This is a genomic window from Deltaproteobacteria bacterium, assembly GCA_016210005.1.
Taxonomy (GTDB): Bacteria; Desulfobacterota; Binatia; order HRBIN30; family JACQVA1; genus JACQVA1.
In genome coordinates this window covers 1-57,105 of the sequence record JACQVA010000127.1, presented here as the reverse complement: position 1 = coordinate 57,105, position 57,105 = coordinate 1, and the positions used below count along the sequence as shown (strand labels likewise).

Genomic DNA, 57,105 nt, shown 5'->3' with positions numbered 1-57,105 from the left:
ACGAGGTGCGGGCGCGCGCCCGCGGCGATTGGCTCACCTGCCGCTGCACCGGCAGTGATATGGCGCAAGTGGTGATTCCGAGCGAGACCAGGTTGGGGGTGACGATCTTCAACGAAGTCTCGGCGCGCGCCAGCGTGCAGGGCTGCATCGACGGCGAACGGGTGGAGTTTTGCGGCCGCTCGATTCTGGAGTTTATCCGTGACTACTGAGAAGCGCTTCTCCGACTTCTTGGCCGAGTCCTTCGCCGTGCTGCGCCGCGAGCTGCCGCACGCCTACGAGGAGATGTGCCGGCGCTTGGCGCCGCGGGCGGTTGCCATCACGGTCGATGACGACACCGTATGCTTGCGGTTCGAGCGCGCCGCGGCTCTCACCGTGATTGCGCACCAGCGGCCCGCGCTGAGCGTGCGGACCACGCGCGCGGCGATTCTGGCGCTGGTTGACGCGCAATCCACGCTGCTCGAGGCCGTGCTCGCGGAGCAGTTACAGTTGCGCGGCCACCCCGACGACGTGCTCGGCTTCTACGACGGTCTGATGGCGTACCTGCACGGGGCGGTGCGCGCACCGTCGTTTCCACAGCTACTGCAGTCATACCGCCTGAACTCCGGCGCGCCACGAGAGGAGGCAATATGAGCAACAGTCTTAGCGATTACCTGAGCAAGCCCAAGGAGGTGGCTGTTTTCGGCGCTGGTATCACCGGCTTGACCGTGGCCCACGAGCTGGTCGAGCGCGGGTACAAGGTCGAGGTCTACGAGATGCGCAAGCCCTCGATCTTCGAGCGCATCGACGGCGTCGCCTGCGGCGTCGGCGGCATGGCTCACACCCAGTGGGAGCGGGTGGACCGACCGCTGGCGGCCGGCCCCATGTTCTCGACGCAGCAACTGCGGCTGTTGCCGGACGCTAGGATCAAGTTCCGCAAGAACTCCACGCGCTTTGCCGAGCCCGCGGCCGCCAGCGACGCCTTGCAGGCCGTGGTCAAGGAGCTACTCGAAGCCGAGGCCGTAAAGCTGGTCGAGGTGCGCGGCCACTGCGACCAACGCGGGGCCGTCCCGTACGAGAACTACCGCAAGCCGGAGCGCATCGATTGGCAACGCGCGCTGGCGGTCAAGGAACAGCTGCGCAAGTTGCTCAGCCCGGAGCTGAAGAAGAGTGGCCGCGTGCTCGAGCTCAAGCCGGTAGCCATGGGGCTCGGGTTTGCCGACGACTGGAGCCGGCCGGACGCGGAGCGCGACTTCGTCTCCTTCCACATCGTCGAAGACTGGGTTCCCGGCGAGCACGGTTTCCGCTTCTTCCCGTCGTTCTACCGCAACCTCTTCGACAGCATGCGGCGCACTCCCGTGGCCAAGGAAGACCGGCCGATGTTCGAGGAGAGCCCCCGCACGGTGCTCGACAACGTCGTGCCGACGCCGTTCCAGGGGCTCGGCACCAGCACGGCCAAGGCGCCCTCGGCATTTCGCCGCCGCACGACGCCGTCGGTGCAGGCGTTCTTCGACGAGCTCTGCGACCTGCTCAAGGCCATGGGGCTCACGCTCAGTGACGTGGCGCGCTTTCAGCTCAAGATGTTCAAGTACATGACCAGCTGTAAGGCGCGCCGCGCCGACTACGAGCAGATGTCGTGGTGGAACTTCCTCGAGGCCGAGCAGTTCAGCCCGGGGGCGCAGAAATATATCGAGACCACCACTCAGACCGCCTTGGCCATGACCGCGCGGCAGTGCGATGCCCGCACCTACGGCACCATCGCCGCGCAGATGCTGCACGACCAGTTCGACCCCGCGGCCCGCGTCGACGGTACGCTCAACGGCCCTGCCAGCCAAGTGTGGTTTGATCACTGGCGGCGTTATCTGGAGGCCCAAGGAGTCGAATTCCGGCGCGGTGTCCTCGACGGCTTCGAGTTCTTCGACGGCCAGGTGTGGCCGATGGTGATCGTCGAGCGCGAGCAAGAAGACGGCGCGCAGCGGCCCCGCGGCAAAGCGCAAGAGGAGGAGCACGCGGCCGCGCTGATCCGTGACTACTACGTCCTCGCCCTGCCGGCGCACGTGCTCCAGGGCTTGGCGCGCGATTACCCCGAGCTGTACGGGGAAGACTTCGAGCGCCTGCGCAGCTTCCCCCTGGGCGTGCGCACGGCCGCCGACAGCGGCGGCGGCTACGCCCATATGAGCGGCATCCAGTACTACTTCAACAGTGACATCCGCATTTTGGAAGGCCACTCGGTCTACCCCGATTCGCCCTGGCGCCTGTCGGCCATCGCGCAGCCGCAGTTCTGGATGGAGAAGCGCGGCTGGTGGAGCGGCTACCGCGGCGTGCTCTCGGTCGACATCTCCGACTGGTCGAATCCCGGTGGTAACGGCCGTTGCGCCTGGGAATGCACCCGCGATGAGATCGCCCGCGAAGCCTGGGCCCAGATCCGCTCGATCGCGGAAAAACAGCTCGCCGCCCAGGGCTTGCAGCCCCGGCACTTGCCCGACCCGGTCTTCTACCATCTCGATGACGGTATCGTCTTCGGCCGGCCCGGTAGCGCGCGACCCAATCTGCCGAACAAGAACCGCATGCCCTACCTGACCAACCGCCCGGGCCAATACCGCCGCCGCCCGGGCCAGCCGGGCAATTACCGGGTGCATTTCAACAAGCTGGTGCTCGCCGGAGTGCTGATGCAAACCCACACCCGGCTGACCAGCATGGAAGCCGCCAACGAGTCCGCGCGCTACGCCGTCAACGCCATCCTCGATGCCGACCTCTTCGAGGGTGAACGCTGCTCGGTCGCCAATCCGGAGGACTATGAGCCGGCGGACCTGCGTCTCCTCGTCGAGCTGGACGAGCAACTGCGCGCGCTCGACTTGCCCCACTTCGCCGACATTCTCGATCTGCGCGAGGTGCCGCGCGCGCTGTTGCGCCCGGACCCTGATCTACAAGCGCTCGGGCTCGAACAACGACTGGCTAAGCAATAGCGCAACAGGGAGAGTGCACTATGCCTCGGAGCAAGAGGGACAATAAGCGCAAGCCAGCGCCGCGGCGCCAAACACACCAAGCCAGCCCGCGGGTGGCCGCAACCGGTAACGGCGAGATCGGCCGTCTCAATGAAACCTGGCGGCAGCTGCTGCGCGGCGGATACCAGAGCCGTTTCAAGCGAAAGCCGGACGACAAGCCACGCGCGAGGCCGTGCGAAGTCGACCTCGGCAGCCGCATTGCCAGCCTGACGTTGGTCGACAAGAACTGGGAGGTAGTGAAGGAGAACTCCTCGTTGGCATTGCCGCCCGGCGCGCACGAGCCCAACTTGAAGTATGAGTTCTTGTCCCGCCCGGTGAAGCGAACGGTCCTGCGGGCGAAGAAGCAGGACGGCGGGAAGGTGTGTTTGCAGCATTGCACGATCACTGAGCACAAACACACGCTGGCGCCGCGGCATTGAGGTTGGGGGAGCTGATCGCGCCCCTGTCAGCGCGCCACTTCGCGTTCGTACAACTGGCGGCGCGGGTCGATGACGAGCGCGCTGCCGTCCAACCGTAGGTGGCGCGGGTTGAAGTCCGGATGGCGGACGGAGAGGACTATGGCGGCAGGCCTGACATCCGCCGGCGTCGCCAAGCCCGCGACGCCCTCCGGGCCGGTCTGCAACCGCGCCAGCAGGGTTTCAGGATGCGCGTGCACAAGAATTTCGGCACCGCCGACCGGCGGGTGTTCGCCGGCCGGGTCAAGATCGTTGTCGAGCACAGTGATGCGGGCGGTGCGGCCGTCGGGCGCGGGCTCGACTTCGACCGCCAGGTCGCGCAGCCAGACCATCGGCTCGCCGGTAATCGTCTTCATGCCGATGCGTTCGAGATGCCGCGCCGGGTTAGCGGCCAAGCCGGCATTCTGCGCGGCCATGCCGTGATCGGCGGTGAAGACGAACAGCGTGGAATCGAGCAGGTCCTTGGCGGCGAGCAAGTCGAGCACTTGGCCGAGCCATTTGTCGGCCTGGGCGACGGCCGTGCGCAGCCCGGCGCCGTGCGGGCCGTAGTCATGCCCGGCGCCGTCAGTGACCGAGAACTCGTGCACCAGCAACAGCGGCGGTGCTTGCGCCGGATTGTCGAACAGTACCATCGCCTGAGCCATGCCGCGCGCGTCCAGCGCCGCCTCGCGGTGCACGCCCTCGTGGCCGTCGGCGAGATAGCGCGGGCTGATGGTTTCGTTGAACTCCGCCGTCAGCGCCTTGAGGCGGTCGCGCGGGCCGACGATGCGCCGTTCGAGGGCGGCGTGGTCGGCGCCGCGCCCCTGCGGCTCGTGAATATTGGCCGTGAACGCCTGTGGGCCGAGCACGCGATGGAATGCCTCGTACAGAGTTTCGACCCCGCTGCCAAGGTAGCCCTCGGTTTGCAGCCCCTGGCCTTGGGGCGTGAGCGCCCGGCGCGTGGCCCGCTCGTAGTAGCTCGGGTTGACGATGTCGTGGTGCCCGCACCAGGCCCCGGTGAGCAGCGTGCTGTGGCTCGGCCAGGTGATTGACGGGAAGTTTACCGTCGAGCCGTAACGGAAACGCGCGCTGCGGTCCAAGATCCGCCGCAGGTTGGTAATGGCGTGGTCGTCGGTGTCGAGCAGGTGTTGCAGCTCGCTGTTGCTGAGCCCGTCAAAGATCACGACATAGACCCGCGCGGGGCGCTGGCCCGGATCGAGGACCTCGTCGAGCACGTTGCCGTCCTGCCGCTTCAGGTAGACGTCGGGGGCGACGCCGCGCTCAGCGGCGGTGCGCCCGGTCTCATTTGCCCCGTCAATGGCCGGGAAGCCCAGCGCGCGGCAGATGGTGGGGGCGATATCCACGTGGCGGGGCGCGCTCTCGTACAGGCCCGGGCGAACCCCGGGGCCGGCAAAGGCCAGCGGGGCGCGCGATTGCACGACGTCGAGTGCGCCATGTTGCCCGAGCTGCAAGCCGAAGGCGTACGGCTTGGGGTTGATCACCAGGTCGGGAGCGTTCGGGCTGTCGAACAACTGCGCGATGCGCTCGTAGGCGTGCGGATAGCTGGCTTGCTCCGGCTCGATGAATGCCTGATTGGCGTCGGCGGTACGATGTCCGCCGGTGCCGGCGGCTTGCAGCTCTTCGGCGCAGGTGGCCAGGAGCGTGTGGCGCTGGTCCGCGATCGGGTTGACACCGATCTGCTCGACGATGCGGTAATGGTAGCGCCCCTCGGCTAATACGCGCTGGAAGCGGATCATACCGCGCCGCGCCCACACCTCGTAGGCTTGGTCACGACAAGTGATCACCAAATCCGTCTGCTCCCGCACTTGTGGGTCGGTAAGCAGCGCCACGATCGCGCGGTTGCCGGACTCCTCCTGTTGCGCATCGAGACCTTGTCCTCCCGGTCGCTCCGGGCCACAGATCCGTTCCATCACTCCCCCTTGCCGGGGCATCATCTAACCCAGGGCGAGAGTTGTTGGAAGTGGCAAGTTCTGCGGGTGCGAGTTTCAGGTCAGTAGTAGGGCAGGCTGTGCCTGCCAACTCTGGGCGCGACAAGCGAGCGGCAGGCACAGTCTGCCCTAGTGCTGACTGACTCATCCCTAGTCTGTTGAAAGTAGCAGTATATGCCGGCGGCGTGATTGCAGGGCGAGGGCGGGCGCAGTACAAGCAGCGCCGATGCCGGGGCAACGCCGGCTAAGGCGAAGGAGAACCCATGGCACGACTACCGTACGTTGACCCGGCCACCGCCACCGCCGACGAGGTCCGCGATACCTTCAGCCGGCTGGCGGTGCCGCTCAACGTCTTTCACATGATGGCGCACGCGGAAACCAACTTTCGCCCGTTGGTGCGCCTGGGCAGCCGCATTTTGGCCAAGCAACAGCTGAGCGGCAAGCTGCGCGAGTTGGCCATCCTGCGCGTCGCCCAGCTCTCGCGTGCCCGCTACGAGTGGGTGCAGCATGTGCCCATCGCCAAGGCCGCCGGCGCCAGCGAAGAGCAAGTCGCCGCACTTGAACGCGGCGATACCGCCGCGGTCTGCTTCGACGCCCGCGAGCAGGTCATGCTGCGCTTTACCGATGAGCTGATCCGCGACGTGCGGGTTTCGGACGCCACCTTCGCCGCCGCCCGCCAGCACTTCTCGGCGCGCGAAACCGTCGAGCTGATCCTGGCGGTGGGCTACTACATGATGATCGCACGCCTGCTGGAAACCACAGCGGTGGATCTGGAAGCCGACGCGGGCACGAAGATCATCGAGGCGCTGAAATAGGTGCAGGTGACCGTGGCCACGCCGATCCGTGTGCTCATCCTCGGTGCCGCCGGGCGCGACTTCCACAATTTCAACGTCGTTTACCGCGACGATCCGGCGGTCACGGTGGCGGCGTTTACCGCCGCGCAGATTCCCGGCATCAGTGGCCGCCGTTATCCGGCAGCGCTGGCCGGTGCCCGCTATCCGGCGGGCATCCCGATTGCGGACGAAACCGAACTGGAAGCTATCTGCCGGCGCGAGCGCATCGATCAAGTCGTGTTCGCTTACAGCGACGTGTCGCACGCGCACGTGATGCACCTGGCCGCGCGGGCGCTCGCCTGCGGCGCCGACTTCGTTTTGCTCGGACCCCAGCGCACCATGTTGCTGGCGAGCGTACCGGTGATCGCGGTCTGTGCCATCCGCACCGGCTGCGGCAAGTCGCAGACCGCGCGCTGGCTGGGCCGCCGCTTGCGCAGCCGTGGCCTGCGGGTGGCCGTCCTGCGCCATCCGATGCCGTACGGCGATTTGGAGCGCGAAGGGGTGCAGCGCTTTGCCACCGCCGCCGATCTCGACGCGGCTCGGTGCACGGCCGAGGAGCGCGAAGAGTATGAGCCGCACTTGGAGGCCGGCAACGTTGTCTTCGCCGGCGTGGATTACGCCGCCATTGTCGCGCAGGCGCAACGCGAGGCGGACATCATCGTCTGGGACGGCGGCAACAATGATTTTCCGTTCGTTCGCCCGAGCCTGCTGATTGCGATGACCGATGCACTGCGGCCGGGACAGGCGGCAGCGTATCACCCGGGTGAGGCGGTGTTGCGCATGGCCGACGTGGCGGTGGTGAACAAAGTGGACGCGGCTACGCCGGCACAGGTCGAGCAGGTGGTCAACGACATCCGCGCCGTCAACGCGTCCGCCGCCATTGTGCGGGCGGCTTCGCCGGTGCGCTTGGATGATCCCGATGCCGTCCGCGGGCGCCGGGTGCTGGTGGTCGAGGATGGGCCGACGATCACGCACGGGGGCCTGCCGCACGGGGCTGGGTACCGCGCGGCGATGGCGGTGGGGGCGGCGGCGATCGTCGATCCGCGGCCGTTCGCTGCTGCCAGCTTGCGGGCCGTCTTCGGGCAGTATCCCCACATCGGGCCGGTCCTGCCTGCGGTCGGTTACAACACCGAGCAGCTCGCGGCCCTGCGCCAGACGATCAACGCGGCGGCGGCCGAGGTGGTGGTGGCGGCCACGCCGATTGACTTGGCAGCGCTGATCGCGCTCGACAAGCCGGTGGTGCGCGCCCGCTACGAGTACGCCGACGCGGGCGAGCCGACCCTGGGTACCATCGTCGACGACTTCCTTGCTGCCCGGTTCGGCGCTGTGATTCCATGAGTGTCGCGGCCAGCTCACCGCTGATGGTTGTGGCGCTCGGCGGCAATGCCATCACGCCGCCGGCCGGGGATCTATCATTTGCCACCGAGCGCGAGGTCATCGAACGCGCGGTTAGTGAGCTGGCCGGCCTGGCGCGGCGCGGCTGGCGCTTGCTCGTTGTCCACGGCAACGGCCCGCAAGTAGGCCGCCTGCTTGCCGCCCCGGGCTTCGGCGATTCCGAGCGCCTCGATGTGCACGTGGCGCAGACGCAAGGGGAGATCGGCTACTTGCTGGCGGAAGCATTAGATCACGAGCTGGGCGGGGCCGCCGGCGTAGCGATAATCACTCGGGTGCTGGTCGACGCGGGCGACCCGGCCTTTGCGCAGCCCACCAAGCCGGTGGGGGCGGTACTGAGTAGTAAGCCCGCCGGCGTAGCCTCGTTGCCGACACCCGACGGCCGCGGCTGGCGCCGGGTGGTGGCGTCGCCGCGCCCGTTGGCGGTGATCGAAGCCGAGGCGATTCGCACACTGTTGGCCACTGGTCACGTTGTGGCTGGCGGCGGTGGCGGCGTAGCGCTGGCGCAGACTGCCGGGGTGCGCCGGGCACAACCGGCGGTGATCGACAAGGATTGGGTGGCCGCGCTCCTGGCGGTAGCCTTACGAGCCGAGTGTCTGCTGTTCGTGACCGACGTGTCGCACGCCTTTGATCAATTCGGTGCCAGCGATCAGCAGGCAATTCATCGGATGACGGTGGCACAAGCCCGCGAGCGTCTGGCGCATCACGTCTTTGCGCCCGGCTCGATGGCGCCCAAGGTGGAGAGCGCAGTGCAATTCGCCAGCGCCACCGCGCGGCCCGCGGTTATCGCCACCCTCGGCGCTATCGAAGGCGCTCTCAGCGGCACCACCGGCACGACCATCGTGCCGGCGTAGACACGAGGTGCTTGGGGATGAGCACGGCGGTCACCCTCAGCCGCGGGGCTTGCCCACCACTCTGACCGTGCTCGCCTGCGGGCCTTTCTCGCCCTGCTCCTCCACAAACTGCACCTCGGTGCCCACCTCCAAGCGCGCGAAGCCGTGGTTGAGCACACTGTTCTTGTGGAAGTAGATCTCGCGGCCATCGAAGGTAACGATGAAGCCGTATTCAGCTTCGGGAAACAGCTGAGCGACTCGGGCCGGCGGCGCCGCCTCGTGGGTCTTCACGTCGCGGCGCTGGCGGCGGGCATAGTCCGCGAGCTGGCGTTGCGCGGCATTGAAGGCATCGCGGATGGCCACATAAACGTCTTCATGGGCGTGATGAGCGGCGGGCTCGCGCTTGACCACCAGTTCGCCGTTGGGCACGGTTAGATCGATGCGGACGTGAAACAACTTACCTTGGTGGCGATGGCGATGCGGGGCCTCGACCACCACGCGGCAGCTCATGATGCGCTCGTAGTATTCGTCGAGTTTGGCGGCGCGCTCGCGAATCTTGGCGGCGACCGCGGCGGACGGTTCCATCTCACGAAAAGTGATCTGTAACGGCAGTTGCATGTGTCACTCCTGACTACGCGCGAGTCGCGGGCGCGGCGCCGCCGCGGCGGCCGCGCGCCGGATGGACTGGCGGCATCGGTGGCGGGCGGTCAAGTTACGCTGCGCTCAGTTGCGGCCCGGGGCGCCGGGCACAGATTGCAGCCAGCGTAGTTATCACTTCGTCGGCTTTGACTTGCCTCTTGGTCTTGCGCGCGGGCTGGCGCCCGGCTTCCCGCGCCAGGTCGTTCAACGACACGAGGCCGACGAGGCGGCCGGCAGCATCGACCACCGGCAGGCGCCGGATCTGGTGCGCCCGCATCAACTCTTCCGCCGCCGCTGGCGTGTCCTGCGGCCCGCACGTGTATACCTCCTTCGACATCGCGCTGGCCACGCCCAGCTCGCTCAGCAGGGCGCCCTGGGTATAGGCGGCCATGCAGATGTCGCGGTCGGTCAGCATGCCGACAACGTGGTTATCGCTGTCGACCACCGGCACACAGCCGCAGTCAAACTCCCACATCAAGTGGGCCGCCGAGTTCAAGGTGTCCTGCGGGCGGCACGTCTTCACGTCTTGGCTCATCATCTCGGCTACGCTCATGGCCTCCTCCATGCGACAACTCACTGGCCCGGCGCGCACGCCGAGGCCAGGCCACCGCCTGTGCCGCAAATGTCTTGCCAGCAACCAGCCCGGCGCAGAACACGCCTCTGCGGCCGCCCGGGCGCGCAGGGATTCTCACCCCTGGTAAACCCGGACCAGGGCTGCAATCGGCGCCAGCGCCCGGCGCTCTTCCCGCCCGCCGCGGGCCGGAATGCGATCCTTGTCATGCAGCTGCCCCTCATCCCCCTGGCGCCTGCTGTTGCAGCTCGACGTGGAAGACCGTGCCGTGGGGTTTTACCCGCTCGAAAGCGATGTCGCCGCCGTGTGCCAGCACGATTTGCTTGGCAATGGCCAGGCCGAGGCCGGTACCGTGACGCTTGGTGGTCTCGAAGAGGCGGAACACCTGCACCGTCTCGGGAATGCCCGGCCCGTCATCGGCCACCGAAATGCGAATGCGCTGCGGTGCGGGTTGACTGACCGCAATGTGAATGCGCCCGGGCCCCATCTCGATGGCCTCGACCGCGTTCTTCACCAAGTTCTCGAACACCCGGCGCAGCTTCTCTTCATCGGCGAGCAACTGCGGCAGGTTCCTAGGGACATCGAGGGCGACATCGATCCGGCGAGCGGCGGCCACCGGGCGCCAGAAGCTGACCACCTCGCGCAAGAAACGCGACAGCTGGAGCGGTTTCAGCTCCAGCCGCTGCTCGCGGGAGAAGTCCATGAACTCCTTGATCAACGAGTCAAGGCGGAACACCTCACCGACGATGCGTTCAGCCGCTTGAGTGACGCTGCTGAGCGGTTGGTTCGGGTCACGCTTGGCGCGGTGCAAGATGAGCTGCGCTTGCATTGCCAAGCCGGCCAGCGGGTTGCCCAAGTCGTGCACGATTTGAGCGGTGATAGCGCCGATGTCAGCGAGGCGAGCGCGCTGCTGCGCCAGCTTCTCGAGCGCTTGCACCCGGGCCTCGACCAGCTTTCGGTCGGTGACGTCGACGGCGACGCCGCCGATAAAGCGCTGCCCGCCGGCATCGGTGATGGGAAACTTGAGTACCACCCAGTCGCGCACCAGGCCGTCGGTGGTCGGCACGGTTTCGGTTAGCTCGACGGCCTGGTTGCGGCTGAGCACGACCTCGTCGTTTTCCCGTATCCGTTGTGCTACCGCCGCCGGCCACAGGTCATCATCGGTCTTACCGCGCGTGGCTGCCATCGTGGTTTGGAAGAACCGTTCAAAAGCGGAGCTGACGTAGACGTAGCGGCCGGCGTCGTCCTTGATGAAGGCCACCGCCGGACTGTGGTCCATGAAAGCCTGGAAGCGGGCTTCGCTATCGCGCAGGGCGACCTCGGCGGCGGAGCGTAAGCGCCGCTCCTCGGCGTCGCGCAACTCGCGCGCCACGGCCGCGCTCAGGCGGGTCAAATTGGTCTTCATCACGTAATCGTGCGCACCGGCCCGCATCATCGCCACCGCCACCTCTTCGCCAATGGTGCCCGACACCATTATGAACGGGAGATCGTGGCGCGCCTCGCGCACCAGCTTGAGCGCCGCGGGTCCACTGAAATGGGGCATCTCGTAGTCCGCCAGAATTACGTCCCAGGGCTGCTGCGCTAGCGCAGCCGCCATGGTCTCCGCAGTCTCCACCCGCATCCACCTCGGCTCGAACGCGCCCCGGCGGAGTTCGGCAATTACCAACAGGGCATCGTCTTCCGAGTCCTCGACGACCAGGACGCGCAGCGGAGTCAGCGCCGGGGGCGCCGCCGGGGCGCAGGCAAGTGCCGGCTCCTCATGCAGGGTGTTCATAGAAAGCGCACCGTCCCTTAGCACGGAACGGCCGGCGGCGCGAAGCCCGGCGGCGGTTTGCACTTCGCCCGTCGCTTGTTTGCCGTGGGCGAACGTGGTCAACTGCCTCGTAACCGGGGATCTCGCCCCGGCGTGAATCGGCAGGTGGCGCGCATGGCGCAGCTTCGTTTCGGCGCAAAGATCAAAGCCGCGCGAGTGCAGTTGGAGCGGCTGGGACGCAGCCAGCGGCGTACGGCTCTGCCCGCAAACACGATGGCGGCGCTGGCCGAGACGCTGGAGAAGCTGCGCAGTGCCGAGGAGGAGGCGCAAGCCGAGAGTAAGGAATTGCTGGCCGCGCGGCAGGCACTCGAAGCGCGATGCCGGCGTTACCAGGAGCTGTTCGAGCTTGCTCCCGATGCCCACCTGCTAACTGACGCCGCGGGCACGATTGTGGAAGCCAACCGCGCGGCCGCGCGACTCCTCAATCGGCGCCGTGACTCGTTGCAGCGCAAGCCGTTGGCGGTTTTCGTGTGCCCGGAGCAGCGGCCGGTATTTCGCCAGCAGCTATCGCGCTTGGAGAAAGGCCAGGACAAGGGCGGACAAGAGTGGATCGTTCGCCTGCAGCCGACCAGTGACGATGGCTCTGGCTTTGACGCCGCTTTGGTTGCTACCGCCGTGAGCGATGCCAGCGGCCGCCTGACGGGCGTGCGCTGGCTGGTGCGGGATGTCAGTGAACGCATCCGCGTCGAGGAGGCGCTGCGGCGCGAGCGCGACTTCGCCGAGAGCTTGATTGAGACCGCCCAGGTGATCGTGTTGGTGCTCGATAGTCGTGGCCGGATCGTTCGCTTCAACCCCTTCTTCGAGGAGGTTTCCGGCTATAGCTTGTCGGAGGTGCAAGGCCACGACTGGTTTGCGACCTTCTTGCCGCAGCGCGACCGCCAGCGCATCCGGGAGTTATTCGAGACCGCGGTCAGCGGCGCCCGGGTGCAAGGCAATATCAATCCGATTGTCACCAAGCACGGCCACGAACGCGAGATCGAGTGGTACACCAAGACGCTCACAGACCCCGGTGGCAGCGTCCTCGGCGTGCTGGCGGTGGGACACGACATCACGGAGCGCCTCTGCGCGGCGCAGCGGTTGAGTGCGCAGTACGCGGTGACGCGGGTGTTGGCGGCCTCGCCATCGCTGGCGGAGGCTACCCCTGCGTTGCTGCAAGCGATCTGCGAGGGGCTGGGATGGCAGTTGGGGGAGCTGTGGCACCTTGACGCCGCGAGCCAGGAATTGCGCTGGGATGGCATGTGGCACGTACCGTCGCTGGACGCCACGGAATTCCAAGCCGCCAGCAGCCGGAGCGTCTTCCAGATCGCCGGCGGGTTGCCTGGCCGGGTGTGGGCCAGCGGCCGCGCCGTCTGCATCCCCGACGTCACGGCGGATGAAGGCTTTCACCGCTCGTCCATAGTCATCAAGTTGGGCTTGCCCCATGCCTGCGCCTTCCCGCTCGGCAACGGCCATGAGGTGATTGGGGTGATGGCGTTTTACCGCCGCGACTTGCGGAGGTGCAGCCGCGAGACGCTCGATACGCTGGAGTCGCTCGGCAAGCAGATCGGCGATTTCATTGTCCGCAAGCGGGCGGAAGCGGAGTTGGCCGTCAGTCAGCGGCTGGTGCAGCAACGCGAGCGGCTGGCCGACATCGGCGCGATCACGGCGCAAATCATTCATGATCTGGGAAACCCGCTGGCGGGCGTCTCGATGCAAGCGCAACTGATCGCGCGCCGGGCCAGCCGTGATCCCGATCGGCCCGTCAGCACGGTGCGCGCCGCGGCCGAACGGATTGTGGCTGAAGCTCACCGTTTGAACACGCTGATCGCCGAGTTCCGCGACTTCGCCCGCGAGCAGCGCTTGGAGCTGAAGACCATTGCGGTGCCGCGATTCGTGCAGGAGGTGATCGACCTGTGGCAGCCGCTGGCGGCAGCCCGTGGTATCACGCTGGCGACCAGGGCCGCTGATCGTGCTGCTGCCAGCCTGGTAGCCGACGAAGACAAGCTGCGCCGGGTGCTGGACAACCTGGTCAAGAACGCGCTGGAAGCGATCGAGCAAGGCCCCGGCTGCGTCAGCATCGAGGTCAGCGCGCTGGCCCAGGACCGGGTGCGCATCTCGGTGAGCGATACCGGTCCCGGTCTGCCCGCGTCGGTGCAGCTGTTTCGGCTGTTCGAGACCACCAAGCCGCACGGCACCGGCTTGGGCTTGGCGGTGGCGCGCCAGATGGTGCAAGCCCACGGCGGCAACCTCACCTTCGCCCCGGTGCAACCGCACGGGGCCACGTTTCACGTCGATTTGCCGCGCGGCGCGGTCGGCGAGTTCTGACCCGGCGGCGCCGCCGGACCAGCGAGCCGCAGCTCACCCGCGCATCAGCTTGGCGGTGCGCCGGCCGAGTTCGACGGCGAAGTTGGTGCCGCGGTCCCAGGGATAGACCTGCGACATCGAGGCCAAGTACAGCCCGGGGATCGGCGTGCGCACATCGGGGATGTTGCGCGAGTGATTGACCGGCGGCACGGGTTGCGCGTAGGGCTCGCGGAACAGCCAGGTCTTCTTGACCCAAGAGCGCTCAAACTTGGCGTTGAAGCGCGACAACGCGGGCAGGAACTCTGCCACGATCTCCTCGTGCGAGCACTGGAAGTAGCGGTGACTGGGGTCGAGATAGTCGCCGCAGTACACGATGTGATCGCCGCCGAAGTGCTCGCACTCGACGAAGTTGGTGTGCTCACACAAGGCGAGAAAGGGGAAGCCCTCGCCCTTGGGCAGGTTGTGCCAGTATACGCCCTGCTCGCTGAGCTGGTGGCTGAGTGACAAGATCAGCACCACGGCGCCCATCGACTTGAGCGCCGAGAGCTGCGCCAGGTACTGCGGTGGGAGTGCCGGCGCCAAGCGCGAGAGCAAGGCCGGCGAGGTCGTCACCAAGCAGGCATCGTAGTCGAGCGCGCCGGCGGGGGTCTGGAGGGTGAGCCCGCCGCCGGCGCGGGGCGCGATTGTGCGCACGGCGGTATCGAGCCGGATCACCGCACCGCGCTGGCGCGCGGCTTCAGCGAGCGCGTCGAAGAAGGCTTGGAAGCCGCCGACGAAGGTGCCGAGCCGCGTGGTGCGGGCGTGCAGGCGGGCCCAGAACCAAGCCATATTCACCTGGCGCGCGTGCTCGTCGCCGAATTTGCCGACCAGCAGCGGTTGCCACAGCTTTTCGTAAGCGCGCCTGCCCATCCAGCGGCTGAGCCATTGGTGCGCGGTGACCCGCTCGAGCGGCTGCCACCACGGGCTGAAACGCAAATATGCCCCCGCGAGAGCGAACCGAAGCTTATCGAGCCACGACAGGCCGGGAAACGTCAGCACCGCCAGCGGCGAATCAAAGGCATGAAAGCGGCCGCGGTCGTAAACCGCGGTGATCGGCCGGGGAAACCGGACCTTGTCGCCGGCGCCGATTTCGCTAGCCAGCTCCAGCACCGCTTTGTCGGTCTGGAACCAGTGGTGATAGAAACGCTCGATGGTCCAGTCCCAATGCGGCTCCTTGAATCCGGAGGCCAGCCCGCCGACCTGGGCGGCGGCTTCGTAGACCGTCACCGCCTGGCCCGCGCCGGCCAGATCGTACGCCGCGGCCAGGCCCGCAGCTCCCGCGCCAATGATTGCGACCTTCATGGCCGCTTGAGTACCGCGCCCGGGCCGGCGCCGCAACCGGCGCGTCCCGCGGCCGCAGCAGGGTGTTGGCGCGGCTTTACGTTTGCCGGCATCCGATTTAGGCTCGGCGCCCGGAGGAAGCCATGCCCCTAATCGATCACGACGGCGTGCGGTTGTTTTTCGAGGAAGCCGGGGGCGGTCGCCCGCCGCTGCTGCTGGTGCACGGGTGGACCTGTGATCACAGTTTCTTCGCTCCCCAGTTCGAGCATTTTCGCCGGCGTCACCGCGTGGTGGCAGTTGATCTGCGCGGCCACGGCCGCAGCGACAAACCGCAACAGCATTACAGCATGACGGCATTTGCCGATGACCTGGTCTGGCTCTGCGATCAGCTGGGGCTGGAGCGGCCGGTGGTGATCGGCCACAGCATGGGGGGCGTGATCGCGTTGGAGTTGTCCAGCCGCTACCCGCAGCTGCCCGCCGCGATCGTGAGCGTCGATTCGCCGATTCCGCCGCTGGCGGCTGCCAGGGAGAGCATGGCGGCGATCGCCGCCATGTTGCGCACGCCCGAGTACCGCGAGGCACAGCGGCAGTTCGTCTCCTCAATGTTGTTCTTACCCAGCGACGACGCGCAGCGGAAGGCGCGAATCGTTGACCTGATGTCTTCTGCCCCGCAACACGTCATGGCCTCGGCCTTCGAGCACATCGCCAGTTATGATTACACCAGCGCCGCCACTAGTTGCCGGGTGCCGTGGCTGGCGCTGTCGGCCCATCCGCCTTTCGTCGACCTGGCACACTTGCGAGCGCTCTGCCCGCACGTGCTCACCGGCCAGACGGTGGGCGCCGGCCATTTCAACCAGCTGGAAGTGCCGGAACAGGTGAATGCGATGATCGAACGCTTTCTCGCCGTCGCGGTGACGGCTGGCGCGGTGGCGGCATGAACGCTGCGAGTGTCGAACCGCAAGCGCGCGTGCGCCCGCGGCTATCTTTGAGCCTCGTGAGCGAGAAGGCCGGCGCTTTGTTGCCGGCGCTGACCACCGGCTTCGCGGTCATCTTGGCGCTGCGGCGGATGGAAGACACCGACACCTGGTGGCACCTGGCCGCCGGCCGGTGGATGGTGCAGCACCTGCGCGTGCCCCATACCGACACCTTGTCACACACGGTGCCGGAGCATCCGTGGATCAACTTGCAGTGGCTGTACGACGTCCTCTTGTACGCCCTCTATCAACTCGGCGGCGCGGACGCGCTGGTAATCACAACGGCGGTGATCTTCGGGCTGACGATCGCTCTGGTGCTGAAGTCCCTGCGCTCGGTGCTCACCCCGCTGACCGCGGCGGTGCTGGCGCTGTGGGTTGTGCTGACGGCGGAAGAGCGGTTGCAGATCCGTCCGGAGATCGCCTCGTTCTTGTTTTTGCAAGCGCTGCTGTACCTGTTTGCCAGCGCGCGGCGGGATGGGGGCCGGCGGCTGTGGCTGGTACCGGTGGTGATGCTGCTGTGGGTCAACGTTCACTCGTTGTTTATCGTCGGGATATTCGCCATCGGGTGTCAGATGGTGGCAGCGACGGCGGAGCACTTGCCGATGTTGCCGGTGAACTGGCGCCGGGCCTCGTCCTTTGGGCCTGTCGGCAACCGACGGGTACTGCTGAGCGGCGGCGCCGCCATGCTGGCAACGTTGGTCAATCCCTACTTCGCTACCGGGGTGCTGTTCCCGTTCAAGCTGCTGTCGCGGATCAACGGCAGCAATCCGGTGTTTCAAAGCATCGGTGAGTTCCGCCCGCCGTTCTCGGGATATTTTCCCACCGTGGCATTGGGCGCCTACCAGCTGTTCCTGATGTTCAGCGTGCTGGTTGTCCTGTCGGTAGTGGTGCTGAGTCTAGTGGCCGGGCGGTCGGTTACTGGTGCATCGGGGCGAGCGGCGCGCCGGCGTCAAGGCGGGCAAGCGGCATTGGCCCCCACCGGTCGCAGGGCGGGCTTGGACCTCTCCGGCCTGCTGTTCTTTGCCGGCCTCGCCTATCTCTCGCTGTTGGCGCGGAGGAACACGGCGCTGTTTACCTTGGGGGCGGCGCCGTTCGTAGGCCAGTGCCTGGCGCTGTTGCCGGCGGCACTGCCGCAGCGGGTCCGCCAGTCGCTGCGGCCGGTAGAGCACGCCCTGACGGCGGCCATGGTGCCGCTGCTGCTGCTGGCCGGCGCCGGGATTGCCAGCAATCAGCTCTATCGCTTGAGTCTGGAGCCGCGTGAGTTCGGCACCGGCGTGCTGGCGGTGAACTTCCCGATCCGGGCCGCGGAATTCGTCAAAGAGATGAAGCTGCCGCCGCGCTTGTATAACGATCTGGCTGCCGGCGGCTACCTGACGTGGGCGGCGCCGTCCGACGGCGGCGTTTACATCGACGGGCGCTTGGAGGTATACGACGCGGAGTTCTTCTCCGCTTACATGGCCGCTCTTGCCGACCCCGAACGCTGGCAGGCGGAAGCCGACCGGCGCGCGATTTCGACGGCCATCTTGTTTCACCGCTGGAGCAATCGCCACACCCTGATCAGCTGGCTGATGGCGAGTGAGAACTGGTCCTTGGTCTACGTCGACGAGGTCGCGATCGTGTTTGTGCGCATTGCCGGCAACGAGGAGCTGATCGCGGCGGCCCTCCAACGGGCAACCGCGGAGCAGAAGAGCGCTATCGACGACCTGTTAGCACCAGTCACTTCTTGGCAATGGCCGTCGGGCCGCGCGGCGGCGTTGTCGAGCTATGCCGAGGTATTGGATCTCATCGGCGCTTCTGAGGCGGCGGCGCAGCTCTATGAGCGCTGGCTTGAGTTGGGGGTGCCGGCACAGAGCGAGTTGCCGGTGCGTTTACGCTTGGCGTTCTACTACACCCAGCGCGAGCAACTCGATGAAGCCCGCCGGCACGTGTGGCGGGCCGAAGAGATCGCTCCGGGCGAGCCGGAGGTGGTGCGATTGCGCGCCAGCGTCGGCGGTTAGGTGTACGCGGGCGGACTCGCTGAGGGTGGGCAGTTAGGAGCAAGCAGGGAAGGGGGGATCAGGGCAATGCAGGTGAGAGTCATAGCAGGCGTGGTCGCGGGATTGGTGGTGGTGGCCGGTGCGGGTGAGGCTCGCGGCGGACAGGTCATAACCGAGGAGCGCGTCGCCCAGCAGGTGGTCGTGCGCGATCTGCGGGTGCGGGCAGGGGCCGTGTCGGGGCTGGTGGTCAACAATGCCCGCAAGCCGCTGCGCGACGTGCGGCTGCTAATCCGCCACCAGTGGATTTGGAAGAACGAACGCAACCCAGGCCCCGACAATCCCGGACGAGTGGCATACTATACCGTGCACGAAGAAATCCCCCCCGACGTCAGCGTCGCCTTCAAGTACCGCCCCAACCCGCCGTTGCCAGACCGTAGCGACGGACATTTCGAAACCACGGTGGAGGTGGTCGGTTACTCCGAGGTCGGCGAGTAAGTGGACGCGGATCCGGCGAGCGGTCTTGGCCGCTTTCGGCTTGAGCCGGCGCTGCGCCGTTGTTATGAGCCGCGCCGGAGGTGGCCCAATGCACAACGGCCCTTACTTCGACGACCTCAGCGCCGGTCAGGTCATCAAGCACTGGCCCGGGCGGACCATCCGTGACTTCGATGACACCTGGTTCACCTTGCTGACGATGAACACCAACCCGATCCACTTCGACGACCACTACGCCAGCCAGTCCCAGCATGGCAAGTGCTTGGTCAACGGGATTTTGGTGTTCGCCCTCGCGGTCGGCATGAGCGTGAAAGACATCAGCCAGAACGCGATCGCCAACCTCGAATACGAGAACATCAAGCACCTCGGCCCGACGTTTCACGGCGACACCATCTATGCGGAGAGCGAGATCTTGGAGAAGACCCGCTCGCGCGGGCGTGCCGATCGCGGCGTGCTGTACGTCGAGACCCGCGCCTGGAACCAGCGCAATGAGCCGGTGTTGTCACTACGGCGGCGGGTGCTGGTACCATGCCGGCCGCCGGTGTGACGGACACCACCCACGTGGTGAGCGCCGGCAGGCACGAGCGCGTCGCGGCAATGCCGCGTCAGAGCGTCAAGAAAGACGGAAGTAAAGCGCCGCTGCCGTCCGTAGATGTGACCAGTTGCCTGATGGCACGTGGCTAGCTGTACCGCCCAATGTGTCTTCGGTCGGAATCGGCATATCTCAGCGTTTAGCACTCGCGCCCCAGCTGCCGGCGGCGCCCGCGGCGCGTTTGCGAGCGGGGAAATCGCCGGCATTTGCCGCGGCATCGCCCGTGCGCGAAGCCGCGGCGGGGCGCATTGCGTTTGCGGGGTGGAGGTCTTGGTGGAAGACCGGTGCGGCGGCGGCCGGATGGGTCGCTGCCGCACTGGGACTGGGTTATGGCCTGCAAAGCGCCGGCGCCGGTGACGAGTTGCTGTTGGTGATTCTCGTGCTGATGGTTATCGGGCCGCCGCTGTTCTTCACGCTCCCGTTGTCGGGGCCGACCGCGGCGGCCTTCGCGGCGGGCCTAGGGTGGTGGTGCGCCGGTGGAGTATTAGCGGGGGCGCTGTTGCCGGTCGCAGGGTTGGGCGCAGCCGCTCTGGCCAGCGCGGCTATGGCCGTGCGCCAGGGCAGTGTGCGGCGACTGCGCGAGCGGATCGGCGAGTTGCAGCGCGGGGCCGAGGCGCTGGCCGCCGCCAATGCGGCGCAGCAACAGGGCAGCGAGGTGGCGGAGGCCATCCTGACGGCGACGCGTGACATCTCCGCCTCGCTCGATGCCGGTGAGCTGGCGGTGCGCGTGGCGCGCAACGCTTACGCGCTGACCAACGGCGCGGCTGCCGCGGTCCTGCTGTGGGATGCCGCGCGCGAGGCGCTGCGCGTCGCCGCCACCGCCGGCGGCGGTGGGAGTAGCGAAGCTCATCAGCTCGAGGTCAACCTTCGTAACGCCGAGCAGTTGCAGGGCGCGCTGCGCGAAGGCATGGCCGATATCCCGCGGGTGGCGCTGCGTGACCCGGTGCTTGATGCTTTGCTGCGGCGCTGGAAGGCCGGCGCGGTCCTGGCGGCGCGCTTGCAGCGCGGCGGGCGGCCGTTGGGCCTGGTGCTGGTGGCCCGGCGCGGCTGCGAGCCGGCGTCACCCAAGGCGTGCCAGATTCTCAGCGGCATCGCCTTGCAAGCGGCGGCAGCGCTGGAAATCGCCAACCTGGTCAACGATCTGCGTACCGCCGGTAGCCTGCGCGAGGAGTTCACCGCCACCATGTCGCACGAGCTGCGCACGCCGCTCAACGTCATCATCGGTTATACCGAGATGCAACGCGAGGGCATGTTCGGCGACTTGTCGCCCGATCATCTCGACACCCTCGCGCGCGTCCACGAGCAGGCGTTGCAGTTACTCGATCTGATTCAAGCCACACTCGACGTCGGGCGCCTGGAACGAGGCCTGATGACGGTCGAGCTGCGCGAGGTGTCGGTGCCGGAGGTGCTGGCGCAGGTCTTCGGTGCGATCCCGCCCTCGTGGCGCAAGTCCGGGGTGGAGCTGCAATGGCGCATCGATCCGGCCGTGCCCCAGATTCGTAGTGATGCAAGCAAACTACAAGTGGTACTGCGCAACCTGGTGCATAACGCGCTCAAGTTCACCGACGCCGGCCAGGTGTTGGTGACGGCCACGACCGATCCCGACCGGCAGTGGGTACACTTCGTGGTGCAGGACTCGGGGCGGGGGATTGCCGCCCAGGACCTGACGGTGATCTTCGAGATGTTTCGCCAGTCGTCAGAGCGCGACCCGGCGCTTGGGGGCGTGGGTTTGGGACTTTACATCGTCAAGCGGCTGATCGGCCTGCTCGGTGGCGAGATCGACGTCCGCAGCGCCCCCGGGCGAGGGGCAACTTTTCGCATTCACATTCCGGCGGCGGGGCCGCACGCCGGCGCCAAGCCGCGCGGCCCGAGAAGCGCCGGCACCAATCGGGGGCTCAGCTCACCGGCATCGGCGCGCGCCTGAGCCTGATGGCGGTGTTCACGTGCCTTCGGACCACGAGGTCAGGTAGTGGCGCTGGTCGGTGGTGAGGCGATCGAGCTTGATGCCCATGCTGGCGAGTTTGAGTGTGGCGACGGTCTCCTCGATGTCTTTCGGTACCTCGTGAACGCGCAGCGCTAAGCCGCCGTTGCGGCTCGAGCGCACCGCCCACTCGGCGCACAGGGCCTGGGTAGCGAAGCTCATATCCATCACTGCCGCCGGATGTCCTTCGGCGGCCGCCAGGTTCACCAGACGGCCTTCGGCGATGACGTAAAGCGAGCGGTCGTTGTTGAGCACGTAGCGGTCAACCATGGGGCGCACTTCTTTATCCAGGCGCTTGCTGAGGCGGCGCAGCGTCTTGAGGTCAATCTCGATGTCGAAGTGGCCGGAGTTGCAGAGGATGGCGCCGTCCTGCATCTGCACGAAATGCTCTTCGCGGACGACGTGCTTGTCGCCGGTGACGGTGATGAAGACCTCGCCGATTTTGGCGGCATCGCGCATCGGCATGACGCGGAAGCCGTCCATGGCGGCTTCCAGCGCCCGGATCGGGTCGACCTCGGTTACCACCACTTGAGCGCCGAGGCCGCGGGCGCGGCTGGCGACGCCGCGGCCGCACCAGCCGTAGCCCGCCACCACCACCAGGCGGCCGGCTAACAGCAGATTGGTGGCGCGGATCAAGCCGTCGAGCGTCGATTGTCCGGTGCCGTAGCGGTTGTCGAAGAGGTGCTTGGTATCGGCATCGTTGATGGAGATGACGGGAATGCGCAACGCGCCGTCGCGCTCCATGGCGCGCAGGCGCATCACCCCGGTGGTGGTTTCTTCGAGGCTGGCGCGCACCTCGCCGGCCTGCTTGGCGTACTCGGTGTGGAGTAGAGTCACCAAGTCGGCGCCGTCGTCGATGGTGATCACCGGCTTCTGTTCGAGCACGGCGCGCAGGTGATCGTAGTAGGTCTTGTGGTCCTCGCCCTTGATGGCGAAGGTCGGGATGCCGTCGCCTTTGGCCAAGGCCGCCGCGACGTCGTCTTGGGTGGAGAGCGGGTTGGAGGCACAGAGGAAGACCCTGGCGCCGGCCGCCTTCAGCGTCCGCATCAGGTTGGCGGTCTCGGTGGTCACGTGCAGGCAAGCGCCGAGTGTCAGGCCGCGCAACGGCTGCTCGCGCTCGAAGCGGGTGCGGATCGAGCGCAGCACGGGCATCTGCTGATCGGCCCACTCCATGCGCTTCTGGCCGAGCGGGGCGAGTTTCGCGTCTTTCACGTCGAATCGCTGCGTCGCCATTGATGGTCCTTTCATAAAGGGAACTCGGCCGGGGTTGGTGCCCCCGTGGGCCTATGCTGCCGGCGTCCGGAAGTGCGCTGAATAATACGGCCCCCCGGCGGCGGTCAAGGGCGCTTCATTCGTCGTCTTCATCGAACCGGCGGTCGAGCAAGTCACCGATGGCGTCGACGGCCTCGGCCGCCTGCGGCCCGGCGGCTTCGACCTCGATCAGGCTGCCCTGCGGGGCCGCCAGCATCATCAGCGCCAGGATACTCTTGCCGCTGACATCCTGGCCGTCCTTACTGATGGTGATCTCGGCATCGTACTTGTTTGCCGTCTGTACCAGCTTGGCGGCGGCGCGCATGTGCAGGCCGAGGCGGTTCTGGATGCGCAGGACACGGCGGACGGGGTCCATGATGATCAGCGTCCGAGGTCGCGGTGGCGCACCTGGGTGGCCAGGCCCTTGGCGGCCAGGAGCTGCGCCAGCCGTTCGACGATGACCACCGAGCGGTGGCGGCCGCCGGTGCAGCCCACAGCCACTGCCAGCGAGGACTTGCCGTCGCGCTGGTAGAGCGGAAAGACCAGTTCGAGCAAGCCGGTAATGCCGGCGAGCAACTGGCGAGTCTCGTCCCGATCGAGCACGAACTGCGCCACCGCCGCGTCGAGACCGTCGCGGTCACGCAATTCGTCGACGAAGTAGGGGTTGGTCACAAAGCGGGTATCGAAGACCATTTCGGCGTCGGCGGGCAGCCCGAACTTGAAGCCGAACGAGGTCAGGAGCAAGCGCAGCGTGCCTTCGATCTGTCCGGCGGCATAACCACGCGTGAGTTCGGCCCGCAGCTGATGAATGGTCAAGGCGCTGGTGTCGACGATGCGATCGGCGCGCTCGCGCAAGCCGGCGATTTGCTCGCGCTCGCGGGCGATGCCGGCCAGCGGGCCGGCATCGCCCGCGAGCGGATGCGGCCGTCGGGTCTCGCCGAAACGCTGCACCAGCACCGCGTCCGAGGCATCAAGAAACAGCACTTCCACCCGCCGGCCTTGCCGGCGCAGGTCGTCGAGGACCGCCGGGTAGCCGTGCAGGAACTCGCGCTCGCGCAAGTCGATGCCGAGCGCCACCCGGCCGATGCCTTCCGTGGCGGTCTCACACAGCTCCAAGAACCGCGGCAGCAGCACCACCGGCAGGTTGTCGATGCAATAGAAGCCCAGGTCCTCCAGCACATGGATGGCCGTGCTCTTGCCGGCGCCGGCCATCCCGGTCACGATGACGACACGCAGGATCCGTTTCACGGCGGGTTCCCGCCCGAAGAGCGCTGGAGGTTCATCCCGCCGGCGGCGGCGGTTCTGACGCTAGAGTCGTTCATCTTCCTCGCGGATGATGCGGCACAGTTCGGCGCGATCCGGGGCGGCCAGCAGGCGGGCGCGAAAGGCGCGATCCTTGAGCAAGCGCGAGACCCGCGCCAAGGCTTTGAGGTGCTGGCCCACGGAGTCGTCCGGGGCCACCAGCAGAAAGAACAGCTGCGTTGGACGTCCATCCAGCGACTGGAAATCGACGCCCTGCACGTGGCGGCCGAAGGCCCCGAGCACCTGGCGCAGGCCGGGCAGTTTGCCGTGGGGGATAGCGATGCCGTCGCCGATGGCGGTACTGCCCAAGCGTTCGCGCTCCCAGAGCACCTCGATGAGGCGGTTGGGATCGATTTCGGGGTACTGGGCGGCCAGTTGCTCGGCCAACTCCCGCACCACTTCGGCCTTGGTTTGGGCGCGCAGGGACGGAAAGACCAGCGCCTCGGGCAAGATGTCGCTGATTTTCATGGCCGCGCCTCAGGGCACCTCCGGTTCAATCAGTCCATAGTTGCCGTCGCGGCGACGGTAGACGACGCTGAGCGCATTGGTGGCCTCGTTCTTGAACAGCAGGAAGTCCTTCTTGAGCAGGTTCATTTGCAGCACGCCTTCATCTACCGACATCGGCTTGACCGCGACCCGCTCGGTGGCGATCACGCGAGCGCGGCGGTCGCGGGTGGCGCGTCCGACCGTGGCGGCGCGTTCGACGGTGGCGCCGCTGTTGAACTTGCGGTCTTTGCGCTTGGTGGTGCGTCTGGCCAGTTGGCGTTCGATCTTATCGAGGGCCAAGTCGATGGCGGAATAGAGATCGGCGGTTTCCTCGGTTGCGGTCAGGTTCAGGCGGTCGGCGTTGACCACCAATTCGGCGATGTGGCGGTGCTTGTCGACCGACAGGATCACATGGGCATCAACCGGCGCGTGTACGAACTTCTGCAAGCGCTGGCTCTTGGTCTCGGCGTAGCGGCGCAACGCATCGGTCGGCCGCACCCGCCGAAAGGTCACCGTCACAGGCATGGTGGACTCCTCTTCGTGGGGGTTGGGGTTAGTACACTTGCCGCCGCTTCGAGGACGGCAGGATGGCCATCATCTCGCGGTACTTGGCCACCGTGCGGCGGGCAATGTCGACGCCCTCTTTGGCCAACACCTGGGCGATGTGTTGGTCGCTGAAGGGCCGGCGCTGATCCTCGGCGGAGATGATGGTGCGAATCCGCTCCTTGACGCTCTCGGCGGACACGTCCTCGCCGCCGTCGCTGCGATTGAGGCTCGAAGTAAAGAAGAACTTCAACTCATAAATGCCTTGCGGTGTATGCACGTACTTGTTGGCGGTGGCGCGGCTGACGGTGGACTCGTGCATACCGATGTCCATGGCGACGTCTTTGAGCACGAGCGGCTTGAGGTAAGCGATGCCGCGATCGAGGAAGTCGCGTTGGAATTTGACGATGCTGCTGGTGACCATGAACAAGGTGCGCTGGCGCTGATGGATGCTCTTGATCAGCCAGGCGGCGGCGCGCATCTTTTCTTGAATGTAGCGTTTGGCCTCGGTGGTTTCGTCGTTGCCGAGCACGCTGCGGTAGAAGGAGCTGACGCGCAAGCGCGGCAAGCCTTCCTCGTTGAGGGTAACGACGAAGTCACCGTCGACCTTCTGCACCGTCACATCGGGGGTGATGTAACGGGTGTCGCCGCCGCCGAAATTGCGGCCGGGTTTGGGTTCGAGGGTGGCGATGGTGTTGGCGGCGGCCACCACCTCCTCGATCGAGACGTTGAGCTCCTTGGCGATCTTGTCGTAGCGCTTGTTTTCGAGCAGCAGCAAGTGGTCGGCCACCACCGCGGCGGCGACCGAGTCGGCCAGGCCCTCGACGCGCAGCTGGAGCAACAAGCACTCGCGCAGATCGCGGGCGCCGATACCGGGCGGGTCCAACTCCTGGATGCTCTCGAGCACGTGCTCGACCAGCTCGAGGTCCTGCCCGCTCTGGAAGGCAATGTCTTCGACCGGCACGCGCAAGTAGCCGGCCTCGTCGATGTTGCCGATCATGAGGGCCGCCACCGACTCTTCGACCGGGCTGAGCCCGACCATGCGCAGTTGCCAGATGAGGTGTTCGGTCAACGAGGTCGTGCGCACCAGGGTGTTTTCCAGCGACGGGCGCTTGTCCTCGTCATAGTCGGCCGGGGTCGCGGTCGCGCCCTGCCAGTCGTTGCGGTAGTTTTCGAGGTATTCCTTCCAGTCGATCTCGTTGGACTGGTTCTCGGGCTCGATTTCGGCGGTGGTCTCGCGACTGGGTTCGGTCGGTTCGGACCACGACTCGACGTCGTCGGCCGGCGCGGGGTCGAGGTTTTCCTCTGTGCGCGGGCGCTCCGGCTCCACTTCCGCCCCGATCTCTTCTTCCAGGGTGGGATTCTCGGTGAGTTCCTGGTCGATCAGCTCTTCGAGTTCGGCACGTGAGACTTGCAGAATCTTGATGGCCTGGCGCAGCTGGGGCGTCATGACCAGTTGCTGACTCAGCTTTTGGTACAGGCGGGTTTCCAGAGCCATAGCACTACCTACAGGGTGAAGCGTTGACCGAGGTAGAATTCGCGAGCCACGGGGCTGTTGGCGATGGCGTCGGGTGTGCCCTCTTCGAGGATAGTGCCGGCGTTGAGGATGTACGCCCGGTCGCAGATGCCGAGAGTTTCGCGCACGTTGTGGTCGGTGATCAACACGCCAATGCCCCGCTCTCTTAGTTGACCCACAATGTTCTGAATGTCCAGTACCGCGATGGGATCGATACCGGCGAAGGGCTCGTCGAGCAACATGAAGCCGGGCGAGGTAACCAAGGCGCGGGTGATCTCCACGCGGCGGCGCTCGCCGCCGGAGAGGGAGAACGCCTTGTTCTTGGCGAGGTGGGCGATGCTGAGCTCTTCGAGCAGTTCGGCCAGGCGCTCGTTGCGTTCCTCGTGGCTCAGGGGCAGCGTTTCCAAGATGGCGCGGATGTTGTCCTCCACGGTCAGCTTGCGGAACACCGAGGGCTCTTGCGGCAGGTAGCTGATGCCCCGGCGCGCGCGCTGGTACATCGGTTCGCGGGTCACGTCGTTACCGTTGAGCACGATGGCGCCGCTATCGGGGCGGATGAGGCCGACGATGGCGTAAAAAGTGGTAGTCTTTCCCGCGCCGTTTGGACCGAGCAAGCCGACCACTTCTCCAGCGCGCACGTTGACGCTGACGTCGCGCAGGATTTGGCGCCCGCCCAGCCGCTTGCACAGATGCTGCGCGCCAAGTGCGCCTGCCGGTTGGCGCTGGTCGCCGTTACTTTGCCCGTTCTGCGCCACTGCTGTTCCCCGTGCTCTGGTCGTCGTGCGCGGGCGGCGCCAGCACCGCGTGCACGCGCTCGTCGCCGCCCTCGACCACGCTGCGTCCCTCGTCCAGAAACACCACAACTCGCTGCCCGGCGACCCGGTTCTCGCCGTCGTGGAGGACCGCGTCCTGGCTCAGCACCACTGTTCGCGCCGCCTGATCGAACACGGCGCGGCCGCCGGTGGCAAAGCGGGTGCCCTTGCCGATCCGCACCTCGCCCTCGGCCACGATCTCCTTGAGCTTCTCGCGCTCGGGGGCGCGCTCGTCGAAACGTACGGTCAGTGTGGTACTGCGCAGCATCAAATCGCCTTGCGTCACCTCGACGCCGCCACGGTAAACCACCACGCGGCGCTTGTAATCGAACTCGAGCATGTCGGCGCTGATGCGAATAGGAGCGCGACTGGAGCCCAGCGAGAAATCTCCCAGCAGCCCGGAGCGGGCCCAGTCCGCCGCACCCGACTTGCCCGCCGGCTCGGTGGCCGCAGCCACCGACGCCGTTGCCCAGAGCGCAACGCTCATGAGCGGCGCAAGTGCCGCGAGCCACCGGCGGCGCGATGGCCCAAGCCTCACTTGGTCTCCTCGCTCGGCACTGGCCGCAGGATCATCGTGACATTGCGGAAGAGCCGCAAGCGCTGGGCTTTGACCTCGAACTCCATTTGCTCCCCGCGCAACTCCAGCGCGCCACCTTTGATCTCGACCGGCGCGGGAGCGGAGATCGTGTCGCTGCCGTGTTGATAGCGGGCGCGATCGGTGCGCACCGTGTAATCGGCAAACCGCAGCTCGATGCCGCCGGTGACCTCAACCTCACGCAGCTCCCGGCCTTCTAGTTTGACGTGTCCTTCGTGGCCGCTGAGGCCGACGGGGCGTCCGTCTTTGAGATACAGGCGCACCAGTGGTTCGAGCACGACGAATTCGTGCTCGTCCTCGTGATACTGAGCTTCGCGTGCCGCCACTTCCCACACCGTGCGTCCGTCCTCGGTCTTAATCCGGTGAAAGTCCTGAATTCGTTGGGCCACTTGCGGTAGCAGGTCCAACCCGCCCTGGGCCGCTTCTTGGCGCCATTGGCGCTGGAGGCTGCGGGCCACCAGCACCACAATGCCCCCGAGCAGCACCGCGATGACCCCAATCAGAGCAATGCGCAGACGCTTCTTCATCACACTGACAGACGGGCCGCCGGCTCAGAGCAAGAAAAATACCATCGCCTGTCGGGGGAGTAAAGGCGGGTGACGCACTGGCCGCCTTTCGGCGCGCATAAGGCAGGGCTGCCAAACGGAAAAATTTTCTATTGCTACCTAGCCAAGGCGCATGCTATATGCGCCTCGAATTGGGGGCGAAGGTTCCTGAACTCTGTGGGTACAAAGTGGTGGCAGCTGACTCCTCGCCAGCGTGTTCGGCATCCTCCGAAACGGCCTTTCGTCTGGGCTTTCCCTCAAACAAAATCATAAGAGACAGATAGCAGAAAGGAGGGGGTGCCCATGCCGCAGGGTACGGTGAAATGGTTCAATGGTCAGAAGGGTTACGGGTTCATCACCAAAGATGATGGGCAGGATGTGTTTGTCCACTACTCGGCCATTCTGGGCCAAGGGTTCCGCACGTTGGACGAGGGCCAGCGGGTCGAGTTTGAGATCACGCAAGGGCCCAAAGGCCTGCAAGCCACCAACGTGGCTAAGCTCTAATACGAACTGAAGAGCCCTCGGCGCGCACCCAAGCCCCCGGCCGGCTACCGGCCGGGGACTTGGTTTTTTCGCCGGCTTGCCTTGCCGCAGCGCCAGGCGCTTGCTATCAGCAAGCAGGATCTTCTCGTGTGGCGGCGGCCGCGCCTCGGGCGCGCCGGCGGTGCCCGTAGCAGCATCCCCAAATTAGATAACTGGAACAGGAACTGAACCGCGATGATTGCCCGCCGTGACGCGCTGCTCGGCGCGGTCCCACAGCACCGTTTCGTCAACGTCGATCGTATCCGGCTGCACTACTTCGAGTGGGAAAGCAGCGGCCCGACTATCGTATTAGTGCACGGCACTGGCTTCCATGGTTACGTATGGAAGCCGATCGCCCAATTGCTCAGTCAGACATTTCGCGTCGTCGCCCTCGACCAACGCGGCCATGGTGACAGCAATAAGCCGGAGAGCGGCTATACCTGGGATCACTTCGGCAACGACCTGCACGGTTTCCTGGAAGCCCTTGGCTTACAGCGCATCGTAGCCGTCGGGCACTCGGCCGGGGCAACCGCCATCGCCCATTGTGCCGCGCATCACCCGGGTGCGATTGCTCGGGCGATTCTGATAGATCCGATTCTAGTCCCCAAGTTAGAGGCCGGCCAAGTCTTCCATAATCCGTTGGCTCAGCGGGCGCGCAAGCGGCGGATGATCTGGGAGAGCCGCACCTCGATGTTTCACTCTTACCGCACGCGCGCGCCCTTCAATACCTGGCGCGAAGACGTGCTCTGGGCGTACATCGAGGAGGGCACCGTGTTGCGTCCCGACGGGCACGTGGAGCTGAAGTGCCCGGGGGAGGTCGAGGGCCAGGTGTTCGATGAGGCTGCCAGCCTGGACGGATGGGGATTCTTGCCGAAGATCACGATTCCGCTGTTGGTACTGCGGGGCGAGAATAGCGAGGCTTTCCCCTTGGCCAGTGCAGCCAGGATCGCCACCGTTTTGCCCAGCGCCTCGGTCAAGACCATCGCCCGTACCAGCCATTTCGTCCCGATGGAGCGCCCCGACGCCGTCGAGCGAGCCATCCGCAACTTCTTGCGTCGCTGACCCGTGTACTGATAGGAGCGCACACGGCGGTGTTTAGGAAGTACCGCCGGGGCTGCGAGTTACCATGAACACAGCGAGCACGGCGCGCACGGTTGCGGCTTGGGGCGTTCACCTCTACACCGGGCTGGGGGCGCCGTTGGGGTTGCTGGCACTGGAGGCTTCCGGTCGCGGCAACTTCGGCCTCGCTTTCCTGTGGATGGCCATCGCCACGGTTGTCGATGCAACGGACGGGGCCTTGGCTCGCCGAGTGGGCGTAAAGCAGGTGCTACCGCATTTCGACGGGGCGAAGCTGGACGATATCGTAGATTACCTCAACTACGTCGTAGTGCCGATCGTGCTCGCCTATCAGGCCGGGCTGATCCCGACCGGTTGGGCCGGGCTGGTCATCGGCAGCGCACCGTTGCTGGCCAGCGGGTATGGCTTCTGCCAATCCGAGGCCAAGACCCCCGATCACTTCTTCACTGGCTTCCCGTCGTACTGGAACATTGTCGTCTTTTACCTGTATGCGCTGCGGACCCCGCCGTGGTTCAACGTGGCCGCCCTGCTTGTCCTCACCGTCTTGGTGTTCGTGCCGATTCGCTACTTATACCCCAGCCGCTCGTCTGTGGCGCGCAAGCGCACCTACGCCCTCGGCATCGCGTGGGGTCTGCTGGTAGCAGTCCTGCTGCTACAGTTTCCGCTGCCTTCAAGGCTGCTGGCGGCTGTATCGCTGTACTTCCCGATCTACTACTTCGTGGCCTCGATTCACATCCACTTGCAGAACCGAGGCAGCGACCAGCCATAGCGTATCCGCCGCCCGCTATCAGCTGGGCGGCGGGCGGAAGTAAATGTCCTCTTCCACCGTGCCGCCGAGGCCGCGGGTGTCAGCCCAGACGATGTACGGCCGGCCTCGTTTGTCCACCGTGACCCAGATGTAGTCGCCGAGAAAGCCCGCTTGCAGCGGGTTGTTCGCCACCACCAGATTCGGCATCGAGGCCGTGGTCACCCGCGTGTAGGTGTAGGTGGGTGCTCCGGAAGCGGGCATCGCTACCTTCGCCAGCGTGATGTCGTTACAGCCTAAGGCCTCGCAGCCGTCGTAAGAGCGGTCGTAGTACCCCACCCAGAGCTTGGCGCCGTTCGGTGACACCGCGCTCCACGGCTGCCACTGGGCGTTGGCGCCGAAGCGCGACGCTGGAGTGATGTTGCGCGGCGCGCTCCAGGTGGCGCCGCCGTCGGTCGAGAAGGCGTAGAAGACGTCATTGTCGCAAGGCGGGGTTGCGGTCGCGGCATTGCCCAGCGGCGGGCAGGTACCACCGCCATTGCGGTAATCCGCCCACGCCAAATAGAGGAAGTCGTTGCGGTCAATCGACAGTGAGCCGGCGGTGGCACCGGTGACACGATAGCCGTTGGGCGGCAGACACTGCCGGCCAGCCGGACATCCCGTGGCGGCGTCGGGGCCAATGGGCTGGGTGCCGATATCGTCCGCAATCTTAACCGGCGTCGTCCAACTCGCCACGTTGCTGCAATCTGCCGTCGGCGGACACGAGGTGATGAGGTACTGGTTGATCCCGAGAGCCGGTGTGTTGCCGTTGTTGAATGCGACGTACACCGCGCCGTCCCGCCCCACGATCGGGTGCGGCCCCTGGTTTTGATCGCACGCATTCGGATCAGGCTCGGCGCTCCAAAGCGAACAAATGGCCGGGTTGGCGCCGCTGATCTCGATGCCCGGCGACCAGGTGGCGCCGCCGTCGGTCGACTGACTGAAGTAGATCGGGCTGTGTGCGCCTACACCGGAGCCGGTCATGAAGAGAAACCGCGTCCACGCCACGTAGACGTTGCCGGTCTTCGGGCTTATCGGACTGGCGTCGGCCACGATGAACTCCTTGTCGTTGAAGACGTCGGCGCTGAGATCGTTGGCCACCACACCGAGTGGGTCGGTGCGATAATTCTGGAACGGTACCGGCTGGGGGCTGTGAAAATACCGGCCGCCAATGCCGGCGTTGGATTTCGCCACGACTAGGGCGCTGGCGGGGGAAGCAATGTCAAACAGAATACCGGCGATGTAAGCGTTGCCGAGTCTGTCGAAGGTAGCAGTCGGATCGGAACAGACGTCGGCAACGTGGCCGTCGAGCATTTGGAACTGGTAGAAGGGCGGAACGAGATCGCCCCATGTGAGCCCGCCGTCCAGAGACCAGTCGTAACCACAATGGTTGAACCCAATGCGCGAGTCGTTCTGACCGGCAATGAGATTGAGCTGGTTGGCTGGGTTCACCGCGATCACTTCCTCCGCCTGCCGCCGCAGGGAGCAGTCCTGATTAACGCGGATGTTTTGCCCGCCGCCGAAGCTGTTCTGGCAGCCTTGGGTTATCGGTGGCGGTGCCACGAATGCCTCAGAGAGCGCCTGCGGTGCTGCTGCCGCTGCGCGTCTGGCCAGTTCCCCGGTTCCTTGCAGCGCCGCGTACACCGGGCCGGACGAGAGCGGCCGCTGGTGGTGCAGCCGCGCGGCCTGTCCCAGCTCGATGGCTAGTTCGCGGGCAATCACGTTGTTGGCGCTTGGCGCCGAGCGCCCCAATTGTGGCACCAGGCTCAATCCGCCGACAGCCACGGCAGCTCCGGCGAGCAACAAGGTTGCACGAAATGCGGTCTTCATCGTCGCTACTCCTTTCTGCCAAGCACACCCTCCCGGGCACGCCTCGTTTACGGGTACAGCACGATGCCAACTGATCAACTGTGGCGCTCTCATAGCACAAAATTCGGCGGCTGGGCAGTAGTGCCCACTCTCTCTTTGTTACCGCGCGCCTGACCCGCGGGCGACCTGACCAGTTATCGCCGTGGATCGATCAAGACACCGGGGTTGAGAATGCCGGCGGGATCGAGCGCGGCCTTCGCGGCGACGAGCGCCCGGGCAAAACCGTCCGGACGCTGGCGGTCGTACCAGCGGCGATGATCGCGGCCGATCGCGTGGTGGTGAGTGATCGTCCCACCGAGCCTGAGCACCACCTCGGCGGCCGCAGCCTTGATCTCATCCCATTGCTCCAGCTGACTGTTGGGCTTGCCCGGGGCGATTACCGAGTAGTAGGGCGCCGAGCCATCGGGGTAGGTATGGGTGAATCGGCAGGCCAGCTGCCCGCTGCCACAGATGCGAGTGATGGCCGCGGTTACCTCCGCCATTACGCCGGCGTGAAACTGCTCGAAGCGCTCCCAGGTGATGGCGGTTTCGAAGGTGTCGGTGATCATCCCCATGGCCACCAGCGCATCGCGCAAGTAGGGGGCACTGAGAAACGCCTGCCGCCAGGCCCCGGCGGCGCCTTCACGACCGGCACCTTCGTCGGTGCGGGTCTTGCCGGCCCCCGCCGGCACCTCCCCGCCATGGTCGCGGCAACACTCCAGCGCCCGCGCCATCCACCCATCAAGAGTGTGGTCCGCCGACTCAAAAGCGAGCACCAGTACCGCAGCGCTGCCATCGCCGGCACCGGCGGTCATCGCCTCGGCGGGATCGAGCAGCCGGCAGTTGGACGGATACAAGCCGGCCTGGCTGATTGCCCGCACGGCCTGCGCGCCCGCGATGAAATCCGGGAAGGTTACCGACGCCGAGGCGCGAAAGCGTGGCCGTTCCTGCAACCGCATCCAGGCCTCCGTGATAATGCCGAGAATCCCTTCGGAGCCGATGAACAAGCGGTCGGGGCTCGGCCCGGCACCCGATCCGGGCAAGCGGCGCGACTCGACTGCCCCGGTGGGTGTCAGCACCCGCAGTGATTCCACGAACTCGTCGATGTGGGTGTAGAGGGTGGCATAGTGCCCGCCCGAGCGCGTGGCGATCCACCCCCCCAGCGCTGAAAACTCGAATGACTGCGGGAAGTGCCGCAGTGTCAGCCCGTGTGGTCGCAGCTGGTCTTCCAGGGCCGGTCCCATGACGCCGGCTTGAATGCGCGCCGCGCGCGAGACGCGGTCGATCTCGAGCACGCGATCGAGACGGGCCAGATCGATGGCAACCGCCCCGCGATAGGCCGAGCCGATACGCGGCTCAACCCCGCCGACCACACTCGACCCGCCCCCGTACGGAATCGCTGCCGCGCGTGCGCTCGTGCACCAATCCAAGGTCGCGGCAATCTCCGCTTCGTTGCGGGGAAACACCACAACATCGATCGGATCGGAGTAATCGCGGCGGAACGCGCGCACCACATCGCGGAAGGCCTTGCCGTAACTGTGGCCGGCACGGTCGTGCGCAGTGGTGGAGCAGATGTCGGCGAGCGCGACCGGCGGTGTCAGCCGCGGCGGCCGCAGTGCGATCTCCTCGATCCGCGGCGGCGCCACCAACGACACCCCGGGAAGCTGGAAGCGCGCCACCAACAGTTGCGCGAGGTATTCCTGCTGCTGCGGGGATATGCCCTCGTCTTCCCAGCCCCAGCCCCAAAACTTGCGCCGCCGTGCCGCCATGAATACCTCCCTCGAGCGCCGGCAGCTTAGCCCCGTGCTGGCTTGCGAAACAAGCCGACGGGCGCGGCGGCGCCGGCCGAGTGGCTCGATGGCCGGCAGGAGCAGACCCATGCTATGGTGCCACTGTGTACGCCCCCGGCCGCCAAGCTGCCTGCAGCGATCTATCGCAGGCTCCGGAACACGCTGCACGGCTGTGACCCCGAGCCCGCCATCGCCTGCGGCTGAACCGGTGCTGCACGTGGTCCTGGTGCAGCCGGAAATCCCACCCAACACGGGCAGCATCGCCCGACTGTGCGCCGCCACGCGCGTGCGCTTGCACCTGGTCGGGCCGCTCGGCTTCTCGCTCGAAGATCGTTACCTCAAGCGTGCGGGGCTGGATTACTGGCCGCACGTCGATCTGCGCGTTTACCCCGATTGGCAGGCCTTTGACGCCGTCCACGGCGGCGACCGCCTGATCTACTTCTCGGCGCGCGCGCCGCGATCGTACCTGGCGGTGACACACGCGCCTGGTGAACACCTGGTGTTTGGTGGTGAAACTAGGGGCTTGCCCCGGGTGCTGCTCGCCGCCCACGCCGACTCGACCTTCACCATCCCGATCTTCAGCCCGCACGTGCGCAGCCTCAACCTTGCCAACGCGGTAGCCATCGTCGTTTACGACGCCTTGCGGCAGCTCGGTCGCCTGCCGGCCGAATGAAGCAGCCCTGGCGCGGCGCCACCGCTCTCGGCGGGATTGGCTCAGTGCCGCGAGCGCGGGGCGCAGCCCGAGCCACAACCGCCCTCACCTCGACAGCCAAGGTTGTGCACCAGCTCGTAGCCGTGCGCACCTAGCTCAGAAGCTGTGACCAGGCGCCAGTCCTCGCCCACCTCGCCGTCACAGTGGACGCAGCGGCGGCTTTCTCGGCCCTCGGCATCGACCTCGATCACGTGCGTGAGCACCGCTTTGCGGCAACTGCCACAGCTGGCGAAGATGAACTCCGCTTCAGCCGATCGCGGGGTGCTCATGGCTTCATGCTAGCGCGTGGTGGATTGGCGCGCGAGCGGTTGCCGCAGCTGCGCCGGCGTGCCAAGGAGACATCATGAGGTGGGCGGCAAGTCGGCAGCAGACGGTTGATAGCCGAGGTGAGCCAGTTCCACGCGTACGTGCGCGGCGTGCGTGGCCGGCCAATAGAGGCGCCGGCAGTGCGGGCAGCGCACGAACTCGGCCTGGGTGGCGTAAACGTACGGCGGCACTTGTTGCGCGACCGACTCCTTGGCCACGGCTTGCAGCGCTTCGTTGCAGCGTGCGCACCGGGTCATCAGCCGGGTGTAAGGATCGAGCTGATAGGCGGACAGTACCTGTCGCAGCTGAGCACGGAAGTGATCGCTTTCAATGAAGAGCAGCGGTGGCCCTTGCCGAACTCTTTGCAGGCGGGTGTCGCGGGTGAGCACCACGCGCCCTTCATCGCGCGCCAGGCGCAACAGCGCGCGTCCGCTCCACTGCGGCCCGTATCGCGTGTCGAAGCCGAGCAGGCGCAGCCAAGTGGCTAGACGCCCGAGCATGCGGTCGGCGGCGAAGCTAACGGCCGATTCTGCCATCGTACGGTCAACCATAACCGGCCGGCGCTGAGCGGAGCAAGTATGGCACGAACCATCCGCCTCAGCATCGTGGCCGTCTGGCTGGTCTTGCTCGGGCTGCTGCTACGCGAGCGCTGGAGCACGACGCCGGCTCCGCCTGTGGCCGTCACACCGGCGGCCATCGTGCCCGCCGACGAGTGGCTCAACGTCTATCACCAGGAGCACAAGATCGGCTATGTACACCACCGTTCGGCGCCGGCTGAAGGCGGCGGCTTCGTGGTCGAGGAGCACTCACTCCTGCGCCTGGTCGTAATGGATACCCCACAGACGGTGCGCACGATCGTCAGCGGCCGAACCGATGCCGATTACGCCTTGCAACAGTTCAGCTTTGAACTGAGCAGCGGGGTGGGCACGCTGAATGTGCGCGGCACCGTCACCGGCGACGCGCTCGATCTGACCCTGGCGACCGGTGCCGAGCACTCCACCCAGCGTCTCGCGCTCAGCGCTCCGGTGTACTTGCCGGCCACCCTGCGCAACTTCGTGGCGGCCGGAGAACTGCGCGCCGGGCGCACGTTGCAGGTGTCGGTCTTCGATCCTTCGGCGATGAAGAACGCGCCCGTGCAGGTGACGGTTGAGCAGCGCGAGCCGGTGCCCAACGGGTCGCCGGGGCAGGTGGCTTGGCGCGTGCGCGAGGAGTTTCGCGGCATTCAGACTACGGCCTGGATTGATGATGCCGGCACGGTCCTGCGCGAGCAGGGGCCGATGGGGTTGGTGCTGGTGCGCACCGACGCCCGCGACGCATTGCACGGCAGCTGGAGCAGCGACACGGCGCTCGACTTGGTGCGCACCGTGGCAATCCCGGTGGTGGGCACGATCGACACGCCCCGCGAGCTGAGAGAGCTACGCCTGCGGCTGCGCGGTATTGATCTCGATCAGGTGCCCTCCGATGCCCGGCAGCAGCGCGGCGGGGAAATCTGGACCATTCGCCGCGAGGACTTGGCGGCGGCCGCGTCGTACACACTGCCGGATGTCGCTTCGGAGCATCGCGCCGAGCTGGCTGCCACAGCGCTGCTACAGGTCGAGCACCCGCGGGTGCAGTCAGCGGCCGCCGAAGCGCTGGCCGGCGAGCACGACGCGCTCGCCGCGGTTCACCGGCTGCTGGCGTGGATCGCGGGCTACATGAAGCAAGCCCCGACTGCCTCCATTCCCAATGCGCTGCAAGTGCTGGCTGACCGCCAAGGCGACTGCAACGAGCATGCGGTGTTATTCGCCGCGCTGGCGCGCGCGGCCGGCTTGCCGGCGCGCGTGGTGGCGGGGGTGGTCTACCTCGACGGTGCTTTCTACTACCACGCTTGGAACGAGGTCTGGCTCGGTCACTGGGTCTCCGTTGACCCCGTCTTCAATCAGTTCCCCGCGGATCCGACCCACCTCAAGTTCGTGCAAGGCGGGCCCGAGGAGGAATTCGCCATCCTCCAAGTCATCGGCCGGGTTCACATCGACGTGCTCGGCAGCCGGTGATTGCCTCGCCGGTTGAACTCGGGCTTTGACTTTCGCCGTCCGACTGGTGACTATCTCGGCATGGTTGCGTTGCCCGAAGTCGATCCCCGCTCCGTCGAAATGGACCCGGACGCATTGGCCCGGGTGGTGGCGATATTCGAAGCCCAACACGCCGAGGGACTGCACCCCGGTGCGCAATTGTGCGTCTTCCGGCACGGGCGCTGTGTTCTCGATCGGCACATCGGCGTGGCCCGGCGCGAAACCGGGGAGCCGGTCACGGCCGAGACGCTCTTCTTGGTGTTCTCCGCGTCCAAGCCGTTCGGTGCGATGTGCATTCACAAGCTGGCCGAAGCCGGCGAGCTGAGTCTCGACGACCCGGTGGCTCGCTACTGGCCGGAGTTCGCCGCCAACGGCAAGCAAGCGGCCACGATCGCCCACGTGCTCACCCATCGTGTCGGCATTCCACTCGGGCCGCGCTGGTTCACCCCGGATCTTTGGGGAGATTATGCCGCCGGCGCGCGCGCCATGGAGGAGCGAGTACCGCGTTGGCCGGTGGGGGAGGAGGTCGGTTATCACCCGCTCAACTGGGGTTGGATGGTACGCGAGCTGGTGCGCCGGGTCAGCGGCCGCAAGATCGGCCAGTACTTGCGCGAGGAGTTCTTGCAGCCGCTTGGCATCCGGGAGGCTTTCTTGGGGCTACCTGCCGAATACGACCAGCGTGTCGCCCATCATCACGCGCTGATGCCGGAGGCCGGCGCCGACTCCGCTGAGGCGGTCGTGCCCGGTATCGAGCTGTGGAATCGCCCCGAGGTGTATCGTTGCGAAGCCCCCGCCGCCAACCTGATTGCCACGGCGCGCGCGCTGGCGCGCTTCTACGTCATGCTGCTCAACGGCGGTGAGCTGGCGGGCGTGCGGGTGCTGCAACCCGAGACCATCAGGCGCGCCACTTCTGAGGCGGTGTTCGCCAATCCCGACAAGACCCTGGGCGTGCCGGTGCGCTGGGCTTATGGCTTCCACCTCGGCGGCGGTGCGGGCAATCCGTTCGGGAGCCTGAGCTCGCCGAGTACCTTCGGTCACTCCGGCCACGGCAGCACCGTCGCCTGGGGTGATCCGCAGCGCGGTGCCGCTTACGCCTATCTGACCAACGGTGTGCGCGACCGCGCCAGCAACACCCACCGCCAGGTGGCGCTCGCCGATGCCGTCCTGAGCGCCTGCCGCTGAAGCGGTGGCCGCCGTGACGTTAGTGTTGGCCGCGGCTGCGGCTAGTAGCTGCCGGCGTGCTCGGCCCGCCGATCGACTGCCGGCGCCGTTTCACGTACAATCCGCGGCCATGAAGTGCGGGGTAATTGCCGTGCTCAGTGTGCTGCTGCTCGCCGATGCCGGCCGCGCCGATATCATCGAATGGCAAGACGCGCACGGGGTGCGCCACTTCACCAACAGAAAAGCCGAGATGCCGGCGGCTACCGTGCGCGTGGTGGTGAGCGAAAGTGCCCCGTCGCCGAGCGCCCCCTGCTCGCAGGCGCCGGCCGCAGCACCCGAGGAACCGCGGCAAGCGCAAGTGGTGTACGATTACAGCGCGGCGGCTGATGCTTACGTCGAAGGTCTCGAACGCGGGCTGGCGCTGGGCGCCGGTGCCGGCGGCGCGGTCCAGATCAATGGGCCGCTGGCCATCGCCAACGCTTACCGCGCCCCGCTTCGACCTGCGCCGGTGTACTCGCCCTGGATCACCACTTCCTTCGATCGTGGCCGATCGCGCCACCGGACGCTGCGGATGCGCTTGCAAGACCAGTTTCAGCAGGATCGGGACGGCCGATCCATTCACCGCGGGCGCTTGCCGGTCGGCAACGGTGTTGTGCTCGGTCCGCTGCTGTCGCGTCGGGCGCAACGCGTGCCGTGCCCGACTCGCGTTTCGTTCTAGCCAGAACTGATCGGGTGGTGTCATGGCTCATGCTCGCGTGCTCGATCGGGTACACAGTGCCCTGGTCGTAATCGACGTGCAGGAAGCGTATCGCGGGGTCACCTTCGGCCACGATGCCTTGGTTGGCAGCCTGCGTCGTTTGTTGCAGGTGGCCACGGCGGTGCACATTCCCTTGCTGGTTACCGAGCAGTACCCGAAGGGGCTCGGCCATACCATGAAAGAGGTTGCCGAAGTCTTCCCGTCGGGCCAGGAGGTGGTGACCAAGCTCTCGCTCAGCTGTTGCGGCGAGGCCGGCTTTGTGACGGCACTCGAGGCCTTGCGGCGGCGCCAGATCGTAGTCTGCGGCGTGGAAGCTCACGCTTGTGTGAACCAGACCGTGCACGATCTGCTGGACCAAGGCTATCAGGTCCACCTGCCCCACGACGCGATTTCCTCGCGCTTCGAAGCCGACTATCGGGTGGCGTGGGACAAGATGATCGGCTCGGGGGCCGTGCCCACCAGCGTCGAGATGATCGCGCTCGAATGGGTGCGCACTGCCGCGACACCGGATTTCAGAGTGGTGCAGCGGCTCATCAAGTAAGCGCCCCGCCGGCAGCGGCCGGCGTCGCCTCAGGCCCCGCGGAACTTCGGGGTCCGTTTCTCCATGATCGCCAGCACGCCCTCGCGGGCATCGTCGGTAGTGAAGGTGATGCCTTGTTGCAGGGCTTCGAAGTCGAGCATGTCATCCAGGCTATGCTCGCCGCCGCGGTAGAGCGCCTTCTTGGTCATCCGCACGGCCAGCGGCGCGCAACCGGCGATCTCGCGCGCCAGCGCCATGACCTGGTCGTGGAGTTGCTCGCGCGGCACGGCGCGATTGATGACGCCGAGGCGCTCGGCCTCGGCGGCGTCGAAGACGCGACCGGTGAAGAACAGCTCGGCCGCGCGCGCGGTGCCGATCAAGCGCGGCAAGAAGTAAGTCGCGCCCATGCCCGGGTGAATGCCCAGCTTGGCGAAGGTCATCCCCATCTTCGCGTCACTGGCAGCCATGCGCAGATCACAAGCGAGTGCGATGCAGAGGCCGGCGCCGATGGCGTGGCCGTTGATGGCGGCGATGGTGGGGATCGCCAGCTGTCTGAGCGCGAGATAGCGGGCATAGAAATCGCGCGGGGCACCGAGCATGCTCGGCCCGCCGCCACTGGCGGCGCCGCTGTCGCGGGCGAGCATGCCGAGATCACCGCCGGAACTGAAAGCCTTACCCGCACCGGTGAGGACGAACACGCGGGCCTGCGAGTCGGCGCGAATCTCACCGACCGCCGCCACCACCTCGTCCCCCATCGCGGGGGTCATCGAGTTGCGGGTCTCCGGCCGGTTGAAGGTCAGAGTGACGATGCCCTCGTCGCTGCGGGTCAGGGTGATGTGCTCGTACACCATGCGTGCCCTCCTCGGCTGGTGCCGGTTGTAGCGGCGGGCCGCGAGCCAGTCAAAAGCCGATTAGACCGCGGCCAAATTGACTTCGGCGGCGCGGGCTCGTAGCGTGGCCGTGCTCGCTATGCACAAACTGGCGCTCACCTCGGCGGCACTCGCTCTCGTGCTGGGCCTCGGCCTGGTGATCGCCGCGGTGTCGCTCAATCGCCTGATCGCGGCCAACCGCGATGCCATCCTCAGCCGCGTGCAGGCGGCCGCCGGCCGCCCGGTGCAAGTCGGCGGCATGGCAGTGCGGCTGGCGGCCGGACTCGGCATCGGACTTACTGACATCACCGTGAGTGAGGATGCGGCCTTCGGGAGCGAGCCGTGCTTGCAAGCGGCCGAGCTGACCGCCGGGCTGAAACTGTGGCCGTTGTTGCGCGGGCGGATGGAGGTCGGGCGGATGGTGTTGGCCGCCCCCACTATCCGGCTGGTGCGGTCGGCCACTGGGCAGTGGAACTACCAGAGCCTCGGGCCGGCGCCGCCGCGGGCCGCTGCCGGAGCGGCTTTCCGTCCGGTGGTGTTAGCGGCAAGAGCGGGCGGCGCACCCGCCGGCTACCGCGGCGAAGCGGGTGGGCCGTTCACGTTGCTGGTCGAGTCGGCGGCGGTGCGCGGCGGCACGCTCATCATCATCGATCGCCTGTCGTCGCCGCCGGCGGTGACCACGGTGCGACACGTCAACCTCGAGCTGCGTGATGTGAGCCGCGAACGGCCGATCGGCGTTGACCTGATCGCGACGGTCGGTGGTGACACGCCGAATGTCCGACTCACCGGCGTGGTCGGGCCGCTGGTGCGGCGAGAACGGGTGCCGCTGTCGGTGAAAGGAAGGCTGGGGCCGTTCACCGGGCTACAGGCAGTGATTGATGATCTCGAGGTGCAGGCCTTCTTGACGCCGAACGCGGCCGAGTTGGAGCATCTCGGCGGCAACGCGCTTGGCGGCAGCTTTCGCTTCACCGGCTCATCCGGCTTGAGCGCGGGCGCGCCGCTGCAGCTGGCGGGCGAGTTGCGCGGCATCAGCATCGCGCAATTGCTGGCGGTGCGTGGCGCGCCGCCGTCGCGCTCCGTCGAGGGCGACGGGGTGCTGCGGCTCGACTTGCATGGAAGTACCGGGGCCAACGTGCTGCGAACGCTGGCCGGCACCGTCGCCGCGGATGTGGCCGGGGGCGCAATCCACGACTTCAACTTAGCCAGCGAGTTGCTTGAACGAACCGCCGGTATGCCGGGATTGACCCAGCTGATCGCCGGGCGAATCAAGCCCAAGTACAGCCGCCTGTTCAGCGGCACCGACACCAACTTCGACCAGCTGAAGGCGACCTTCCGGCTCGCCGCCGGCCGGGCCGAGACCAATGACCTGACGGCGACTGCGGAGGACTTCGGCGTCCGTGCGGCCGGCTGGTTCGATTTTGATCGCGATCTCAACCTGACTGGACAGCTGCTGATGTCTAAGCGGTTCAGCGACGATGTTATCGGTCAGGTCAAGGAAGTCCGCTACCTGGTGAACGATGTCGGCCAGTTGGCCATACCGTTCGAGCTCAAGGGGAAACTCGGCGAGGCCAAGCCGCGCCCGGACGCCGCCTACCTCGCCCACGTGCTCGAACAGGCGGTGGCCCGGGGCGCGGCCGGCGAGTTGCTCGGCAAGCTGCTCGGCGGCAAGAAGCCGGCGAGCGGTACGCCAGCGCCCGATGCCGGCGACCTGCTGGAGCGCGGGCTACGCGACCTGTTCGGGCCGTGAGCCGTCGTGCGGGCGGCACGGGGCTCAGGCGGGCGCAGCCGATAATGCCCTCAGCGCCTCGCGCAGCCGCGATTCCGTGCACGGCTTGCTGAGCACGGGTTGCGGCGGCAGCTGCTCGCGCAAGCGGCTTTCGCTGCGCCATAGGCCGCCGGTGACGAAGATCACGCAGCGGGCAACTTGCGGGCGCTCGGCCTGTAAGCGGGCGAACACCTGTGGTCCCGAGATGTCCGGCAAGCGCACGTCGAGCAGCACGACGTCGAAGTGATCGCGCCGGTCGAGGAGCACCGCGAGCGCCTCGGTGCCGCTGGCGACCCGTTGTGCCGTCAAGCCGACGTGCTGCAGCAAGCTGACCAAGGACTCGGCAACTTGATCGTCGTCGTCGACCACCAGCGCCGCCCGCAGGCCGCTGATGGCCACGCGGGGTGCGCTGGGGAGCAGCAAGCAGAAGGTCGTGCCGCAGCCCGGCTCGCTGCGCGCGGTCAGGTCGCCGTCGTGGGCGCGCATGATGCCGTAGCTGACGCTCAGGCCCAGGCCGCTGCCCTCGGGTTTGGTGGTGAAGAAGGGATCAAAAACACGTTCGAGGTTCTCCGGCGTGATGCCCGGGCCGGTGTCGCTGACTTCTACGCGCACCCGCTCGTCCTCGGCGTTGCCGCGGATGCTCAGCGTGCCGCCGCCGCGGCCCATGGCCTGGATGGCGTTGGTGAAGAGGTTTACCAGCACTTGCTCGATCTGTTTGCTGTCCGCCAGTACCGGCGGCAGCGCGGCGGGACAATCGAGCCGCACCGTCACGGCATTGCGGCGCAGCTCGTGGTCGAGCAAGGCCAGGGTTTCGGTAATGAGGGCGCGCAATTCGACCGGTTCGCGCCGGGGCGCCTGCGGGCGGGCGAAGCCGAGCAGCGCCTGCACGATGGAGGCGATCCGCCGTCCCTGGCCCTCGACGCGGCGCAGTGCGCCGCGCAACTCCTCGGCGGGTGCGTCGCCGTCGGCCAGCTCGGTTTGGACGAGAATGCCGACCAGAGCATTGTTGACCTCGTGGGCGATGCCGGCGGCCATCTCGCCGCTGGCGGCCAGGCGATCGGCGCGGCGTAACTGCTCCTGCAACAGCTTTTGCTGCGAAATGTCCTCGATCAGCGCCACCGCTCCGAGCACGCGCCCGCGCTCGTCGCGAATCAGGCTGGCGTCGAGCAGAATCGGCACTTCGCTGCCGTCGCGTCGCCGCGCCACTGCTTCACCCCGCCACCCTTGCGACAGCAGCTCGCGGTTGAGCTGCTGCACCCATTCGGGAGACAGGCCCTGGGTGAGCCGCGCGGCATCCTGGCCGATGATTTCCTCCCGGGTGTAACCAAAGGTCCGCAGAAAGGCGGCGTTGACGAAGTGAACGCGCTGGCGTGCATCGGTTATCAGCACGGCCTCGCCCGTGCTCTCAACCGCGCGCACCAGCCGGCGGCTTTCTTCGACCAATTGCGCGCGTTCGAGCGCGACCGCGGTTTGGCCCGCCACACCGTCGGCGATCTTGAGGTCATTCTGTGTAAAGGTGGCGCCCCGGCGCTGGCGGGCCAGCTGCATGACGCCGAAGAAGTGGCCGCCGCTCGTCAGCGGCGTGATCAGCAATGTCGGGACGGCGGGAACCCCAGGCGGCAGCCCGTCGCTCGGCGACACCACGGCGCAATGGCCCAACCGGCGCACCCACTCGAAGTCCGGGACCTCCTCCGGCCGCAACCGCATGGTCGTGAATCGTTCGGCAATGTCGTGCTCCACCCCGGCCGCGGCCGCGCCCGCGTACACGCCGCTGTCCTCACGCCACAGAAAGACGGTACAGTACTCGACCGACAGCACTTGCGGCACCACTTCCACGACCGTGGCGAGAATATCGTCGAGGCGGGTGAGCCGGCTGATGGCCTGGCTGACCGCCAGTAGTGCACTGGTGACACCGGCAGTGGCGTGCTGGCGGTCGGCCGCCTCGCGCGCCCGTACGATCTCCTGGTGGGCATCGGCTTCGCGTTGGCTGGCGTAACGCAGGAAGTACATCGCCCCGCCGCTGGCCATCGCCAGCACCAGCCCCAACACCAGATCGGTGGCCATCCGTTGGGTCTCGAGCGGCACCTGCGTGATCGGCGCGATGATCCACCAGCCGAGCCGATTGACGGCTAGCAACAGCGCGATCCCAGTGGTGCCGACCCCGATACCGACGGCACCCCACTCTGGCCCGAAGATGAAGGCGTAGCTGAACATCTTCAGGAGGAAGATCAGCAACACCGGGTTGGCCAAACCGCCGACGCCCGCGATCACCAGCAGCGGCGGGATGAGGTTGGCCAGCACGTCAATCGCCACCAACCGTCGCGAGACCTTGCCGGAGCGGTAGCGTAGGCTGACAAACAGGTTGGCGGCGAAGTAGGTCAGGTAGCCGCAGTGGACCAGCCAGGCATGCGCGGGCCGGGTGTGGACCAGGAAGACCTCGTTGAAGAGTACCCAGGACGCCAGGCCCTCGACCACACGCAAGACCAGCAGCGGGTATGCTGCCCGCTGAATGAGGTCTCTTCTGAGCCCGGCTGTCAGATCAACAAGCGGCGTGGTCGTCATGCCCCGCTCGGCACTCTACGACCCGCCTCCGGCGGTGGCAAGCGTATTTACTTGGCCTTGCCGGCGCAGGGTTTGAAATCCTCGGGGAGCATGTAGAAGTTGAAGGCGTTGTCTTTGCCGGTGCCCTTCTTGTGCGTAAAGGTCCCCAGCTCCTTGGTTAGCGGGGTCTTCGAGCGCCGCTCCAGCGTTGCCCCTAGCATCAGGCGGAAGAGCCCTTCGCTGTTCGTGCGGCCGAACACCGTCCAGCCGTTGGGCAGCGACAGCTTGACGAACTGCTCGGCCAGCGGCTTGCCGGCGGCGTCTTTCAGCGTGCCCGTGAGCGACACGTCGTAGGGGTAGCCCAGCCTGGTGCCGTAGTTGGACTTGATCAGACACTCGCCGCAGGGAGCGCCCTCCCAGAAGCCCTTAGCCGTACCGTTGAGGCACTTCTTTCCGGCCGGCTTCTTGCCTGGGCATTCGTTGCACGTCACTACGATGGCCAAGGTCTTGCCGCCGTCCGGGTCCTTCAGCCGCTGCTCGTCGGCAATCGTCACCGCCCACGCGGACGACGCCGCCAGCACCACTATCATGCCTGCCATACGTCCCATCGCCATCGTTACCGCTCCTCCTTGAGCCCCAGCGCGTCGTCGGTGACGCAACATTGAGTAATCCGACGGCGCCTCCTATACTGCATCGCCGTGCCGGGCTCAACGCGGCGGGACGCCGGAGTGGATTGATGGAGACCGCGGACAAACTCGCAGCGCATATTGGTCAAGCGGCGGCGTTGCTTGCGGCAGCGCGCTATGCGGTCGCCCTGACCGGTGCCGGGATCTCGGTGGAAAGCGGCATTCCGCCGTTTCGCGGGCCGGGCGGCTTGTGGACCAAGCACGGCGAGCCGCCGCTGAACGGCTACCAGCGTTTTCTCGCCGATCCGCGCCAGGCGTGGGAAGAGCGCCTGCGGCCGAGCGGCCCGATGGGTGAGCTGTGGCAGACGCTGCAACAGGCAAGACCGAACCCGGGCCATTACGCGCTTGCCGAGTTGGAAGCGCTTGGCGTGTTGCGCTGCCTGATCACGCAGAACGTGGACGACCTCCACCGCCAGGCGGGCAGCCGGCAGGTGGCCGAGATTCACGGCAACTACCGGCTGGTACGCTGCCTCGAGTGCGGGGTGCGCTTGCCGTTCGAAGAGGTCTCGTTGGCCGAGCTGCCGCCACGCTGCCGGCAATGCGGCGGCATCATGAAGAGCGATACCGTTTCGTTCGGCGAGCCGATCCCGCCCGACGTGCTCGAGCGCTGCTTTGACGAGAGCGAACGGGCCGACTGCATGTTGGTGGCCGGCACCTCGGCCACGGTCTATCCGGCGGCGCAGTTTCCGCTCTCGGTGCGGCAGCGGCACGGCCACCTGATCGAAATCAATCCCTACGAAAGCGAAATCTCGTCGCTGTGCACGGTCACGCTGGCAGGACCCGCCGGTGAGGTGCTCTCCCAGCTGGTGGAGCGCCTCAAGGCGCTGCGCGCTGGTTGAAAGCGGCGTAAAGCGCAGCAACATGTTCGCCGCGCGCCTGGCGCCACCGAAAGCGGCGGCGGCACTGCTAGTCGTTGTGCTGGCGGTGGCCGCGTGGGTTTACGGCAGCGGGCTGGGCGAGCCGGTGTTGCTGGACGACCCCAACGACGCGCAATACGCGGAGGTGGCGCGTGAGATGGTCGAGAGCGGCGAGTGGCTCAGCCCGCAGCTTGACGGCGTGCTGTTCCTCAACAAGCCGCCGCTGGCGTATTGGCTGATCGGGGTGTCGTATAAGATCTTCGGCGTAAGCGAGTTAGCCGCGCGCCTGCCGGGGGCGTTGAGTGCGCTGGTGCTGGCGTGGTTGATGTGGCGCCTGGGTTGCGCGCTGTGGAACGAGTGGGTTGGGCTCAATGCCGCGGCGGTGTGGCTGGGCACCGCGGGCGTTCTGATCGAGGCGCGCTTTGTGCGCCCTGACTTGCTACTGACGGCGGCCGTTGCCGGGGCGTTGCTGGCATGTACCCGCCTGCGGCAATGCCCCACTGATCGTTGGGCGCTGATCAGCTGGCAGGTGGCGTTGGCGGCGGCGTTGCTGGCCAAAGGTATAGTCGGGCTGCTGCTGCCGGGCGGCGCGCTGGTAGTGGCGGTGTTGGCGGCCGGTCGTGCTGAGCTGGTTCGGACGCTGTCGCACCCACGCGCCTGGTGGCTGTTCGCGCTGCTGGTTGTGCCGTGGCACGTGGTGGCGGGGCTGCGCCACGCGGGCTTTGCCTGGGATTACATCGTCAACCAACACCTGCTGTTCTTCCTCGATCGCAAGATTCCCCGCGACTCAGAGGGGATCGCACTCTGGCATTTCTGGGCCGCGTTTGCGGCACGGTTGTTTCCCTGGACGGTGTTTGTTCCGCTGGCCGCGGTTAAGCTCCGGCCCCGCGGCGATTTCAGCCGACGATGGGCGGGCGGATTAGTGCTGGGCTGGGCCGCTGCGGTGATGGCCTTGTTTTCGGCCGCCGGATCGCGCTTAGAGCACTATGCCATCCCGGCGCTGCCGGCCTGCGCGCTGATGGTCGGCGCGCTCTTCCATAACGGGCTGGGACGCGCACTGCTGATTGCGCACGTACTGCCGCTGATCGGCACCGGCGTCGGGATGGTGCTGGTGGTGCCACCGCTGTTGGCGTCGGCCGATTTTCTCGAAGCGGCCACAGGACTGCCCGAATTGAGCCGGCTAGCCGGGTACGTCTTCACGGCCGCGGCGGTGGCCATGCTGGCGCTGGCCGCGGTGCGGCCGCGGTTGGCGGCCGGCCCGGTGCTAGTGGCGATGTGCGCGCTGGTGCCGATCATGCGTCAAGGACTAACGATGATGGCGCCGTTCAACTCGAGCGCACCGCTGGCGGCCGTCATTAACAACGTGGCGGCCGCGGGCGACACCTTGGTCTACGAAGCTCCGATCGAGTACCAGAGCGGCGCCGGCTTGTTCTTCTACACCCGCCGCAAGTGGGCCGTGCTGCGCCCCGCTGGCTTCGTGCCGCCGCCGTACTTGGCGCCGCATCAGGGCGAGCTGTTCATCGACCGGGCTGAACTGGAGCGCCGCTGGCACGGCGCTGAGCGCATCTTCCTGGTGTCCGATCCGCTGGCACGAGGCCGCCAGTCGATGGTGGGGATTGTGCCCGAGCCGATGTGGGTCGTGGCCCACATCGGCAACCGCTGGATTGTCAGCAACCAGAGCCCGTAACCGCCGCCCGCTGGGCGCCGGCTTCCGGGAACAAGTGCAACACGGTTGCACCTGCGCGCCGGGGCTGGCAGTTTGGATGCGGCCATGCCGGTTGAGTTCCGCAAGGACGGCGATCAACTCGTCTGGGTGCGCAATCCCTTCACCCGCGCGATCACCTACTTCACTCATGTGCATCTCAAGCGCAGTGGTTTCATCCGCCGCGCACAGGAAGCCGCGCTGCGACCGGCCCCGCCGGACTCGGTGGCGGCCGAGGCCGAGCGGCGCGCGGAATTGGAACGGGCACGCCGCGATTGCGCGTTTTGCCCCGGTAACGAGCACTTGACGATGGAAGAGGTCTGTCGCCTGAGCCCGAGCCAGGTGTTCGGTGCGCACGCGGCCGCCAGCCATACCCGGGGTGATTGGCTGATTCGCGCTTTCTACAACATCGTGCCGCGCTTGCCGGAATGCTGCACCGGCGGGCGCAACGAATCGTACGTTGTGGTCGAGGATCCGCGCCACTTCGCCGACGATGCGCGCGGCCATGAGGATATTCTTTACACCGCGATGCTGCCGCCCGAACAGTTTCGTGCCCTGATCGAGGCGGCGATAGTGGTGGCGCGCCGGGCGTATCGCAACCCGGCGGTGAACGCGGTGCTGGTGCGCAAGAACCAGGGCCGCGATTCGGGCGCCTCGCAGCCCCACCTGCATTGCCAGGTGATCGGCTCCGACCTGCCGTTCGCGGCCGTCGAGCTCGAAGCCGCGGCGCTCGCCGGCGAGCCCGGGCTGTGGGATGAAATCATCCGCTTCATGGATGGTGAAGGCTTCGTGCTCGAACGGCGTGACGGCTGGGTGTCGTACTTCTGCCCCTTCGGCATCTTCCCGCGCAGTTACGAGATCGTGCTTCCGAGCTATCGCGGGCGGGTAGTCGATCTGCCGGCCGCGCAGCTGCACACGCTTGCCGATCTGCTCCAAGCGATCTTGAGCAGCCTCGGCCCGCTCTCCCTCGACTACGAAATTCACGACGGCCTGGGTGTGCCAGTACACGCTCATGTGAACGCGCGTCACTATCCGTACTCCAACATCGGCGGCACCATCAACCTGCCGTCGACATTGCTCGGCCCCACCTCCATTGCCGAGCGCCGCCGGCCAGCCGCCGGGCCAAGCAGCTCGTGATCGAACTGCCGTTTCGGGGCGTGGCCGCGGCGATCCAGGAACGCACGGCGGCGATCAGGCGCGGAAGTCGTCGGCGTTAAGATCGTGCTTCTTCAGTAGCCGGTAGAGCGTACCGCGCGGCAGGCGGGCTTCGCGGGCGGCGCGCGAGACGTCGCCCTGCCAGCGTTCGAGCAGCTCCGCGAGGTATTCCTTCTCGAAGGCCATCACCCGCTGCGCCCGCAGCTGGAAGAACCCGCCGTGATTCTCTTCAGCTAGCTCGTGGGCCTGGATGACGATCTCGTCGGGCAGGTCGTCGAGCGAGATGACGGCACGGTGGCTCATCGTCAGCGTGCGTTTAACGACATTCTGCAATTCGCGGACGTTGCCGGGCCAACGGTAGCGCGAGAGCACTTCGCTCACCGCCGGATCGACCGTGGCGTGGGACTTGCCCATCTCGCCGGCGTAGCGCTCGACGAAGTGATTGATCAGCAGTGCAATGTCGTCGGGGCGCTCGCGCAGCGGCGGGATCTCGATGCGGGCCACGTTGATACGATAATAGAGGTCATCGCGGAAGCGCCGCTCGCGCATCTCGACCGCCAAGTCGCGATTGGTGGCGGCGATCACGCGTACGTTAACGGCGATCTCCTCCTTGCCGCCGACACGGCGGAACTTGCGCTCTTGTAGAGTCCGCAGCAGTTTGGCTTGCAGGGACAGGGGCAACTCGCCGATTTCGTCGAGGAAGAAGGTGCCGCCGTCGGCCAGTTCCAGGAGCCCGAGGCTGCGCATGTGCGCGCCGGTGAAGGCGCCGCGCTCGTGACCGAAGAGCTCGCTCTCCAACAGGTTCTCCGGAATCGCGCCGCAGTCGACCGGCACGAAACGTGCGTTGCTCCGTAGGCTGTGCCGGTGAATGCTGCGCGCGACCAGCTCCTTCCCCGCTCCGGTTTCGCCCAGGATCAGGACGTCGGCGTCGGTGGCGGAGACCCGCTGGATCTTCTGGAAGACCACTTGCATCGCCGGGCTGGTACCGATGATCTCGTCGAAGCAATAGGGCCGCTCCACTTGGCGCCCGAGCAGCGTGTTCTCCTGGCGCAAGCGGCGCTCGTCCAGCAAGCGACGGGCGGTGACCAGCAGATCGTCCGGCAAGAAGGGCTTGGTGATGTAGTCGGCTGCGCCCAGCTTCATGCTCTCGACGGCCGTCTCTACGGCCGGGAACGCGGTCAGCATCAGGACCGGAATGTCGGGATCGCGTTCGCGTGCGATCCGGAGCAGTTCGACGCCGGTGATTTCGGGCATGCGGATGTCCGTGATCAGCAGATCGAAGCTGTTCTTGGCCAACAGCTCGGCGGCCTGGCGGCTGCTCCGCTCAAGGGTGATGGTCGTCTCAGGCAGCTTGCCCAAGATATCGGCGCAGACTTCGAGCATGCCTTCTTCGTCGTCTACGATGAGGACTCGCTCCCTAGACATACTGCGTATCCACGCTCTCGTTCGGCATGTGGGCCGGAAGCTTGACCGTGAACCTGGTGCCGCGTCCAACTTCGCTGTCGACCGCAATGGTGCCGCCATGATTGCGGACAATGCCGAGACAGATCGCCAGGCCGAGACCAGTACCGCGTCCGGCTTCCTTGGTGGTGAAGAAAGGCTCGAAGATCTCGTTGCGAACCTCCTCGGCAATGCCGTGGCCGGTGTCTTCGATGACCACGCTAACGGACGGCGCCGCGGCGCCGTCCGGCGCGAGTGTGGCCGGAGCCGCCGGCTCACCGCGGTGGTCGTCCGGGCCGGCCGTGGCGATGGTCAGCACGCCGCCGGCGGGCATGGCATCGAGGGCGTTGAGAAAAAGGTTGAGAAAGATCTCCTCCATCTCGGAGCTGTTGGCGAGGATCGTCGGCCTCGCCTGGCCGAAACGCTCGTCGATGCGCACGCCGCCGCTGGTTGCGCGCTCCTCGATCATCGACAGGGCCTTACGAATGGGCGCGTGGATGCTGATCGGAGTGCGAACGGCGGCGGACGGACGGCAATAGGAAAGCAGCCCCTGGGCGATGCGGGCGACGCGGTCGGCAAATTCCACGATCTTGTTGACCTCTGCCGCGGTCTTGGCCGACATCTCGTCGCGGTGGTCTTGCAAGAGCAATCGCCCCTTGGCGCTGATGATGGCGATGGGGTTGTTGACCTCGTGGGCGACATGGCCGGCCAGTTCACCCACCGCCGCCAGCTTGGCGGCGCGCATCATTTGGGCTTCAGCCTGCTTCTGCTCGGTGATCTCCTGCGCCAACTCGACGAACTCACCGGCCGGGCCGTCGCCGCTGGTTAACGGAGCGATTGTGACACGAAAGACGCGGTCATGCCGACCGCTGCGGGCATTGCCCGGGGCTGCTTTTCCCGACGGCAAGACGACTTCAGTAACGCGAATCCCGTCCGGCGCCACGCTCCGGCACTCAATCGCTTGCGAGATCTCGGCGGCGACGGGCATGCCGCCCGCGGTTGCGAGGCCACTGCGGAGCCGGTCCGAACCCCGGTCAAGCGGCAAGCCCCCGGAATCGCCGGTGCCGAACCATTCTTGCCAGCGGCCATTCATCCAGCGAGAGCGCAGGTTCGAGCCGCTGACTCGTAGCGCTGTACCGGTGGTTTGGAGGGCCTGCTCCAGTAGTCGGCGCTCGGCCCGCGCCTGCGCCGCCAGGGCTTCGAGCCGGCGCTCTTGGAAGCGCGCGCGCTCTACCAAAGTGGTGACGATGTAGGCCACGAAGAAGAACAGTGCCGTTTGCAGGCTGGTGAGGCCAGCCACATAGAAAGTGTTTTGCGCGGCATCGGCCTTCCACCCCGGCTCTCCGTGCGGCAAGGCAGGAACGAAATAGTGGTGCAAGAGGTCCGACCATTCGCCCCACGCCATCAGCATGAACATCACGCTGGCAGCGGTGGCGACCAGGTAGCATTGCCGCCGTGAGAGCAGGATACCGCCGAGGGCCACGTGGATCAGGAGCGATAAGCACAGCGGATTCTCGACCCCGCCGGTGAGGTGCAGCAGGATCGTCAGGATCGCGAGATCGGCGTACATCTGGAGCGCCAGCAGGTAGGGCTTGCACGCTTCGTGGCCCGCCATGATGGCGAAGCCGATGTTCAATCCTGCCGAGCCGGCGATGGTAATGAGCAGGCGCGCCAAGACGTCCGGCGGCAGCACGCCGTAGGCGCCTGCCACCAGGGACACGATGGTCCCGACCGCTACGGCGGCCCAACGGGTTGAAATGAACCAGTGGGCCTCGGGGGCAATGCCGCCGGCCTCACCCTCGCTAACTCCACGCTTGATGAATAGGCGCCACATCTGCCGCGCAGGCCAATTATCACAGGCGCGCTCGGAACGACACCGCGTGCCCGCGTCTCGTGCGCCTCGATGCTAAACCCCGGGGCCGCGGCGGAGAGCGAGCTTCACTAGGGGGTGCGCCGGGTCACGTCATCGGCCTGGGCGATCCGCACCTGGCTGCGCCGCGAGCGTCTTTCGGACTATCGTGTCGAGCTTCTCGAAATCAAAGGGCTTGGCGAGGTATGCGGCGGCACCCAGACTCATGGCCGCGCTCCGGTTCGCACCCCAGTCGTCGAAGGCAGTCATCATGATCACGGCGGTTCGTGGTCCGCCTTCAGCAACGATCCGTCGCAAGATCGTTAGACCATCTACATCGGGCAGCCGTATGTCGAGAAGGATCACGTCGGGACGCTGTTCTTGAAACAACCTCAACCCTTGCGCCGCGCTCTCGGCGACGCAGACCTGATGGCCAGCGGCGCCCAGCACTTGCTGGATTGGCCAGAGAATCATTGGTTCGTCGTCAATCACGAGCACCTTCGCCATCGTTCCCTCTCGTCACGAGCGAGCGGAGATAGACCCGCCCTCGCCCTGGCAACCTAACCTTCAGGCTTCGTCGGGCGCCTTTTGCACGTCGTGGCAGCAACCGTCGTGCCCTGTCATCGCGTGCAACTGCTCGGCACGGAGCTTGCGGCTTGGAAGTGACCCAAGCTTGCCCAAGTGAGTATGGCGATGATCCTCGATGATGTTTCCCTTGCCGGTAATCAAGCGCCAGCCGCGAATGATCCCAGCCACTCAGGCCAACGGCCAGGAGGCTTCTTTGCCTTGCGAATGCAGCGATTAGCTGCGTTTGAACGAGAGTTTATTGCGGGCCTGCTTGAGCGCCACTGCGGGGACGTTGCCGCTGCGGCGCGCGAGGCGCAGCTTCCTCGCGGCACCCTGTACCGCCTGCTCAAGAAGCACAGCCTCAACCCCAAGGCCTTTCGCGGTACACAGCCATCTGTCACGTCGGTGTGAATCGGAACCTCAGCCGTCTCATCGATGTGACACGCTATGCGCCGAAGTTCTGCATCGAGAGCGGTTCTTTCAATCTCCTTATCTGTCACAGCTACGTGACAAACGTTTCGGTTCGGGCGGCGTGCTCGCAACGCCGGTTTGCGCGATGGCCAAGGCACGTGTCTTGCGGTGAGGCGCTGCGGGGCAAGGTCGGCGGTGGTTGTGGCCCGAGCGCTCCATCGGATGGCGTCCGAGTCTCCGATCGGGCGACTGTGAGAGGTCTGAAGGAAGGCGAAAAGGAGAGAGGCATCATGAAGAAACCGAGCAAGAAGCTGTCGCCAGTCCACTACATGGCGGCGTGTTTGTTCGTCTTCCTCGCCGCGTCGGCGCATGCCAGCGGCATCGACGGCGGCTATGTGGGCACCGCCGCGTGTCTGACCTGCCATGACGGCTCTGCGGCGACGAACAAGATGAGCTTCCAGAAGACCGGCCACCCTTACAAGTACCGGCACACCGGCGGCTCCCTCCCCACAGACCCCCTCACGGGCCTGTTTCCGAGGCCGCCCGGCTTGGGCCTGGACACGTTGACGCTGGGTGAGGATTGCGGCGATGGACTCATTGTCTGCGACGGGAGTTTGAATCTCGACTGGTCGGCCATCAACTATGCGATCGGCGGCTACGGCTGGAAGATCCGATGGGGAGTGAATGACCCCGCCGCTGTGAAGACGGGTTATGTCTGGACCGGAACCAGCCAGTACAACCTCGAGAACGGCTCCTGGTCCGCATACAACGCGAATACGGACAAGAAGAACGAATGCGCCACCTGCCACCAGACGAACGGGTCGATCTTTACCTACGGCTACAGTTGTTACACCGACCCCCTCACCTCCAACCGTTCCGAGCCATTGTTGACGAACCCGGGCATGGAACTCGAGGAAATCGCTGGCGACGGCATCGGCAACGACGACACCGTTTGTGAGACCGGTGAAGCCTGCAAGATCGGCGGCTACAGAAGCCAGTGGACCTTCGACGGCGTCCAGTGCGAGGCCTGTCACGGCAAGGGCAGCAACGCCGGTAGTACCGGGCACGCGGACGCGGGTGCTTCCGTCACGCAAAGCGTACTTACGCTGTCCGGCGGCGTCGAGATCTGCGCCAAGTGCCACATCCGCGCGGAGAACACCGCCGGCACCGGTGCCGAATGCGGCGGGGATGCGAATCCAGCCATCCTGACCAACGGCGCCAAGATCGCCGATCCCTTCATCAATCATCACGAACAGTACAACGAGATGCACGGCTTGAGTGAGGACGGCGTCCACCAGTCGCTGACCTGCGTCACCTGCCACGACCCCCACAAGCGCGCCGTGGGCGTCATCGGAGCAGTGGCAACGGCCCTCGGCATCACTGGCGACAACACCAATCCGGAGCCCGGTGCGATCCGAAAACAGTGCGCCGACTGTCACAAGGCGCAGGCGGATGCGGACGCGGCCAGTGCGTTGGCGAACCCGACCGGAAAGCATGGCGATCATGCCTCCGTTACCTGCGTCGACTGTCACATGGCCGAGGCTACGAAGACGGCTATCAACTACTCGACGGCGGGCTGGGGCCGCAAGGGCGATCTGAAGACCCACATCTTCGACATCAATCCGACGGGATCGAGCATTGTGCGAAGCAATGGCTTCACTAACGTGGCGCAGAACTACATCACGCCCAAGTACGCCTGCGGTAAGTGCCACGACAGCAACATCTACGGTTCCGTCATCGCCGGCCCGACGGACGAGGCGACGGCACAGACGGAGTCAACCGGCTATCACAACGTGACGGGCATCGACAGCGGTTATGTCGGCTCCACCACCTGCGCCGGTTGCCATGCCGCGGAGTACGACGAATTCACCAAGTCCGGGCATCCGTACAAGGTCAGGATGACCGCCGGGGCAACCCCGACTGGCAGTTCGGACCCGCTTTCGGCTCTGCTCACCAGCAGCGGGGACAATACGATCGTGTCCGTCGCCGCGCTCAATGCCGATGCCAGCGTGCCAACGAGCCAGATCGACAGCGACAGCGACGGCAAGCTTGACTGGGCCGCCGTGAACTATGTGATCGGCGGCTTCGGCTGGAAGGCCAGGTGGGGAATCAAAGACAGCACCGGTGACGACAAGAGCGGATACGTCTGGTCCGCCGCCTCGTTGGTCGGTGGCTACGCCGCCCAGTTCAACATGCTGGCGGCCGACCCGACTCTCGATCCCGCGAGCAAACGGGCCGACTGGTCCACCTACGGCTCCTCTTCGGGTCAGTCCAAGAAGTACGAGTGCGCTATCTGTCACAACACCAACGGCATCGTCTCGACCTCCGGATATTCTTGCTACACCGATCCGGGGACCGATCTCTCACCGGCCCGAACCGAGCCCTGGGCTAGCACCGGCATGAGCCCGGTGGCGAACCACGGCGGATTCTATAGCTCCTGGTCCCTCACTGGCGTGCAGTGTGAGGCCTGCCACGGCACGGGCGTGAATCACGTCAAGGACCCGTCCGGGAACAACATGGGCCTCAGTACATCGAAAGACGCCTGCGGTAAGTGCCACATCAGGGCGGAAAACACCGCCGGCCAGGGGGCAGAGTGCGGCGGTGATGCAAACCCCGCTATTCTTACCAACGGGGCGAAGATATCCGGCGACTACATTCAACACCACGAGCAGTACAACGAACTAGTCGGCCTGAAGATCGAGGACAACGGGGCCGCCGGCGGCGACAACGACGGCGTATGTGAGGCTGGGGAAGTCTGCAAGCTCGACGGCGCCCATGCCTCACGCGACTGCGTGGACTGCCACGAGCCGCACACGCGGTCACACAAAGTGACAGGGGTCGTCGCAGCGGCCTTGAACATCAGCGACAACGACGAGTCGCCGGAGGAAAGGGGTGCGGTCGTCTCCTGCGATAGCTGCCACCCGGGCAAGACGCTGAAATACCCGATGGCTGACACCACCTGTGTCGACTGCCACATGGCTGAGGCGACGAAGTCGGCGACCAACGAATCGCCGGACGGGGCCTGGGGCCGGATGGGTGATGTGAAGACGCACATCTTCAAGATCAACCCGGCGGCAACCACCATCACGAGAGTCAACGGCGACTCCGTCAACGTCGCCACCAACGCGCTCTCGGTGAAATACGCCTGCGGCAAGTGCCATGACTCGAGCATGGGCAGCTATGTGGGCAACGGCGCCATGACCGAAGCCGCGGCGAAGAGCTTCGCCGCGGATATCCACCATACCAAACCTTATGTGAGCTTCGGCTACACAACGAGCGGCCTGACGGTCAACGTCAACGCCGCGGCATCGTCCTGTGTCAGCGGCAGCTGCTTGTACGAGTGGAACTGGGGTGACGGCGCTGCCTATGGCTCGGGCGTCTCCACCTCGCACCCGTATGGCAGCGCCGGCACCAGAACGGTGACGCTGACGGTCAAGGATGGCGTCGAGTACAGCTCCAACACTAAGTCGGTTAGCGTAACCGTCTATGCCGCCGACCCGCCGCCGACGATCAGCGCCACCTGCGCGTTGGACACGAACTGGGTCGAAACGGTTACCCCAACGGTGTCAGGCGACACCGTGATGGTGACCGTGAACTGGGGTGACGGCGGCATGCTCGCCGT

51 protein-coding genes (1 of these 51 only partly in view) are annotated in these 57,105 nt (G+C 66.2%); 27 read left to right on the top strand and 24 right to left on the bottom strand.

The genetic code is table 11. From position 1 onward, the window contains the following. The 4 genes in view from HY699_12105 to HY699_12090 are tightly spaced (at most 20 nt apart) and all read left to right on the top strand, a layout consistent with a single transcriptional unit that may run on beyond the window. Positions 1-209, top strand: partial view of a hypothetical protein gene (locus HY699_12105; GenBank protein ID MBI4516545.1) — the 3' portion only. Its footprint begins 859 nt before the window's first position; 209 of the gene's 1,068 nt are visible here — the last part of the coding sequence; its start codon lies off the left edge, out of view; it ends in the stop codon at positions 207-209. Further along, on the top strand, positions 199-630 hold the full coding sequence (locus HY699_12100) for a hypothetical protein (GenBank protein ID MBI4516544.1): 432 nt from the start codon (positions 199-201) through the stop codon (positions 628-630). Before HY699_12105 ends, HY699_12100 begins: the two co-directional genes overlap by 11 nt. Continuing rightward, positions 627-2,942 carry an NAD(P)-binding protein gene (locus HY699_12095; protein MBI4516543.1) on the top strand — a complete coding sequence of 772 codons (2,316 nt, stop codon included), beginning with the start codon at positions 627-629 and terminating at the stop codon, positions 2,940-2,942. The genes HY699_12100 and HY699_12095 overlap by 4 nt, the downstream gene beginning before the upstream one ends. Before the next feature lie 20 nt (positions 2,943-2,962). Next, positions 2,963-3,400 (top strand): hypothetical protein, encoded by a 438-nt coding sequence (locus tag HY699_12090; GenBank protein ID MBI4516542.1) that lies wholly within the window; start codon positions 2,963-2,965, stop codon positions 3,398-3,400. 26 nt (positions 3,401-3,426) lie between these two features. Here the strand turns inward: HY699_12090 and HY699_12085 are convergent, their stop codons facing one another. Further along, positions 3,427-5,346, bottom strand: a complete 1,920-nt coding sequence (locus tag HY699_12085) for an alkaline phosphatase family protein (GenBank protein ID MBI4516541.1) — start codon at positions 5,344-5,346, stop codon at positions 3,427-3,429. 281 nt (positions 5,347-5,627) lie between these two features. Here HY699_12085 and HY699_12080 point away from each other — a divergent pair, with 281 nt between their 5' ends. The 3 genes from HY699_12080 to HY699_12070 are packed head-to-tail and all read left to right on the top strand — an operon-like array spanning position 5,628 to position 8,443. Beyond that, positions 5,628-6,179 (top strand): carboxymuconolactone decarboxylase family protein, encoded by a 552-nt coding sequence (locus tag HY699_12080; GenBank protein MBI4516540.1) that lies wholly within the window; start codon positions 5,628-5,630, stop codon positions 6,177-6,179. A gap of 6 nt (positions 6,180-6,185) precedes the next feature. Continuing rightward, entirely contained in the window at positions 6,186-7,535 is a 1,350-nt protein-coding gene (locus tag HY699_12075) for a GTPase (GenBank protein ID MBI4516539.1), read from the top strand. After that, positions 7,532-8,443 (top strand): carbamate kinase, encoded by a 912-nt coding sequence (locus tag HY699_12070; GenBank protein ID MBI4516538.1) that lies wholly within the window; start codon positions 7,532-7,534, stop codon positions 8,441-8,443. Before HY699_12075 ends, HY699_12070 begins: the two co-directional genes overlap by 4 nt. A gap of 36 nt (positions 8,444-8,479) precedes the next feature. On the opposite strand, the gene HY699_12065 is transcribed toward HY699_12070, so the two are convergent. The 3 genes from HY699_12065 to HY699_12055 form a co-directional block, all read right to left on the bottom strand. Then, on the bottom strand, positions 8,480-9,040 hold the full coding sequence (locus HY699_12065; protein ID MBI4516537.1) for an HPF/RaiA family ribosome-associated protein: 561 nt from the start codon (positions 9,038-9,040) through the stop codon (positions 8,480-8,482). Positions 9,041-9,134: 94 nt separating this feature from the next. Then, positions 9,135-9,614, bottom strand: coding sequence for a CBS domain-containing protein (locus HY699_12060; protein MBI4516536.1), 480 nt, complete (start codon positions 9,612-9,614; stop codon positions 9,135-9,137). A gap of 238 nt (positions 9,615-9,852) precedes the next feature. Continuing rightward, complete coding sequence (locus HY699_12055; protein ID MBI4516535.1) at positions 9,853-11,406, bottom strand: PAS domain-containing protein; 1,554 nt, start codon at positions 11,404-11,406, stop codon at positions 9,853-9,855. Positions 11,407-11,559: 153 nt separating this feature from the next. Here HY699_12055 and HY699_12050 point away from each other — a divergent pair, with 153 nt between their 5' ends. Beyond that, positions 11,560-13,749 carry a PAS domain S-box protein gene (locus HY699_12050; GenBank protein MBI4516534.1) on the top strand — a complete coding sequence of 730 codons (2,190 nt, stop codon included), beginning with the start codon at positions 11,560-11,562 and terminating at the stop codon, positions 13,747-13,749. A gap of 33 nt (positions 13,750-13,782) precedes the next feature. Here the strand turns inward: HY699_12050 and HY699_12045 are convergent, their stop codons facing one another. Further along, positions 13,783-15,069, bottom strand: coding sequence for an NAD(P)/FAD-dependent oxidoreductase (locus HY699_12045; GenBank protein ID MBI4516533.1), 1,287 nt, complete (start codon positions 15,067-15,069; stop codon positions 13,783-13,785). A gap of 122 nt (positions 15,070-15,191) precedes the next feature. Here HY699_12045 and HY699_12040 point away from each other — a divergent pair, with 122 nt between their 5' ends. From HY699_12040 to HY699_12020, 5 genes are all read left to right on the top strand, one after another. Beyond that, complete coding sequence (locus HY699_12040) at positions 15,192-15,986, top strand: alpha/beta hydrolase (protein MBI4516532.1); 795 nt, start codon at positions 15,192-15,194, stop codon at positions 15,984-15,986. Continuing rightward, entirely contained in the window at positions 15,983-18,019 is a 2,037-nt protein-coding gene (locus HY699_12035; GenBank protein MBI4516531.1) for a hypothetical protein, read from the top strand. The genes HY699_12040 and HY699_12035 overlap by 4 nt, the downstream gene beginning before the upstream one ends. Before the next feature lie 66 nt (positions 18,020-18,085). Continuing rightward, a complete protein-coding gene (locus HY699_12030) occupies positions 18,086-18,493 on the top strand; it encodes a hypothetical protein (protein MBI4516530.1) in 408 nt (135 codons plus the stop codon). 88 nt (positions 18,494-18,581) lie between these two features. Further along, a complete protein-coding gene (locus HY699_12025) occupies positions 18,582-19,037 on the top strand; it encodes a MaoC family dehydratase (protein ID MBI4516529.1) in 456 nt (151 codons plus the stop codon). 268 nt (positions 19,038-19,305) lie between these two features. Then, positions 19,306-21,006, top strand: coding sequence for a HAMP domain-containing histidine kinase (locus tag HY699_12020; protein MBI4516528.1), 1,701 nt, complete (start codon positions 19,306-19,308; stop codon positions 21,004-21,006). A 15-nt stretch (positions 21,007-21,021) separates the two neighbouring features. Here HY699_12020 and HY699_12015 read toward each other — a convergent pair whose 3' ends face one another. The 9 genes from HY699_12015 to lptC form a co-directional block, all read right to left on the bottom strand. Then, positions 21,022-22,296, bottom strand: coding sequence for an adenosylhomocysteinase (locus HY699_12015; GenBank protein MBI4516527.1), 1,275 nt, complete (start codon positions 22,294-22,296; stop codon positions 21,022-21,024). A gap of 115 nt (positions 22,297-22,411) precedes the next feature. Further along, a complete protein-coding gene (locus tag HY699_12010; protein MBI4516526.1) occupies positions 22,412-22,690 on the bottom strand; it encodes an HPr family phosphocarrier protein in 279 nt (92 codons plus the stop codon). Positions 22,691-22,695: 5 nt separating this feature from the next. Then, a complete protein-coding gene (gene rapZ, locus HY699_12005; protein ID MBI4516525.1) occupies positions 22,696-23,526 on the bottom strand; it encodes an RNase adapter RapZ in 831 nt (276 codons plus the stop codon). A gap of 96 nt (positions 23,527-23,622) precedes the next feature. Further along, positions 23,623-24,084, bottom strand: a complete 462-nt coding sequence (locus tag HY699_12000) for a PTS sugar transporter subunit IIA (protein ID MBI4516524.1) — start codon at positions 24,082-24,084, stop codon at positions 23,623-23,625. Positions 24,085-24,093: 9 nt separating this feature from the next. Continuing rightward, on the bottom strand, positions 24,094-24,627 hold the full coding sequence (gene raiA, locus HY699_11995; GenBank protein MBI4516523.1) for a ribosome-associated translation inhibitor RaiA: 534 nt from the start codon (positions 24,625-24,627) through the stop codon (positions 24,094-24,096). Between the two features lie 28 nt (positions 24,628-24,655). Next, positions 24,656-26,143, bottom strand: a complete 1,488-nt coding sequence (rpoN, locus tag HY699_11990) for an RNA polymerase factor sigma-54 (GenBank protein ID MBI4516522.1) — start codon at positions 26,141-26,143, stop codon at positions 24,656-24,658. Between the two features lie 8 nt (positions 26,144-26,151). Then, positions 26,152-26,916, bottom strand: a complete 765-nt coding sequence (gene lptB, locus HY699_11985) for an LPS export ABC transporter ATP-binding protein (GenBank protein ID MBI4516521.1) — start codon at positions 26,914-26,916, stop codon at positions 26,152-26,154. After that, a complete protein-coding gene (locus HY699_11980; protein ID MBI4516520.1) occupies positions 26,894-27,460 on the bottom strand; it encodes a hypothetical protein in 567 nt (188 codons plus the stop codon). The genes lptB and HY699_11980 overlap by 23 nt, the downstream gene beginning before the upstream one ends. Positions 27,461-27,507: 47 nt before the next feature. Beyond that, entirely contained in the window at positions 27,508-28,095 is a 588-nt protein-coding gene (gene lptC / locus HY699_11975) for an LPS export ABC transporter periplasmic protein LptC (GenBank protein ID MBI4516519.1), read from the bottom strand. Between the two features lie 321 nt (positions 28,096-28,416). On the opposite strand from lptC, the gene HY699_11970 reads away from it, so the two are divergent. From HY699_11970 to HY699_11960, 3 genes are all read left to right on the top strand, one after another. After that, a complete protein-coding gene (locus tag HY699_11970) occupies positions 28,417-28,617 on the top strand; it encodes a cold shock domain-containing protein (GenBank protein ID MBI4516518.1) in 201 nt (66 codons plus the stop codon). Between the two features lie 213 nt (positions 28,618-28,830). Further along, positions 28,831-29,697 carry an alpha/beta hydrolase gene (locus HY699_11965; protein ID MBI4516517.1) on the top strand — a complete coding sequence of 289 codons (867 nt, stop codon included), beginning with the start codon at positions 28,831-28,833 and terminating at the stop codon, positions 29,695-29,697. A gap of 64 nt (positions 29,698-29,761) precedes the next feature. Further along, on the top strand, positions 29,762-30,481 hold the full coding sequence (locus HY699_11960) for a CDP-diacylglycerol O-phosphatidyltransferase (GenBank protein ID MBI4516516.1): 720 nt from the start codon (positions 29,762-29,764) through the stop codon (positions 30,479-30,481). An 18-nt stretch (positions 30,482-30,499) separates the two neighbouring features. Here the strand turns inward: HY699_11960 and HY699_11955 are convergent, their stop codons facing one another. Next, positions 30,500-32,326: an exo-alpha-sialidase gene (locus HY699_11955; GenBank protein ID MBI4516515.1), complete on the bottom strand. Its 1,827-nt coding sequence runs from the start codon at positions 32,324-32,326 to the stop codon at positions 30,500-30,502. A 173-nt stretch (positions 32,327-32,499) separates the two neighbouring features. Next, positions 32,500-34,113, bottom strand: a complete 1,614-nt coding sequence (locus HY699_11950; GenBank protein MBI4516514.1) for an FAD-binding oxidoreductase — start codon at positions 34,111-34,113, stop codon at positions 32,500-32,502. A gap of 109 nt (positions 34,114-34,222) precedes the next feature. On the opposite strand from HY699_11950, the gene HY699_11945 reads away from it, so the two are divergent. Continuing rightward, entirely contained in the window at positions 34,223-34,807 is a 585-nt protein-coding gene (locus HY699_11945; GenBank protein ID MBI4516513.1) for a tRNA (cytidine(34)-2'-O)-methyltransferase, read from the top strand. Positions 34,808-34,848: 41 nt separating this feature from the next. On the opposite strand, the gene HY699_11940 is transcribed toward HY699_11945, so the two are convergent. Together HY699_11940 and HY699_11935 are read right to left on the bottom strand one after the other, a co-directional pair. Beyond that, positions 34,849-35,115 (bottom strand): hypothetical protein, encoded by a 267-nt coding sequence (locus HY699_11940; protein MBI4516512.1) that lies wholly within the window; start codon positions 35,113-35,115, stop codon positions 34,849-34,851. 72 nt (positions 35,116-35,187) lie between these two features. Beyond that, the gene (locus HY699_11935; protein MBI4516511.1) at positions 35,188-35,688 is read right to left on the bottom strand and encodes a Mut7-C RNAse domain-containing protein; all 501 of its coding nucleotides are present in this window, start codon (positions 35,686-35,688) and stop codon (positions 35,188-35,190) included. A 42-nt stretch (positions 35,689-35,730) separates the two neighbouring features. On the opposite strand from HY699_11935, the gene HY699_11930 reads away from it, so the two are divergent. The 4 genes from HY699_11930 to HY699_11915 all read left to right on the top strand — a co-directional run bounded on the left by HY699_11930 (position 35,731) and on the right by HY699_11915 (position 39,662). Beyond that, on the top strand, positions 35,731-37,185 hold the full coding sequence (locus HY699_11930; GenBank protein ID MBI4516510.1) for a transglutaminase domain-containing protein: 1,455 nt from the start codon (positions 35,731-35,733) through the stop codon (positions 37,183-37,185). Between the two features lie 60 nt (positions 37,186-37,245). Continuing rightward, positions 37,246-38,385, top strand: a complete 1,140-nt coding sequence (locus HY699_11925) for a beta-lactamase family protein (GenBank protein ID MBI4516509.1) — start codon at positions 37,246-37,248, stop codon at positions 38,383-38,385. A 109-nt stretch (positions 38,386-38,494) separates the two neighbouring features. Continuing rightward, complete coding sequence (locus tag HY699_11920; GenBank protein ID MBI4516508.1) at positions 38,495-39,082, top strand: DUF4124 domain-containing protein; 588 nt, start codon at positions 38,495-38,497, stop codon at positions 39,080-39,082. Between the two features lie 22 nt (positions 39,083-39,104). Continuing rightward, entirely contained in the window at positions 39,105-39,662 is a 558-nt protein-coding gene (locus HY699_11915; GenBank protein ID MBI4516507.1) for an isochorismatase family protein, read from the top strand. Positions 39,663-39,691: 29 nt separating this feature from the next. On the opposite strand, the gene HY699_11910 is transcribed toward HY699_11915, so the two are convergent. Continuing rightward, entirely contained in the window at positions 39,692-40,492 is an 801-nt protein-coding gene (locus tag HY699_11910) for an enoyl-CoA hydratase/isomerase family protein (GenBank protein ID MBI4516506.1), read from the bottom strand. A gap of 118 nt (positions 40,493-40,610) precedes the next feature. Between HY699_11910 and HY699_11905 the strand changes: the two genes are divergently transcribed. After that, complete coding sequence (locus HY699_11905; GenBank protein MBI4516505.1) at positions 40,611-42,257, top strand: AsmA family protein; 1,647 nt, start codon at positions 40,611-40,613, stop codon at positions 42,255-42,257. A gap of 24 nt (positions 42,258-42,281) precedes the next feature. Here HY699_11905 and HY699_11900 read toward each other — a convergent pair whose 3' ends face one another. Together HY699_11900 and HY699_11895 are read right to left on the bottom strand one after the other, a co-directional pair. Beyond that, positions 42,282-44,837 (bottom strand): PAS domain S-box protein, encoded by a 2,556-nt coding sequence (locus HY699_11900; protein ID MBI4516504.1) that lies wholly within the window; start codon positions 44,835-44,837, stop codon positions 42,282-42,284. A 47-nt stretch (positions 44,838-44,884) separates the two neighbouring features. Then, positions 44,885-45,430: a hypothetical protein gene (locus HY699_11895; protein MBI4516503.1), complete on the bottom strand. Its 546-nt coding sequence runs from the start codon at positions 45,428-45,430 to the stop codon at positions 44,885-44,887. Between the two features lie 122 nt (positions 45,431-45,552). Here HY699_11895 and HY699_11890 point away from each other — a divergent pair, with 122 nt between their 5' ends. The 3 genes from HY699_11890 to HY699_11880 all read left to right on the top strand — a co-directional run bounded on the left by HY699_11890 (position 45,553) and on the right by HY699_11880 (position 49,198). Next, the gene (locus tag HY699_11890) at positions 45,553-46,341 is read left to right on the top strand and encodes an NAD-dependent protein deacylase (protein MBI4516502.1); all 789 of its coding nucleotides are present in this window, start codon (positions 45,553-45,555) and stop codon (positions 46,339-46,341) included. Between the two features lie 22 nt (positions 46,342-46,363). Continuing rightward, positions 46,364-48,046 carry a glycosyltransferase family 39 protein gene (locus HY699_11885; protein MBI4516501.1) on the top strand — a complete coding sequence of 561 codons (1,683 nt, stop codon included), beginning with the start codon at positions 46,364-46,366 and terminating at the stop codon, positions 48,044-48,046. An 84-nt stretch (positions 48,047-48,130) separates the two neighbouring features. Continuing rightward, a complete protein-coding gene (locus tag HY699_11880) occupies positions 48,131-49,198 on the top strand; it encodes a DUF4921 family protein (GenBank protein ID MBI4516500.1) in 1,068 nt (355 codons plus the stop codon). 54 nt (positions 49,199-49,252) lie between these two features. On the opposite strand, the gene HY699_11875 is transcribed toward HY699_11880, so the two are convergent. The 3 genes from HY699_11875 to HY699_11865 all read right to left on the bottom strand — a co-directional run bounded on the left by HY699_11875 (position 49,253) and on the right by HY699_11865 (position 53,012). After that, the gene (locus HY699_11875; protein ID MBI4516499.1) at positions 49,253-50,641 is read right to left on the bottom strand and encodes a sigma-54-dependent Fis family transcriptional regulator; all 1,389 of its coding nucleotides are present in this window, start codon (positions 50,639-50,641) and stop codon (positions 49,253-49,255) included. Then, positions 50,634-52,490, bottom strand: coding sequence for a hypothetical protein (locus HY699_11870; protein MBI4516498.1), 1,857 nt, complete (start codon positions 52,488-52,490; stop codon positions 50,634-50,636). The genes HY699_11875 and HY699_11870 overlap by 8 nt, the downstream gene beginning before the upstream one ends. A gap of 129 nt (positions 52,491-52,619) precedes the next feature. After that, positions 52,620-53,012, bottom strand: a complete 393-nt coding sequence (locus HY699_11865; protein ID MBI4516497.1) for a response regulator — start codon at positions 53,010-53,012, stop codon at positions 52,620-52,622. A gap of 186 nt (positions 53,013-53,198) precedes the next feature. On the opposite strand from HY699_11865, the gene HY699_11860 reads away from it, so the two are divergent. Together HY699_11860 and HY699_11855 are read left to right on the top strand one after the other, a co-directional pair. Continuing rightward, complete coding sequence (locus tag HY699_11860) at positions 53,199-53,483, top strand: hypothetical protein (protein MBI4516496.1); 285 nt, start codon at positions 53,199-53,201, stop codon at positions 53,481-53,483. A 290-nt stretch (positions 53,484-53,773) separates the two neighbouring features. Further along, positions 53,774-57,105 (top strand): PKD domain-containing protein (locus tag HY699_11855; protein ID MBI4516495.1); only part of this gene is annotated, 3,332 nt, incomplete at its 3' end.

Coding starts and splice junctions, on each gene's coding strand:
- HY699_12095 (MBI4516543.1), top strand. CDS start 627: ATGAGCAACAGTCTTAGCGATTACCTGAGCAAGCCCAAGGAGGTGGCT.
- HY699_11880 (MBI4516500.1), top strand. CDS start 48,131: ATGCCGGTTGAGTTCCGCAAGGACGGCGATCAACTCGTCTGGGTGCGC.
- HY699_11860 (MBI4516496.1), top strand. CDS start 53,199: ATGATCCTCGATGATGTTTCCCTTGCCGGTAATCAAGCGCCAGCCGCG.
- HY699_12080 (MBI4516540.1), top strand. CDS start 5,628: ATGGCACGACTACCGTACGTTGACCCGGCCACCGCCACCGCCGACGAG.
- HY699_11865 (MBI4516497.1), bottom strand. CDS start 53,012: ATGGCGAAGGTGCTCGTGATTGACGACGAACCAATGATTCTCTGGCCA.
- raiA (MBI4516523.1), bottom strand. CDS start 24,627: ATGCCTGTGACGGTGACCTTTCGGCGGGTGCGGCCGACCGATGCGTTG.
- HY699_11930 (MBI4516510.1), top strand. CDS start 35,731: ATGGCACGAACCATCCGCCTCAGCATCGTGGCCGTCTGGCTGGTCTTG.
- HY699_11960 (MBI4516516.1), top strand. CDS start 29,762: ATGAACACAGCGAGCACGGCGCGCACGGTTGCGGCTTGGGGCGTTCAC.
- rpoN (MBI4516522.1), bottom strand. CDS start 26,143: ATGGCTCTGGAAACCCGCCTGTACCAAAAGCTGAGTCAGCAACTGGTC.
- HY699_11915 (MBI4516507.1), top strand. CDS start 39,105: ATGGCTCATGCTCGCGTGCTCGATCGGGTACACAGTGCCCTGGTCGTA.
- lptC (MBI4516519.1), bottom strand. CDS start 28,095: ATGAAGAAGCGTCTGCGCATTGCTCTGATTGGGGTCATCGCGGTGCTG.
- HY699_12045 (MBI4516533.1), bottom strand. CDS start 15,069: ATGAAGGTCGCAATCATTGGCGCGGGAGCTGCGGGCCTGGCCGCGGCG.
- HY699_11940 (MBI4516512.1), bottom strand. CDS start 35,115: ATGAGCACCCCGCGATCGGCTGAAGCGGAGTTCATCTTCGCCAGCTGT.
- HY699_12010 (MBI4516526.1), bottom strand. CDS start 22,690: ATGGACCCCGTCCGCCGTGTCCTGCGCATCCAGAACCGCCTCGGCCTG.
- HY699_11935 (MBI4516511.1), bottom strand. CDS start 35,688: ATGGCAGAATCGGCCGTTAGCTTCGCCGCCGACCGCATGCTCGGGCGT.
- HY699_11905 (MBI4516505.1), top strand. CDS start 40,611: ATGCACAAACTGGCGCTCACCTCGGCGGCACTCGCTCTCGTGCTGGGC.
- HY699_11970 (MBI4516518.1), top strand. CDS start 28,417: ATGCCGCAGGGTACGGTGAAATGGTTCAATGGTCAGAAGGGTTACGGG.
- HY699_11965 (MBI4516517.1), top strand. CDS start 28,831: ATGATTGCCCGCCGTGACGCGCTGCTCGGCGCGGTCCCACAGCACCGT.
- rapZ (MBI4516525.1), bottom strand. CDS start 23,526: ATGGCCGGCGCCGGCAAGAGCACGGCCATCCATGTGCTGGAGGACCTG.
- HY699_12085 (MBI4516541.1), bottom strand. CDS start 5,346: ATGGAACGGATCTGTGGCCCGGAGCGACCGGGAGGACAAGGTCTCGAT.
- HY699_12000 (MBI4516524.1), bottom strand. CDS start 24,084: ATGAAAATCAGCGACATCTTGCCCGAGGCGCTGGTCTTTCCGTCCCTG.
- HY699_11945 (MBI4516513.1), top strand. CDS start 34,223: ATGCTATGGTGCCACTGTGTACGCCCCCGGCCGCCAAGCTGCCTGCAG.
- HY699_12090 (MBI4516542.1), top strand. CDS start 2,963: ATGCCTCGGAGCAAGAGGGACAATAAGCGCAAGCCAGCGCCGCGGCGC.
- HY699_12035 (MBI4516531.1), top strand. CDS start 15,983: ATGAACGCTGCGAGTGTCGAACCGCAAGCGCGCGTGCGCCCGCGGCTA.
- HY699_12040 (MBI4516532.1), top strand. CDS start 15,192: ATGCCCCTAATCGATCACGACGGCGTGCGGTTGTTTTTCGAGGAAGCC.
- HY699_11900 (MBI4516504.1), bottom strand. CDS start 44,837: ATGACGACCACGCCGCTTGTTGATCTGACAGCCGGGCTCAGAAGAGAC.
- HY699_11875 (MBI4516499.1), bottom strand. CDS start 50,641: ATGTCTAGGGAGCGAGTCCTCATCGTAGACGACGAAGAAGGCATGCTC.
- HY699_12070 (MBI4516538.1), top strand. CDS start 7,532: ATGAGTGTCGCGGCCAGCTCACCGCTGATGGTTGTGGCGCTCGGCGGC.
- HY699_11920 (MBI4516508.1), top strand. CDS start 38,495: ATGAAGTGCGGGGTAATTGCCGTGCTCAGTGTGCTGCTGCTCGCCGAT.
- HY699_12030 (MBI4516530.1), top strand. CDS start 18,086: ATGCAGGTGAGAGTCATAGCAGGCGTGGTCGCGGGATTGGTGGTGGTG.
- HY699_11925 (MBI4516509.1), top strand. CDS start 37,246: ATGGTTGCGTTGCCCGAAGTCGATCCCCGCTCCGTCGAAATGGACCCG.
- HY699_11890 (MBI4516502.1), top strand. CDS start 45,553: ATGGAGACCGCGGACAAACTCGCAGCGCATATTGGTCAAGCGGCGGCG.
- HY699_12050 (MBI4516534.1), top strand. CDS start 11,560: ATGGCGCAGCTTCGTTTCGGCGCAAAGATCAAAGCCGCGCGAGTGCAG.
- HY699_11895 (MBI4516503.1), bottom strand. CDS start 45,430: ATGGCGATGGGACGTATGGCAGGCATGATAGTGGTGCTGGCGGCGTCG.
- HY699_12025 (MBI4516529.1), top strand. CDS start 18,582: ATGCACAACGGCCCTTACTTCGACGACCTCAGCGCCGGTCAGGTCATC.
- HY699_11955 (MBI4516515.1), bottom strand. CDS start 32,326: ATGAAGACCGCATTTCGTGCAACCTTGTTGCTCGCCGGAGCTGCCGTG.
- HY699_11950 (MBI4516514.1), bottom strand. CDS start 34,113: ATGGCGGCACGGCGGCGCAAGTTTTGGGGCTGGGGCTGGGAAGACGAG.
- HY699_12065 (MBI4516537.1), bottom strand. CDS start 9,040: ATGCAACTGCCGTTACAGATCACTTTTCGTGAGATGGAACCGTCCGCC.
- HY699_11885 (MBI4516501.1), top strand. CDS start 46,364: ATGTTCGCCGCGCGCCTGGCGCCACCGAAAGCGGCGGCGGCACTGCTA.
- HY699_12060 (MBI4516536.1), bottom strand. CDS start 9,614: ATGAGCGTAGCCGAGATGATGAGCCAAGACGTGAAGACGTGCCGCCCG.
- HY699_11910 (MBI4516506.1), bottom strand. CDS start 40,492: ATGGTGTACGAGCACATCACCCTGACCCGCAGCGACGAGGGCATCGTC.
- HY699_12015 (MBI4516527.1), bottom strand. CDS start 22,296: ATGGCGACGCAGCGATTCGACGTGAAAGACGCGAAACTCGCCCCGCTC.
- HY699_11980 (MBI4516520.1), bottom strand. CDS start 27,460: ATGAGCGTTGCGCTCTGGGCAACGGCGTCGGTGGCTGCGGCCACCGAG.
- HY699_11870 (MBI4516498.1), bottom strand. CDS start 52,490: ATGTGGCGCCTATTCATCAAGCGTGGAGTTAGCGAGGGTGAGGCCGGC.
- HY699_12055 (MBI4516535.1), bottom strand. CDS start 11,406: ATGAACACCCTGCATGAGGAGCCGGCACTTGCCTGCGCCCCGGCGGCG.